Origin of the sequence: Pseudomonas koreensis (genome assembly GCF_036668835.1) — a bacterium.
GTDB classification, from domain to species: Bacteria; Pseudomonadota; Gammaproteobacteria; order Pseudomonadales; family Pseudomonadaceae; genus Aquipseudomonas; species Aquipseudomonas koreensis_I.
Genome location: NZ_JAZEVW010000008.1, coordinates 227,853 through 275,715, shown reverse-complemented (window position 1 = coordinate 275,715; position 47,863 = coordinate 227,853). Strand labels below are relative to the sequence as shown.

The window sequence follows — 47,863 nt, the reverse complement described above, 5'->3', positions numbered from 1 at the left end:
AGCAGTGAAACGATGCATCGCCGATGGTAGTGTGGGGTTTCCCCATGTGAGAGTAGGTCATCGTCAAGATTAAATTCCGAAACCCCAATTGCGAAAGCAGTTGGGGTTTTGTTTTGCCTGCGAGAAATTTCCTACAGCATTCGCCGACACCGCCCGGCTGTCACAACCTGCCGACAATGCTAAGGTTCTGCCTTAGCTTTTGTACTCTCCAAGGAAGCCTTTATGCCGGACGCCCAGTCCCTCAACGCTGCATTCATGGTGGTTCAGAGCAACAGCCTGGACGAGCTGCGCAGCCTTGTGATCAGCATCATGCGGCGCTACCCACTGGCGCCCCTGGAGAACGAGATTGCTCTGGTGCAGAGCAACGGCATCGCACAGTGGCTCAAGCTGGCCCTGGCAGAAGATCCGCAGGAAGACGACCTCGGCGGCTGCGGTATCGCCGCAGCGATTGATGTGCAACTGCCGGGCAGTTTCATGTGGCAGCTGTATCGTCTGGTATTGGGCCGCGACGAAATCCCACCCAAATCGCTGCTCGATAAAGCGCCGTTGACCTGGCGCCTGATGCGCTTGTTGCCGCAGCTGATCGACCGCCCGCATTTCGAACCGCTGCAACGATTCCTTACTCACGACACGGACTTGCGCAAGCGCTATCAATTGTCCGAGCGCCTGGCGGATCTCTTCGACCAGTATCAGGTGTATCGGGCTGACTGGCTCGAGGATTGGGCAGAGGGGCGCCACCAGTTGCGCAATGTCCGAGGCGAGGTAAAAGCGCTGCCCGCCACCAGTTGCTGGCAAGCCGAATTATGGCGGGCGCTGCTGGACGACGTAGGCGAAAAAGGCATGGCGCAAAGCCGCGCCGGTGTGCATCAGCGATTTATCGAACGCATCAATAACCTCGTAGAGGCCCCCTCCGGCTTACCGCCGCGAGTGATCGTTTTCGGGATTTCCTCACTCCCCGCACAAATCCTGGAGGCGCTGGCCGGACTGGCGCGTTTCAGCCAGGTTTTGCTCTGTGTGCACAATCCTTGTCGGCACCACTGGGCCGACATCGTCGCCGACAAGGACTTGCTCCGTCATCAGTACAAGCGGCAATCGCGCAAGAGCGGCATGCCTGTCGTGCTGAACGCCGAAACGCTGCATCAACATGCGCACCCGCTACTGGCCGCATGGGGTAAACAAGGGCGAGACTATATCAATCTGCTCGACAGTTATGACGACCCAAACAGTTACCGGGCAGCCTTTCGCGACGGTCGAATCGACCTGTTCAGCGAGACCCAGCCGCATAACATGCTCAACCAGCTTCAAGACGACATTCTTGAGTTACGCCCGCTCAACGAAACCCGCGAGTACTGGCCCGCTGTCGATCTGGCACAGGACGAGTCGATCCGTTTTCACATTGCCCACAGCGCGCAGCGCGAAGTCGAAATCTTGCATGACCAGCTACTGGCACGCTTCAGTGCTGACCCGCAGTTGCGTCCACGCGATGTGATCGTGATGGTGCCGGACATCGACAGTTACGCGCCACATATCCGAGCGGTGTTTGGTCAACTCGATCGTCATGATCCGCGCTTCATTCCATTTACATTGGCGGATCAGGGGCAACGCGGTCGTGATCCGCTGCTGATTGCGGTCGAGCATCTGCTCAAGCTTCCCGACAGCCGTTTTCCGGTCAGTGAAATTCTCGACCTGCTCGACGTTCCAGCATTACGTGCACGCTTCGGAGTTGAGGAGCGCGACCTGCCAACATTGCATCGTTGGATTGAAGGTGCGGGCGTGCGCTGGGGGATGAGCGCCGAGCAGCGAGCGGGCCTTGGTTTGCCCGACGAACTAGAGCAGAACAGCTGGCATTTCGGTCTGCGCCGGATGCTGCTGGGATACGCCGTCGGCAGCGCAAGCGCCTGCGAAGGTATCGAGCCCTACGATGAGATCGGTGGCCTGGATGCCGCACTGATCGGCCCACTGGTGGCCTTGCTTGATGCGTTGGAGCTGGCCCATCAGCAGCTCACGCAACCGGCACAGCCCGTTGAGTGGGGGTATCGATTGCAGGCACTGATGCAGCTGTTTTTCAAAGCGAGTAATGAGCATGACGACTATTTGCTGACGCAACTCGAGGAGCTTCGCGAAACCTGGCTGGAGACTTGCGAAGCGGTGAATCTCACCGATGAGCTGCCGCTCACCGTGGTTCGCGAAGCCTGGCTCGCCGGGCTGGATAAGGGGCGACTGTCTCAGCGGTTCCTAGCCGGTTCGGTGAATTTCTGTACGCTGATGCCCATGCGGGCCATTCCCTTCAAGCTGGTCTGCCTGCTGGGGATGAACGATGGTGACTATCCTCGCGCGCAGCCTCCGTTGGACTTCGACCTCATGGGCAGCGATTACCGCCCGGGCGATCGCTCGCGACGTGAAGACGACCGTTATCTTTTGCTTGAAGCGCTTTTGTCCGCGCGCAATCAGCTCTACATCAGTTGGGTGGGCCGCAGCATTCGCGACAACAGCGAACGGCCGGCGTCTGTGCTTATCGGCCAGTTACGCGATCATCTGGCCAGCGGTTGGCGATTGCTCGATGAGCGAAGCGATTTGCTGGATGCCCTGACTGAAGAACATCCGCTGCAACCGTTCAGTGCGCGCTATTTCCATGAAGGCGATCAACTGTTCAGCTACGCCCGCGAATGGCAGGTGCTGCATCAACAGCATGAACCTCACACCAATGCCGAGTTGCTTGCCCCCTACATACAAGAAGAACCGTTGACCCTCGCTTTGTTGCAGGACTTCTTGCGCAACCCGGTTCGACATTTCTTCACCCAGCGGCTCAAGGTGTACTTTGAGGCTGCCGAGGCACCGTTGGCGGATGAAGAACCCTTCGTGCTGGACGCATTGCAGCGATATACGCTCAGCGAAAGCCTGCTCGAAGCGGCGCTGAGGCAACCGGAAAACATCGATCAAGCGCTCGACGCCCAGGCTCGTCGCCTGCAAAACAGCGGTCTATTGCCAATGGCAGGATTCGGCGAATGCCTGCAGCGGGAATTGATAGAACCATTGCCGGATCTGCTCAAGCGCTATCAACAATTACTCACGCTCTGGCCGGTTCCAGTGACCAGTGCCTTGCCGATCAATCTGGAGCTGCTGGGGCTGCGTCTGGAAGGCTGGCTCGCCGGTTTGCATCAGCGCGCCGACGGCGGTCTGTTGTCCGTCACGACCATTCCCAACAGCATCGGCTCAATCAAAAACCGTAAATGGCATCGGTTGACCAAGCCCTGGGTCAACCATCTCGTCGCTTGTGCCAGTGGCTTTTCGCTGACGACCGCTTTGGTAGCCAGCGACGACACGCTGCTGCTTGAACCGCTGGAGCCTGCACGGGCGACGCGTTTTCTTGGCGATCTGCTCCTTGCCTGGCAGGCGGGCATGCGTCAGCCGCTACCGATAGCGGTGAAAACAGCGTTTGCCTGGCTGTCTCAGTCCGACCCGTTGAAAGCCGAAGCTGCCGCTTGCAAGGCCTATGAAGGTGACGGGCAAACCACCGAGGGTGAGCGCCGCGAAAGCCCCGCATTGCTGCGGCAGTTCGCCGACTTCCAGGCATTGCTGGCCGATGAAACATTCTCCGGTTGGTGCGACGCCTTGTACCGCCCGTTGTTCGAAGCGCCCTGGCGTTCACTGTCTGCCGAGGGCGCCCGCGCATGAGCACGAAGACCCCGCTTGCACTGGCATTCCCATTACATGGCAGCCAGTTGATTGAAGCCAGCGCCGGTACCGGAAAGACCTTCACCATTTCTGCTCTGTACCTGCGGCTCATCCTCGGGCATGGTGACGAGTCGAGCGGGTTTGGTCGTGAATTGCTGCCACCGCAAATTCTTGTGGTGACTTTTACCGATGCCGCAACCAAGGAACTGCGTGAACGGATACGCACGCGTCTGGCAGAGGCGGCTCGATTTTTCCGCGACGAGACGCCGGCGCCTGACGCACTGATCACCGAATTGCGGGATCAATTCGAACCCCAGCAATGGCCAGGCTGCGCGAACCGCCTCGATGTCGCCGCGCAGTGGATGGATGAGGCCGCCGTTTCGACCATCCACAGTTGGTGTCAGCGCATGTTGCGTGAGCACGCGTTCGACAGCGGCAGCTTGTTCACCCAGTCGCTGGAAACCGATCACAGTGACTTGCTTGGCGAAGTACTGCGCGATTATTGGCGTCTGTTCTGTTATCCAATGCAGGGCGACGCCTTGAATTGGGTTCGCAACAACTGGGGCGGGCCTGCGGCCTTGTTGCCGAGGGTGCGAGGTCTGTTTGCCAGCGAACACGACAGCGATGAAACACGGGCTCCCGCCGAACTGATCGATGAATGCCTGCAAGAGCGCCGCGCGGCGTTGCTTGAACTGAAAATGCCTTGGCGCCTGTGGGCAGACGAGTTGCTCGCCATTTGCCATCAAGGCGTGACCGACAAAACGGTTGACGGTCGCAAAATGCAGGCACGCTATTTTGAGCCGTGGTTCGAAAAGCTTAAGGCATGGGCTGAAGACGAGACCCTTGAACAACTGGACATCGGTACCGGATTCTCGCGTCTGACGCCTGAAGGTATGGCCGAAGCCTGGAAGGGGCCGCCGCCATCGCACCCGGGTCTTGATGCCATGTCGGCCCTCAAGACGGGTCTCGATGCGCTGCCAACGCCCGATGCTGCGGTTCTGCAACACGCCGCCCAATGGGTCGGCGCACGTTTCGAAGAAGAGAAGCGCCGTCGCGCCGAAATGGGCTTTGATGACATGCTCTTGCGCCTCGATGCCGCATTGCAATCCGACGGTGGCGAGCGTCTGGCGACATTGATTCGCGAGCAATTTCCGGTCGCGCTCATCGACGAATTCCAGGACACCGACCCGGTGCAGTACCGGATCTTCGAAAGCATCTACCGCATCGAAGCCAACAGCGCCGAAACCGGCCTGTTTCTGATCGGCGATCCGAAACAGGCGATCTACGCATTCCGCGGGGCGGACATCTACACCTACCTGCGCGCACGTCAGGCCACGACTGGCCGACTGCATACGCTGGGGACTAACTTCCGCTCCAGCCATGGCATGGTCGAGGCGGTCAATCATGTCTTCGCACGCGCCGAATCTCGCGAGCTGGGGCGCGGAGCGTTTTTGTTCCGCGAGAAAACCGGCAACAATCCAGTGCCATTCCTTCCCGTTGAATCTCAGGGACGCAAGGAACGCCTGCAAATTGCCGGGCAGGAATTTCCAGCCTTGAATATCTGGCATTTGCCCGCTGAGCAGGCACTGTCCGGCCTGATCTATCGCCAACAGTTGGCAGCAGCATGTGCCAGTGAAATTACCGCGTTGCTCAATGGCGGGCAAAGCGCAAGCGCGGGGTTCGTTCAGGACGGCAAAGATTTCAGAGGTTTGCGACCGTCCGATATTGCGATTCTGGTGCGCGATGGCAAAGAAGCCCAGGCCGTGCGCAGTGAGTTGGCCAACCGCGGCGTGCGCAGCGTGTATCTGTCGGACAAGGATTCGGTATTCGCAGCGCAAGAAGCCCATGACCTGTTGGCTTGGCTCAAGGCCTGTGCCGAACCGGATGTCGAGCGCTTGCTCAAAGCCGCATTGGCCTGTGTCACGCTGAACCTGCCCTTGGCCGAGCTCGAGCGTCTGAACCAGAATGAGTTGTTCTGGGAAACCCGTGTCATGCAGTTTCGTGGCTATCGCGAACTCTGGCGCAAGCAAGGCGTGCTGCCGATGTTGCGGCGCCTGCTGCACGATTTTCACTTGCCACAAACCCTGATGAAACGCAGTGATGGCGAGCGCGTGCTGACCAACCTTCTGCATTTGTCCGAGCTGATGCAGCAAGCTGCCGCGGAGCTGGACGGCGAACAAGCGCTGATCCGCCATCTGGCCGAGTTGCTGGTGTTGTCTGGGCAGGCTGGCGAAGAACAGATTCTGCGCCTGGAAAGCGACGAACAATTGGTCAAGGTCGTGACCATTCACAAATCCAAAGGCCTGGAATATCCCTTGGTATTTCTGCCGTTCATCTGTTCGGCAAAGCCTGTCGACGGCAGTCGCCTGCCGCTGCATTACCACGATGCTGAAGGCCAGGCGCGGGTGAGTCTCAAGCCTACCGCCGAGCTGATCGCACAAGCGGATGACGAGCGCCTCGCCGAAGATCTGCGTTTGCTCTATGTCGCTCTGACACGCGCGCAACATGCCTGCTGGCTGGGTGTGACGGATCTAAAGCGCGGCAATAACAATAGCTCGGTGCTACATCTTTCCGCACTGGGCTACTTGCTCGGCGGGGGGGCTTCGTTGAGTGAATCCGGCGAGCTCAAGCGGTGGCTGCAGGATCTGCAACAGGACTGCTCGGCAATCAGCATCCTGGAGATGCCGCAACCTACCGACGAGCATTACTGCCCGCCACGCAATGAGGCGGTACTCAGTGCCACCCGCGTGCCCAAGCGCAAGGCCAGCGAAAACTGGTGGATCGCCTCCTACAGTGCGTTGCGCATCAGCGACGTGTTGAGCGTCGGCAGCGATGAAGCACCGGACAGTCCGCAAGCGCAAAAACTGTTCGACGATGAACGCCTTGATCCTGACGCGCCGCGAGAGATCATTGCCGGTGGCGCCGATATCCATCGGTTTCCTCGCGGCCCCAATCCGGGCACGTTCCTCCACGGGTTGCTCGAGTGGGCCGGCGATGAAGGTTTCGCCGTTCACCGTGAGGCCCTGGAAGATGTGATCGCGCGGCGCTGCAATCTGCGTGGCTGGGAGGGCTGGATTACCACGCTCAGTGACTGGCTGCAGCATTTGCTCAAGCTGCCGCTTCCTATTGCGGACGGGCAACCGTCCGTGGTGCTAGACGAGCTAAAGCAGTTTCGCGTTGAAATGGAGTTCTGGTTCGCCAGCCATAAAGTCGATGTGCTCAAACTCGATGAACTGGTGCGTCAGCATACTCATCATGGCGTCGCCCGGGTGGCGGCAGAACCGGTGCAACTGAACGGCATGTTCAAGGGCTTCATCGACCTGACGTTCGAACACAATGGCCGTTATTACGTCGCCGATTACAAATCCAACTGGCTCGGCCTGGATGATCAGGCGTACACCGAAGCAGCCATGGAGCAATCGATTCTCGAGAACCGCTATGACCTGCAATACGTGTTGTATCTGCTGGCCTTGCATCGACAGCTCAAGGCGCGGCTGGCGGATTACGACTACGACCGACACGTCGGCGGTGCGTTATATCTGTTCCTGCGTGGCACACGCGCCGACAGTCGCGGCGTTTATTTCGCTCGCCCAGCGCGCGAACTGATCGAGCGCCTGGACCGAATGTTTCAAGGAAAGCCCGAACCCAAGACCGAACCCGCCTGGGAACAGGGAGTCCTGCTATGAGCCGCACCTTCGCCGATCTGCTGCCTACCCCGTTGGCAGCCGACAGCCTGTCGAAGCTCGCGCCGCTGACCCGCGCCGATGACTTGTTGCTGTTGCTCACTCGCTGGGTCGAGCGCGGCTGGTTACGTGCGCTGGACAAGGCATTCGTTGCCTTCCTTCATGAACTGGAGCCGGACACCGATTCGTTGGTGTTGCTCGCGGCGGCACTGACCAGCCACCAACTCGGCCACGGTCACGTCTGTCTTGATCTGTTCGAAACCCTGAAGGCGCCTGATTTCGCGTTATCGCTGCCACCCGAGGGTGACGTGCAAGGCGGCGTATTGTTGCTGCCTTCGCAGTTGCTCGACGCGCTGGAGGGTGCGCACTGGTGCAAGGTTCTGGCGAGCAGTTCGTTGGTGGCATTGGCGGCGGATCCCAGTGATGTAGCGCAGCAGCGTCCGCTGGTGTTATCCGGCAAGCGCCTGTACCTGCGTCGTTACTGGGCGTACGAGCGGCGCATTGATACAGCGTTGCGTCAGCGCCTGGAGCAGGTCGAGCCGACGCCTGCTGACTTGCCGCAGCGCTTGAACGGGTTGTTCGAATCGGCCGGGCCTGGCGAAGTGATCGACTGGCAGAAACTCGCCTGTGCCCTCGCCACGCGCGGTGCTTTCAGTATCGTTACCGGCGGGCCCGGTACCGGAAAAACCACCACGGTGGTGCGTTTGCTGGCCTTGCTGCAAGCACCGGCCGTCGAAGCCGGACAGCCGTTGCGCATTCGTCTCGCGGCGCCGACCGGCAAGGCGGCGGCGCGGTTGACCGAGTCGATCAGCCAACAAGTGCAATCGTTGCAAGTCAGCGAAGAGGTGCGGGCGAAAATTCCTTGCGACGTGACCACTGTGCACCGTTTGCTTGGCAGTCGTCCGGGCACTCGCCACTTCCGCCACCATGCCGGCAATCGCTTGCCACTGGATGTGCTGGTAGTCGACGAAGCCTCGATGATCGACCTGGAAATGATGGCCAATTTGCTTGATGCCCTGCCGGCTCACGCTCGCCTGATTTTGCTCGGTGACAAGGACCAACTGGCATCGGTGGAGGCGGGTGCGGTGCTGGGCGATCTGTGCCGCGACGCCGAGGGCGGTTGGTACAGCCCACAGACCCGACAGTGGTTGGAGTCGGCCAGTGGCGAGACACTACAAGACAGCGGTTTGCATGAGGACGTCGACGGTTCTCATCCCCTGGCTCAGCAAGTGGTGATGCTGCGTCATTCCCGGCGCTTCGGTGAAAGCAGCGGCATCGGTCAGCTCGCGCGGCGGGTCAACCAACAGTTGCCGGAGCAGGCGCGGCAGTTGCTCGTGGCCGGTGACTACGCCGATGTGTATTCGTTGGCGCTCAAGGGCGAACACGACCACAAGCTGGAACGACTGTTGCTGGAGGGCCACGGCGACGGTCCGCAAGGTTACCGCCATTACCTGAGCGTGTTGCGCGACAAGCGTCCACCGCCGGGCAGGCCGCTTGAACACCCGGACTGGATCGTCTGGGCGCGGGATGTCTTGCAGGCGTTCGATACGTTCCAGCTGCTATGTGCCGTGCGTAAAGGACCGTGGGGTGTCGAAGGTCTGAACCAGCGGATCACCGCAGCGTTGCTCAAGGCACGCCTGATCGAAAACGATCAGCAATGGTACGAAGGCCGTCCGGTATTGATGACGCGCAACGATTACGGTCTGGGCCTGATGAATGGCGATATCGGTATCGCTCTCAAGCTGCCCGAAGGCGAAGGATCTGACGCCGCAAAGCCTGTGTTGCGCGTGGCCTTCCCGCGCAACGACGGCCAGGGCGGCGTGCGTTTCGTATTGCCCAGCCGGCTCAACGATGTCGAAACCGTCTATGCGATGACCGTGCATAAATCCCAGGGTTCTGAGTTTGCCCACACCGCGCTGATCCTGCCCGATGCCTTGAATCCAGTGCTGACCAAAGAACTTGTCTACACCGGCATAACCCGGGCCAAGCACTGGTTCACCTTGATCGAGTCCCGAGCCGGAGTGTTCGAGGAGGCGGTGCAGCGCAAGGTCAAGCGGTTGAGCGGATTGATGCTGGGACTGGAGGAGGACGGCATCTTTCAGGATTGAAGTCTTGCATTGGCGGGGGGCGGTTATTGACCAACCGGTCAGTGCTCGCCGCCTCGCTGGCCCCTCGCCGCTGTGCTACCGTTGCGGCATCATTTCGCTACGATCCAAGAGAATTTCCTGCATGAAGGTGTCTGTCTGGGAGGCAGGGGGCGTCGTTGTCTGCAAGCAAGCCGTGCTGGTCGGCCTGTTCTGGCTCATGACGGGCGTGGCTATGGCGCAAGCGCCCGCAGGTATGGCTGAGCAACGGGCAAAATCCGTCACCCAGGTAGTGCTGGGGATACTCAGTTATGCGCGCTGGCCGGTCGAACCCGCGCAGTTGCGCCTGTGCATCGTCGGCCCCACTGAATACACCGATGATCTGGTCAAGGGCACCGCTCAGGCCACTGGCCGGCCGGTACTGGTGCGGCGACTTTTGGCCGACAACCCGACGATCGTCAGCGACTGCAATGCCGTGTATATCGGCAAGCTCACCAGCGATGAGCGCAGTCGCTTGTTCGCTTCGCTGATCGGCCATCCGGTGCTGAGCATCAGCGAGGGTGGCGATCAGTGCACGGTCGGCAGTTTGTTCTGTCTGCGTGTTGGCGACGAACAGGTGTCGTTCGAAGTCAATCTCGATTCCGTTGCCCGCAGTGGCGTGCGCATTCACCCCAGCGTGTTGCAATTGTCGCGACGCAAAGCGGCGGCACCATGAGGCTGTTCAGACCGAATGACCGCCCGACGCTGGGCTCGGTGATTGGCCGAGGGCATTTGATTGTCGCGCTCGTCGCCGTGGCGATGGCCAGTGTCTCGCTGACCTTGCTCGGTGTGCTCGCACTGCGGGTTTATGCCGATCACAACCTGCACCTGATTGCGCGCTCGATCAGTTACACCGTTGAGGCCGCGGTGGTGTTTAACGACAAGGCTGCCGCCACTGAAGCGCTGGCGCTGATCGCCTCTACCGAAGAAGTGGCTGATGCCCAGGTGCTCGACAGTCAGGGGCAACTGCTAGCGCAATGGCAGCGCCCGGAATATGGTTTTATTTCCGAACTGGAAATGCAGATTGCCCGCGCCATCCTGGAAAAACCCGTCAGCCTGCCCATCGAACATCAGGAACGCGAAATCGGCCGAGTGCTGCTCACCGGGCATGGCGGCAGTTTGATGCGCTTTCTGCTCAGCGGTCTGGCAGGCATTATCCTGTGCACGGCGATCAGTGCCTGGGTGGCGCTGTATCTGGCCCGGCGCCAGTTGCGCGGCATCATCGGCCCGCTGCGCGGCCTCGCCGCCGTGGCGCACGCCGCCCGCAGTGAGCGAGCGCTGGATCGGCGGGTGCCGCCGGCGCAAATCGCCGAACTCGATAATCTGGGCAATGACTTCAATGCGTTGCTCGACGAACTGGAGTCGTGGCAGACCCACCTGCAGAACGAAAACGAGACCCTTGCCCATCAGGCCAGCCATGACAGCCTGACCGGCCTGCCCAATCGTGCATTCTTCGAAGGGCGTCTAATCCGCGCGTTGCGCGGCGCCAGCAAGCACGATGAACGCGCTGCCGTGCTGTTTCTCGACAGCGACCGTTTCAAAGGCATCAACGATAACTTCGGGCACGCGGCCGGCGATGCGGTATTGGTGGCCGTGGCCAACCGCGTTCGCGCGCAGTTGCGCGAGGGCGATCTGGTCGCGCGTTTGGGCGGCGACGAGTTTGCCGTACTGCTCGCGCCGCTGCCTGCGATCGAAGATGCCGAGCGCATTGCCGACAAGATTCTCGCCAGCATGAACATGCCCATCGCGCTGCCGGGCGACACCCGCGTGGTGACGTCGCTGAGTATTGGCATCGCAGTATTTCCCGACCACGGCGCCAGCCCGAGCGCCTTGCTCGATGCGGCCGATGCCGCCATGTATCAAGCCAAGCGTTTGTCGCGTGGCGCCCAATTCACTGCCGGGGCGGAGCCCCCGGTCGATTCCGAACCCTCCAGGAGCTGATAGCCGTGTCGACTTTGTCCATTCGTTCTTTTTACGCTGTGTTGTTGCTGGCCGTGCTCGTCCTGAGCGGTTGCCAGACCACGCCGCCAAAAGGCCTGAGCCCTGCGCAAGTCGCGGTGCTCAAACAACAGGGATTCGAACTGACCGACGAGGGCTGGGAATTTGGTCTGTCGGGCAAAGTGCTGTTTGGCAGCGACGTCGAAAGCCTTAATCCGCAAAGCACCGAGATCGTCGAGCGCATCGGCAAAGCCTTGTTGGGGGTGGGCATCGAACGCGTGCGCGTCGACGGCCACACCGATGCCTCGGGCAAGGAAAACTACAACCAGCAACTGTCGTTGCGCCGGGCCAAGAGTGTCGCCAACGTACTGGGAACGGTCGGGATGAAGCAGGAAGACATTCAGCTACAAGGCCTGGGCAGCAGTGAGCCGGTAGCGTCCAACGACACCGCAGCCGGCCGCACGGAAAACCGCCGGGTGGCGATCGTGGTCAGCGCCGATTAATCGGCGAACTGCATCACCCGCGTCTGCCCCATCAATAGCCCCTGATTACGTTCCGTCACCTCCCTGATGTAATCCCACAACAACGTAATCCGCTTCAACTTGCGCAGATCCTCGCGGCAGTACATCCAGAACTGCCGGGTGATATCAATTTCCTCCGCCAGCACCGGCAACAAACGCGGATCCTGCGCCGCCAGGAAGCACGGCAGGATCGCCAATGAACGTCCCTGCTGCGCCGCGACGTATTGGGCAATCACACTGGTGCTGCGCAAATGCGCGTTGGCGCCGGGGAGGACGTTTGCCAGATAGAGCAGCTCCGAGCTGAACGCCAGGTCGTCGACGTAACTGATGAATTGATGCTTGCTCAAATCTGCCGGGCGGCGGATCGGTGGGTGTTGGTCTAGATATTCCTGGGTGGCGTAGAGCTGCAAGCGGTAGTCGCAGAGTTTGCAGCAAACGTATGGCCCGTGTTCCGGTCGCTCCAAAGCAATGACGATATCGGCCTCGCGCTTGGACAGGCTGATGAAGTGCGGCAGCGGCAGGATGTCCACGGAGATCGCCGGATAGGTATCGACGAAATGGCTCAATTGCGGGGTGATGAAAAAGCTGCCGAAACCTTCGGTGCAGCCCATGCGCACGTGCCCGGAAAGTGCCACGCCGGAACCTGAAACCTGTTCACAGGCCATGTGCAGCGTGCTTTCGATCGACTCGGCGTAACCGAGCAGACGCTGGCCTTCGGTGGTCAGGACGAAGCCGCTGGTCCGCGACTTTTCAAACAGCAAGGTGCCCAATGCCGCTTCCAGCGAACTGATACGCCGCGACACCGTGGTGTAGTCGACGGCCAAGCGTTTGGCGGCGGTGCTGGCCTTGCGGGTGCGGGCGACTTCGAGGAAAAACTTGAGGTCGTCCCAGTTCAGCGAACCTAACGAGGTGATGTTTTTTTGCATGATGGACGGGCTTATATGTGCGTTCTTATTAGAAGTTTGCACATCTATACTCCAAAAACCGTCCGACAACCATTCTGGACACACGCCTCATCTCAAGGCGAACCTCTCGCCTTGGCTCCTCCGATAAAAACAAGTTATGGAGACCAGCATGAACGCATCGCTTACGCCCAACGACACCACGCTGCAGAAGGTCAAACTGTTGATCGACGGCGAGTGGATCGAGTCGCAGACCACTGAATGGCACGACATCGTCAACCCAGCGACCCAGCAGGTGCTGGCGAAAGTGCCGTTCGCCACCGCTGATGAAGTCGATGCGGCGGTCAGCGCCGCGCAGCGCGCCTTCCAGACCTGGAAGCTGACCCCGATTGGCGCGCGGATGCGCATCATGCTCAAGCTGCAAGCGCTGATTCGCGAGCATTCCAAACGCATCGCCGTGGTGCTCAGCGCCGAGCAGGGCAAAACCATCGCCGACGCTGAAGGCGACATTTTTCGCGGTCTGGAAGTGGTCGAGCACGCCTGTTCGATTGGCACCCTGCAAATGGGCGAGTTCGCCGAAAACGTTGCCGGCGGCGTCGACACTTATACCCTGCGCCAGCCGATCGGCGTGTGTGCCGGCATCACGCCGTTCAACTTCCCGGCCATGATTCCGCTGTGGATGTTCCCGATGGCCATCGCTTGCGGTAACACCTTCGTGCTCAAGCCTTCGGAACAGGATCCGCTGTCGACCATGCTCTTGGTCGAACTGGCAATCGAGGCCGGCGTGCCTGCGGGCGTGCTAAACGTCGTGCATGGTGGCAAGGATGTGGTCGATGGCCTGTGCACGCACAAGGACATCAAAGCCGTGTCGTTCGTCGGCTCGACCGCCGTCGGCACGCACGTCTACGACCTGGCCGGCAAGCACGGCAAGCGCGTGCAATCGATGATGGGCGCGAAGAACCACGCCGTGGTCCTGCCGGACGCCAATCGCGAGCAAGCGCTGAACGCGCTGGTCGGCGCCGGTTTCGGTGCGGCCGGGCAGCGTTGCATGGCGACCTCGGTGGTGGTGCTGGTCGGTGCGGCGAAGCAGTGGCTGCCGGACCTGAAAGCACTGGCGCAGAGACTCAAGGTCAACGCCGGCAACGAGCCGGGCACCGACGTGGGGCCGGTGATTTCGAAAAAGGCCAAGGCACGGATTCTCGAGCTGATCGAAAGCGGCATCAAGGAAGGCGCCAAACTGGAACTCGACGGTCGCGACATCAAGGTGCCGGGCTACGAGCAGGGCAACTTTGTCGGCCCGACCCTGTTCTCCGGCGTGACGCCGGCCATGCAGATCTACACCCAGGAAATCTTCGGCCCGGTGCTGGTGGTGCTGGAAGTCGACACCCTCGATCAGGCCATCGCGCTGGTCAACGCCAACCCGTTCGGCAACGGCACCGGTCTGTTCACCCAGAGCGGTGCAGCGGCGCGCAAGTTTCAGACGGAAATCGACGTCGGCCAGGTCGGCATCAACATTCCGATTCCCGTGCCGGTGCCGTTCTTCAGCTTCACCGGTTCGCGCGGCTCGAAACTCGGCGATCTCGGCCCGTACGGCAAGCAAGTGGTGCAGTTCTATACGCAGACCAAAACGGTCACGGCACGCTGGTTCGATGACGACAGCGTCAACGACGGCGTGAACACCACCATCAACCTGCGCTGAGGATTCGATCATGAAAATCGCATTTATCGGTCTAGGCAACATGGGCGCGCCGATGGCGCGCAACCTGATCAAGGGCGGCCACTCGCTGAATCTGGTCGACCTGAACACGACCGTGCTGGCCGAACTGGAACAACTGGGCGGCACCATCCGCGCGTCGGCGCGCGAGGCTGCCGAGGATGCCGAACTGGTGATCACCATGCTGCCGGCCGCCGTGCATGTGCGCAGCGTCTGGCTCGGTGAAGAAGGTGTACTCGCCGGTATTCGCCAAGGCGTGCCGGCGGTGGATTGCAGCACCATCGATCCGCAGACCGCACGCGACGTAGCGGCTGCCGCGGCCAAGCACGGCGTAGCGATGGCTGATGCGCCGGTCTCCGGCGGCACCGGCGGTGCGACGGCCGGGACCCTGACCTTTATGGTCGGCGCTTCTCCGGAGTTGTTCGCCACCCTGCAACCGGTGCTGGCGCAGATGGGCCGCAACATCGTGCATTGCGGTGAAGTCGGCACCGGGCAGATCGCCAAGATCTGCAACAACCTGCTGCTGGCGATCTCCATGGTTGGCGTCAGCGAGGCGATGGCGCTTGGCGATGCGCTGGGCATCGACACCTCGGTATTGGCCGGAATCATCAACAGCTCGACCGGCCGCTGCTGGAGTTCGGAAATGTACAACCCGTGGCCGGGCATCGTCGAAACGGCGCCGGCCTCGCGGGGTTATACCGGCGGCTTCGGCGCGGAACTGATGCTCAAGGATCTCGGCCTGGCCACCGAAGCGGCGCGCCAAGCGCATCAGCCGGTGATACTCGGTGCGGTGGCGCAGCAGCTGTATCAGGCGATGAGTCAGCGTGGTGACGGCGGCAAGGATTTCTCGGCGATCATCAACAGCTATCGCAAACCACAATAGAAAGACTGTTGTGAACGAACTGTGGGAGCGAGCCTGCTCGCGAAGACGGCGTCAGCCTCAATACGTCATCGCCTGTCAGTCCGCCCCCTCACCCCAGCCCTCTCCCTAGGGAGAGGGAGCCGATTGCAGCGCCAGCAGGCTGGCTCCCACAGGGAATTGAGGTGTACTTGATAATGTTTGCCGGGAAATCACGTCGGGTGATTCCCCGGCTTTTTTGCATCAGGCGAAAACGAAATATTTGCGCACGGTCTCGACCACTTCCCACGTACCTTTCATGCCAGGCTCGACCACGAAGATATCGCCGGCACGCAGGTGAATCGGCGCCATGCCGTCCGGGGTGATCACGCAGTAGCCTTCCTGGAAATGGCAGTACTCCCACTTCACATAATCGACGCGCCACTTGCCCGGTGTGCAGATCCACGTGCCCATGATCTTGCTGCCGTCTTCGCTGGTATAGGCGTTGAGGTTGACGGTGTGCGGATCGCCCTCGAGTTTTTCCCATTTGCAGGCGTCGAGTACCGGCAGCGGGTGGGTGTCGCGCAGAACGGTGATAGGGGCGGTCGCGGTCATGAGGACTCCGGGGCAGGTGGACTTGAGGAATGAAGTCGCACCCTATAGCGCGCGGTCGCCGTTCAGTTGTCTGGGGTCGACATCGAACTGCTCAGAAACGCGCGGATCGGTCAGCGCGTGTAACAACGCCTGCGCGTAGGGTGGCAGTGCGCTGAAATCTCTGGCGCACACCAGCAGGGTCCGGCGCGCCCAGGGTTCATTCAACGCTATGCTTTTGAAGGTTCCGGGCGCCGCCCGCTCGACCGCTGCCAGCGGCACGATCGCCAACCCCGCGCCCCGGCTGACCATGCGCATCACCCCATCGAATCCTTCGGCGCGGATGCGCACCTGCATGCGCGCGCCGCTGTGCAGCGCTTGTTCTTCGAGGTAGATCGCCAAGGCGCTGTCGGCGCTGAGTCCTACAAAGTCGTGCTGCAACGCCTCGCTGAAATTGATTGCGACGGCGTCAGACAACGGGTGATCGAGCGGCAGAATCAGCACCAAAGGATCATCGCGAAACGGCTGAGTCTGTAGGCCGCTTGTGTCGACTGCGTCAGAGACGATACCCAGATCTGCTGCGCCTTCACGCAAGGCATGGGTGATGCGCGCACTCGGCAGTTCCTGCAGATCGATGTCCAGATTGGCATGGCTGCGCAGAAAGTCCGCGAGCAGTTCCGGCAGGTATTCGGTGATCGCCGTGGTGTTGCACAGCAGGCGCACCTGGCCTTTGACGCCTTGGGCGTAATCGGCCAGATCCTGCTGCATGCGCTCGGCCTGTTGCAGGATCACCCGTGCATGGCGAGCGAGGGCGTTGCCGGCGGGCGTCGGCGTCACGCCACGGCGACCGCGTGCGAGAAATTCGGTACCGAGCGAAGCTTCCATCGCGCGGATTCTGGCGCTGGCGGCGGCCAGGGACAAATGGCTGCGGACGGCGCCAGCGGTGATGTTGCCGGTGTCGAGGATGTGCAGGAAAAGGCGCAGGTCGGTGAGGTCGAAGTGCATGGGGTGCCTGGGTTTTTGTGGTGTCTGGGCTGGCCCTTTCGCGAGCAGGCTCGCTCCCACAGAGATCTCGCGTACGACGAAAAACCCATGTGGGAGCGAGCCTGCTCGCGAAGAGGCCAGATGCCTCAAATCAATATCAGGCTCTTGTGCGGATAGAGGCAGCCTCAGTATATGGCAGATTTTCAGCCAGACCAGACTGGCGCAAAGTAGCAACATGCACAACCTCACCGACCTCTACGAAAACCTCGGTCCAGCCTTGTCGCTGCTGGTCACCCTCACCTTCCTGCTCGCCGGCGTGGTCAAAGGCGTCATCGGCCTCGGCCTGCCCACCATCGCTATGGGGCTGCTCGGTCTGGCTCTGGAACCGGCGCAGGCAGCCGCACTATTGATCATCCCAGCGACCTTGACCAATCTCTGGCAACTGGCATTCGGCGGGCATCTAAAGGGCCTGATCAAACGCCTGTGGCCGATGCTGTTGTTGATCTTCCTTGGCACCGGCATCGGTACGCTATGGATCGGCATGGCTGGCGGGCATTGGGTGGTGCGCGGGCTGGGTGCGGCGCTGTTGCTGTATGCGTTGAGCGGATTGTTCCTGCCGACACTGCGGGTCAGCCCGCGCCATGAAACCTGGCTCGGCCCGTTCTGTGGATTGATCACCGGCATCATCACCTCCGCCACCGGGGTGTTCGTAATTCCAGCGGTGCCATACCTGCAAACGCTGGGTTTGCACCGCGATGAACTGGTGCAGGCGCTGGGCCTGTCATTCACGGTCTCGACCCTTGCCTTGGCCGCAGGCTTGCTCTGGCGCGGTGCGCTGGGTGGCGGCGAACTCGGTGCGTCGCTGCTGGTGCTGATCCCGGCGCTGCTCGGCATGTGGCTCGGCCAATGGCTGCGCCAGCACATCAGTGCGGTGCTGTTCAAGCGCGTGTTCTTTATCGGTCTGGGCGCGCTCGGCGCCCATTTGCTGATCAGCGCTTAGCCGAGGAAGCGCTGAGCATGTCGATCGGGCGGATGTCAAAATCGCGCTCCAGATAGTCCATGCGCCGGGCGAAAAAATCCTTCATGTGCGGCAGATTCGAATGCTCGTCCAGGTGCGCTCGCGTTTCCCAGATCTCGTAGAAGATGAACAGCGTCGGATCTTCCTTGTCGCGCAGCATGTGGTATTCGATGCAACCGGGCTCGGCGCGACTCGGTTCGACATAAGCGCGAAACAGCGCTTCGAAAGCCTCGGCGCGTTCCGGGCGGGTCTTGGCATGCAGGATAAAACCCTCACGTTCACTCATCACAACATCCTCGCATTCATGAAAGCACCGAATGCTACGACAACAATCGCTAACCAATTCGTGCGTTTAATTCAAATGTATTTTGCGCAGGCGTGGCTTATTCCGCGCGACGCGAGCCGTTAATCTGCCGCCATTCCATTTCCACTTTCCATCCAGCCCAACGGCTGCGCTGAGGCTTTGTCATGAAAAAAGTACTGTTGCTCAATGGCGGTAAAAAATTCGCTCACTCCGACGGTCGCTACAACGCGACCCTGCACGAAACCGCGCTGAGCGTGCTGGACCGTGGCGGTGTCGATGTGAAAACCACCTTCATCGACGAGGGTTACGACGTCGCCGAAGAAGTGGCGAAATTCCTTTGGGCCGACGTGATCGTCTATCAGATGCCCGGCTGGTGGATGGGCGCGCCATGGACCGTGAAAAAGTACCTCGACGAGGTGTTCACCGAGGGCCACGGTAGCCTCTACGCCAGCGATGGCCGTACTCGTTCCGATGCGTCGCAGAAGTACGGCAGCGGCGGCCTGATCCAGGGCAAACAGTACATGCTGTCGCTGACCTGGAACGCACCGCAGCAAGCCTTCGATGACCCGAGCGATTTCTTCGAAGCCAAAGGCGTCGACGCGGTGTACTTCCCGTTCCACAAGGCCAACGAATTTCTCGGCATGAGCGCGTTGCCAACCTTCCTCTGCGTGGACGTGATGAAGCGCCCGAACATCGAAAACGATGTGGCGCGTTACGAGCAGCATTTGACCGAGGTGTTTGGCCTCAAGGGCTGATGCTCGGCTACTATCGAGGGCCTGCGCCTGCGTGGCAGGCCCATCGAGCAGAGGACACCCGTGAAAGCCAGATCCGATGAATTGCAGATTTTTGTCTGCGTGATCGAATGCGGTTCGATTTCCGCCGCAGCCGAACAGGTCGGGCAGACGCCGTCGGCGGTCAGCCGCACGCTGTCGCGGCTGGAAGCCAAGCTCGAGACCACTTTGATCAATCGCACCACGCGGCGCATGGACCTGACCGAGGAGGGCCGGTATTTCTTTGAACAGGCCAAGCTGATTCTCGATCAGATGGACCAACTCGAAGAACGCCTTTCCTCGCGCCAGCAAACGCCGTCCGGGCGACTGCGGATCAACGCCGCCTCACCGTTCATGCTGCACGCCATCGTGCCCTACATCGACGAGTTTCGCCGGCTCTACCCGGACATTCAGCTTGAGCTCAATAGCAATGACCTGATCATCGATCTGCTGGAACAAAGCACCGACATCGCCATTCGGATCGGCACCCTCGCCGATTCGACGCTGCATGCGCGTTCGCTCGGTTGCAGCCCGTTGCTGATCGTCGCCAGCCCGGCCTATCTGAAACAGCACGGCACGCCGCGGCAAGTGGCGGATCTGAGCGAGCACACTTTGCTCGGTTTTACCCAGAACGAAGGCCTCAACCAGTGGCCGCTGCGCTACGTGCACGGTGACCGTTGGCCGATCACTCCGGCAATCAGCGCTTCCAGCGGCGAAACCGTGCGCCATCTGGCGCTGGAGGGGCAGGGCATCGCCTGTCTGTCGCACTTCATGACCATCGATGACATTCATGCCGGGCGCTTGAAGGTCCTGCTGGGTGAATTCAACAGCGGTTATCGCCAGCCGATCAACGCGGTGTATTACCGCAACTCGCAACTGGCGCTGCGCATTCAGTGCTTTCTGGATTTCATTCAAGGCAAACTGGCGGCTTACGCCAGCGCGGATTTCAAGGGCTGATTCGTGATTCCTGCGCAAGAGTGATTTGGGTGATGGCGGGTTTTTCGATCAGGGTCAGCGGTCGATACTCGCCTCATCACTTATTCACGCAGGGAGTTTCTCCATGAACGTATTCGTTACCGGCGCTGCCGGTTTCATCGGTGGTTCCATCGCCACAGGCCTGGCCCGGGCCGGGCATCAAGTCACCGGTCTGGTGCGCAGCACCGAACAGGCTACAGAGCTCAAGGCGCTGGGGATTACCGTCGTCGTCGGCACCCTTGATGATCAGGCATTGCTCGCCGAACAAGCCCGCGCGGCGGATGCGGTAATCAACGCCGCCAGCAGCGATCATCGCGCTGCGGTCGAAGCCTTGCTCAATGCCTTGCACGGCTCCAATAAAGTGTTTCTGCACACCAGCGGGTCGAGCATTGTCGGCGATGCGTCGGGCGGTAAATCCAGCGATGTCATCTACTACGAAGATAACTTGCCGGAGCCGACCGTCGACAAAGCCGCGCGCGTGGCCATCGACAACCTGGTCCTCGCCGCAGCGAAGGACGGCGTGAATTGCGCTGTCATCTGCAACACGTTGATCTACGGTCACAGCCTCGGCGTCAAACGTGACAGCGTGCAACTGCCGCGACTGCTGAAACAGGCGCGCAAAAGTGGCGTGGTGCGGCATGTCGGCACCGGAAAGAACATCTGGTCCAACGTGCACATCGAAGACGTCGTGGCTCTGTATCTGCTGGCGCTGTCCAAGAATGTGCCGGGCACGTTCTACTTCGTCGAAAGCGGTGAAGCGTCGTTCATCGACATGACCACCGCCATGGCCGCCGCGCTGAATCTGGGCCAGCCACAAGACTGGCCGCTAAAAGACGCCGAAGCCGAATGGGGCTATGAAATGGCCAACTACGGCCTCGGCTCCAACAGTCGGGTACGCGGCAAGAAAGCCCGGGAATTGCTCGGCTGGGCGCCGAAGCGCACTTCGGTGGTTGAATGGATTCGTAAGGAAATGGTGTGATCCGTACGCTATATCCCACAGGTTTTGCGCATTCTGTCTGGAAGAATTTGATCAAACTGTAGGAGTGAGCCTGCTCGCGATAGCGGTCATTCAGCCAATGATGATATTGACTGTTACGACGCAATCGCGAGCAGGCTCACTCCTACAGGGGGCTGTGTTGGCTGTAAAAGCATGTAAATCCCACCCCACGATTTTCATTAATCACGACAACGCATACCCCTCAGCGACACGCCTTGCCTCTCCACGAAAATTACTTTCATGCGGTTTGAAATCTCGATCTCGAAATGATTTATGAGTTTCACAACCCATTCGAACGTGACCCTTTCGAGGAGTACCGCATGACGCCTTCCTTCGGCTACTGGCTGCTGGTCTATGCCGCTGTCGCGATCATCGCGCTGATCGTGTTGATCGCCCGTTACCGGCTCAATCCGTTCATTGTCATTACCCTGATTTCCATTGGCCTGGCCTTGGTCGCCGGGATGCCGCCGTCGGGCGTGGTCGGTGCTTATGAGGCCGGGGTCGGCAAGACGCTGGGGCACATTGCGCTGGTGGTCGCGCTGGGGACGATGCTCGGCAAGATGATGGCCGAGTCCGGCGGGGCCGAGCAGATGGCGCGAACCTTGATCGATAGGTTTGGCGAGAAGAACGCGCACTGGGCGATGGTCTGCATCGCGTTCCTGGTCGGGCTGCCGCTGTTCTTCGAAGTCGGTTTCGTCTTGCTGGTGCCGATCGCTTTTACCGTGGCAAGGCGTGTCGGTGTGTCGATTCTGATGGTCGGGCTGCCGATGGTTGCCGGCCTCTCGGTGGTGCATGCGCTGGTGCCGCCGCACCCGGCAGCGATGCTCGCCGTTCAGGCGTATCAGGCCTCGGTCGGGCAGACCTTGCTCTACGCGATCGCCATCGGCATTCCGACTGCAATCATCGCCGGCCCGCTGTACGCCAAATTCATCGTGCCGCGCATTCAACTGCCGGCGGATAACCCGCTGGAAAAACAATTTCTCGACCGCGAGCCACGCGACAAACTGCCCGGTTTCGGCATCACCATGGCGACCATTCTGTTGCCGGTGGTGCTGATGCTGATCGGTGGCTGGGCCAATCTGATTTCCACCCCGGGCAGCGGTTTCAATCAGTTTTTGCTGTTCATCGGTAATTCGGTTATTGCCCTGTTGCTGGCGACCTTGCTGAGCTTCTGGACCCTCGGCATTGCCCAAGGCTTCAACCGCGAATCGATCCTCAAGTTCACCAACGAATGCCTCGCGCCAACCGCCAGCATCACCTTGCTGGTCGGTGCCGGCGGTGGCTTGAACCGGATTCTGGTGGACGCTGGCGTGACCGATCAGATCGTCGGCCTCGCCCATGAATTTCACCTGTCGCCGCTGCTCATGGGCTGGCTGTTCGCCGCGTTGATGCGCATCGCCACCGGCTCCGCAACTGTGGCGATGACCACCGCATCCGGGGTGGTCGCGCCGGTGGCCATTGGTCTGGGTTATCCACACCTGGAGCTCTTGGTGCTGGCCACCGGCGCGGGCTCGGTTATCTTTTCCCATGTCAATGACGGCGGCTTCTGGTTGATCAAGGAATACTTCAACATGACCGTCGCGCAGACGTTCAAGACCTGGACCGTGCTCGAGACGCTGATCTCGCTGGTCGCTTTCGGCCTGACCGTCGGCCTTTCTTACCTGCTGTAACCGGAGCCCGCCGCCCATGGACATCCTCTACCAGATCCGCGCCCGCCAGGATTCCTTCAGCGCCGGCGAAGGGCGCATCGCCCGGCTGATGCTCGACGATGTCGGTTTCGCCGCCAGCGCCAGCCTCGAAGATCTCGCGCAACGCGCCGAAGTCAGTACCGCCACGCTGTCGCGGTTTGCCCGCACGGTCGGCTGCCGCGACCTGCGTGATCTGCGCCTGCAACTGGCCCAGGCCAGCGGCGTCGGCAGCCGTTTTCTCGACCCGGCGGGCACGCCTGAACAGTCGGCGTTCTACGGCCAGATTGTTGGCGATATCGAAACCACGCTGCGCCAGCATCTGGCCGGTTTCGACGAATCGCGCTTCGCCGATGCGGTGAAAATGCTCGGCCAGGCGCGGATGATTCACGCGTTCGGCATGGGCGGTTGTTCGACGCTGTGCAGCGATGAATTGCAGGTGCGCCTGGTGCGTCTCGGCTATCCGATAGCGGTGTGTCATGACGCGGTGATGATGCGCGTCACCGCGGCCAGTCTGAATGCCGAGCAAGTGCTCATTGTCTGCTCATTGACCGGCATCACCCCGGAGCTGCTGGAAACGGTCGAGCTGGCGCGCAACTACGGCGCGCGCGTCCTCGCCATCACTCGCGCCGATTCGCCGCTGGCCGAACTGGCCGATATCGTCCTGCCGCTGCAAGGCGCGGAAACCGCGTTCATCTACAAACCCACGGCAGCGCGCTACGGCATGCTGCTGGCCATCGACGTGCTCGCTACCGAGCTGGCGCTGGCCAATCCTGAAGACAATCAAGAACGTCTGCGGCGAATCAAACTCGCCCTCGACGAATACCGTGGCGGCGACGATCACCTGCCGCTGGGAGACTGACATGCAGTACGACACGCTGATTCGCAACGCTCAGGTTATCGACGGCAGCAACACCCCAGGCTATGAAGCCGACGTGGCGATTCTCAACGGCCGCATCGAGCGCATCGGCGACCTGCACGACGCCAGCGCCAGCGAAGAAATCGACGCCGCCGGCCGCGTGCTGGCGCCGGGTTTCATTGACGTCCACACCCATGACGACACCGTGGTCATCTGCCAACCGCAGATGCTGCCCAAGCTCAGCCAGGGCGTGACCACGGTGATTGTCGGCAACTGCGGGATCAGCGCTGCGCCGGTCACGTTGAAGGGCAATCCGCCGGACCCGATGAACCTGCTCGGTACTCAAGCCGCGTTCGTTTACCCACGCTTCAGCGATTACCGCGCGGCGGTGGAAGCGGCCAACACCACGCTGAACGTCGCCGCACTCGTCGGCCACACGGCGCTGCGCAGCAATCACCTCGACGACCTGTTGCGCACCGCAACGGCGGACGAAATCAGCGCCATGCGCGAGCAGTTGCGCGAAAGTCTGGAGGCCGGTGCCTTGGGTTTATCCACAGGCCTTGCTTACGCCAGCGCCTACAACGCCTCCACCGATGAAGTGATGCAACTGACCGAAGAGCTGACGGCATTCGGCGCCGTCTACACCACCCATTTGCGCAGCGAATTCGCCCCGGTGCTCGAAGCCATGGACGAGGCTTTTCAAATTGGCCGTCACGCGCAATCACCGGTGATCATTTCCCACCTCAAATGTGCCGGTGTCGGCAATTGGGGGCGTAGTCCGCAACTGTTGGCGGCGCTAGAGGAGGCAGCAAAAAACCACCCGGTCGGCTGCGATTGTTATCCCTACGCGGCGAGTTCTTCGACGCTGGATCTCAAGCAAGTCACCGATGCCCACCGCATCACCATCACCTGGTCGACACCGCACCCGCAAGTCAGCGGGCGCGATCTGATCGATATCGCCGCCGAATGGAATCTGCCGCTGCTCAATGCCGCGAAACGTCTGCAACCGGCAGGCGCGGTGTACTACGGCATGGACGAGGCCGACGTCAGACGAATCCTTGCTCATCCACTGTCCATGGTCGGCTCTGACGGCCTGCCCGAAGACCCGTTCCCGCATCCGCGCCTGTGGGGCGCTTTCCCACGGGTGCTGGGGCATTTCAGTCGCGACGTCGGCCTGTTTCCGCTGCACACCGCCGTGCACAAGATGACCGGCCTGTCGGCGGCGCGCTTTGGCTTGAAAGAGCGGGGCGAAATCCGCGAAGGCCATTGGGCGGACCTGGTGTTGTTTGATCCGGCGACGGTGCGCGATGTGGCTGATTTCAACGATCCGCAACGGCCGGCGCAGGGCATTGACGGGGTGTGGGTCAACGGCGTGTTGAGCTATCGAGAGGGCCAGGCAAACGGCAGTCGGGCAGGGCGGTTTCTCGCGCGGCAGGGCGATCTGCGCGACAACTTTCGTTAAAAATTCGCGGCCTGCGTCACAGTGATGGCACATTGCGACTAAAGAAAGCCAGCAGCAGGCCGACTTGCTGACATTCACCCCGTCTACACTGTGGGGCCAATCAGTCAGGGAGCACCCCATGAGCTTCGGCAAAACCACTCCGATCCTGCGGATCTTCGATGAAGCCAAAGCTGTTGAGTTCTACGTCGATTTTCTCGGTTTCAAGATCGACTGGCAGCATCGCTTCGAAGCGAATTTTCCGCTGTATCTGCAGGTGTCGCGGGGCGAGTGTGTGCTGCATTTGTCCGAGCATCACGGCGACGCGTGCCCGGGTTCGGCCCTGCGCATCGAGACCGATGAGCTGGAGGTTTTTCAGCAACAACTGATCGCCAAGGATTACACGTTTTCACACCCGCAGATTCAGGCCATGCCGTGGGGCAGCCAGGACATGACGATTGCCGATCCGTTTGGCAATCGGCTGGTGTTTACCAATGCGATCAGTCTTTGACGCTGGAAAAAGCCCCTCATCGGAACGCCGCCCGCCTAGCCCTCTCCCAGTGGGAGAGGGGACTGACCGAGGTGTCTTGCGCTATACACCGACCTGAAAAATCGAGTCGATTATGGATTCAGCCCCGCGAGCAACCCATTTCACCTGTGGGAGCGAGCCCGCTCGCGAAAAGGCCCGACCCATCACCGCCGCTGCACCTGCCGAAACTCCCCCGGCGGCATCCCCCGCCGGTTCTTGAACGCCCGGTGAAATGACCGCGGTTCGGTAAACCCCAGATACTGGGCAATCTCCTGAATCGGCAAATCACTGTTGAGCAAATAATGCTCCGCCAGCTCCTGCCGCAACTCATCGAGCACCTGTTGATACGACGTTCCTGCCTGCTGCAATTGCCGCTGCAAGGTGCGCAGCGACACATTCAGTCGCTCGGCCACTTGCTCCTTGCGCGGCAAGCCTTGCTTGAGCAAACCGCGCAGAATGTTTTTCACCTGCTGTTCCAGCGGCGCTTCTTCCAATGTCGCCAGCAAGCCCAGCGCGTGTTCCTCCAGCGTGCGCAACAACTGCGCATCGGCCTGACGCAACGGCAATTGCAGATAAACCAGCGGCACGATCAGCGCCGAATAAGGCTGATCGAACAACACCGGGCAACCGAAGAAACTTTGGTATTGCGCCGGCGTCACCTCGCCCGGGCATGAGTGTTCCAGCCAGACAGCGGCCGGCGATACCTGCGTGTCGGCAATCCAGCGCGCATAGTGCAGCCACGAACCCAGAACGTTTTCCACCAGATGCCGACGGATTCGCGGGCGCTGATAGCGGCAATCCCAGATCAAATGCACCAGACCGTCCTGCACTTCGGCGCGGCTGACGCCCATGTCGCCGACCAGTTTTTCGAACGGCATGATCCGGCTCATCGCATCGCCCAGCGTCGCGCAGTTCATGGTGATGTAACCGAGCACGCTCCAGGAATTGGGCAGGACGAAATTCGCCGCGTTCAGACCAAACAGCGGATCGCCCGAATACTCGCAGAAATAGTCGAGCAAACGCTCATGCGCCTCGCCCGGCAAGCGCAAGCTGTTGTCGCTCAACTGCTGCGCCTGCAACCCGGCCGCCGCCAGCGCCGGCTCGATGGCCATGCCCAAATGTTCGGCATGGCGCAGGTACTTGAGCAGCGGCGGAACCGAAGTGAAACCGAGCGATTGCATGATCGCGTTCCTTGAGCAACGCCTGAGCGAAGTGATGCCGAAAGGTACGGTGAAACCCCGGCGAAAGTAAATGACCGTATCTGGCGCGCCGGTTGACTCAATTGGCTACCCGGATTGGCCGGATACGACCGTGACACTCTGGCGCCGCTGGCTAGTATGAGGACTTGAAGCCGCACTGATTCGACGGCCCACAAGGACACACGCATGCGACGCTGGAATGGCTGGGGAGACGCAACCACGGTGGTCGAGTTGCCGGCGCAGGGCGCAAGTTTTCTTGCGCAGCGGGTGGGCGAGGGCCGAGCGCTGCCCGACGCCTCGCTGGACTCCGCGCTGGCCCGGGTGCCCGCATCGCGCTTGCCGGCGCACGCCTTGTACAGCATCGACGCCCACGACCGTTTGCTGCATGCGCGCGGCCAGAGTCTGCCGGACTGGCTGGCGCTTCGCGAAGGCGTGCTTGGCATTTATCCCGACGCCGTGGCCTTTCCTGAGACCGCCGCTGATATTCGCCAATTGCTGAAACTGGCCGAAGAACAGGATGTATGCCTGATTCCCTATGGCGGTGGCACGTCAGTGGCCGGGCATATCAATCCGCCGAATTCGGCGCGGCCGGTGCTGACCGTTTCGCTGGCGCGAATGAACCGCTTGATCGACCTCGACGAACAGAGCCTGTTGGCGACTTTCGGCCCGGGCGCGAGCGGGCCGCAAGTGGAGAGTCAGTTGCGCGCGCGCGGCTATACCCTGGGGCATTTTCCGCAGTCGTGGGAGCTGTCGACGCTGGGCGGTTGGGTCGCCAGTCGCTCCAGTGGCCAGCAGTCGTTGCGCTATGGGCGCATCGAGCAATTGTTCGCCGGTGGAACGCTGGAAACCTTCGCCGGGCCGCTGCAGATTCCGACCTTTCCAGCCTCGGCGGCCGGCCCGGACCTGCGCGAAATCGTGCTCGGTTGCGAGGGCCGTTTCGGAATCATTTCCGAGGTCAAGGTGCGCGTCAGTGCGCTGCCCGCCGATGAGCGTTTCTATGGCGTCTTCCTGCCAGACTGGGCGCAGGCACTCGGCGCCATTCGCCAGTTGGCCCAGGCGCGCGTGCCGCTGTCGATGCTGCGCCTGTCCAACGCGGTGGAAACCGAAACGCAATTGGCCCTGGCCGGTCATCCGCAGCAGATCGCCTGGCTGGAAAAATACCTGAGCCTGCGCGGTGCGGGGGCTGACAAATGTCTGGTGACCTTCGGTGTGACCGGCAATCGTCAGCAAAACGCGCTGTCGTTGCGCCAGGCACGGCAGCATCTCAAAGCGTTCGGCGGTGTATTCACCGGCACTTTGCTTGGCAAGAAATGGGCGCAGAACCGCTTCCGTTTCCCCTACCTGCGCGAAAACCTGTGGAACGCCGGTTATGTGGTCGACACCCTCGAAACCGCGACCGACTGGAGCAACGTCGATAACCTGCTCAACCTCATCGAAAACAGCCTGCGCGACGCCCTGGCCGCAGAAGGCGAACGCGTGCACGTGTTCACCCACCTGTCTCACGTCTACGGCGAAGGCTCAAGCATCTACACCACTTACGTGTTTCGCCCGGCGGCGGATTACCCGACGACACTGGCGCGCTGGCAGGCACTCAAGCATGCGGCCAGCCAGACCATCGTCGCCCATCACGGCACCATCAGCCATCAGCACGGCGTCGGCAAGGATCACGCCCCGTACCTGCTGCGCGAGAAGGGCGCGCTGGCGATAGAAACCTTGCAGGCGTTGAGCAGGCATTTCGATCCGGCCGGGCGCCTCAATCCCGGCACGTTGCTGGCGGAGTGAGCGCCATGAATCAGGACTGGAACGCCGCATGGCGCGAGCAGATGCTGCCAACCCTGGCGGACGAACGCTGGGACCTGATCGTGATCGGTGGTGGCATCTGCGGCGCGGGAATTGTGCGCGAGGCAGCGCGGCGCGGCTGGCGCTGTCTGTTGCTGGAACAGCGGGATTTCGCCTGGGGTACCTCCAGCCGCTCTTCGAAAATGGTCCATGGCGGTTTGCGTTATATCGCCAAGGGCCAGTGGCGGCTGACCCGCGATTCAGTGCGTGAACGTCAGCGCCTGCTCGACGAGGCGCCGGGATTGGTCGAGCCGATGAGTTTCCTGATGCCGCACTATCGCGGCGGCTTTCCCGGCCCGCGTATGCTCGGTGGCTTGCTGAGTGTTTACGATGCTTTGGCCGGGCGCCGCAATCATCGTTTTCATGATGCTCAACAGCTGCGGTTTATCGCGCCGGGGCTGAAGGAAAATGACCTTGTCGGCGGCACCAGTTTCGTCGACGCACTGACCGACGATGCCCGACTGGTGATGCGCGTATTGAGCGAGGCGCGCGCCGATGGCGCGGTGGTGCTCAATGGTCTGCGCGTGGCACAAGTGCTGCGTGAAGACGGGCGGGTGTGTGGCGTTGAAGTCGAAGATCGTGAGTCGGGTCAGTTACTGCAATTGCGCTGCGCTGTGCTCGCGGTGGCCACGGGCGCATGGGCCGAGCGCCTGCGGCCGAGTGATTCGCCACGGCAATTGCGCCCGCTGCGTGGCAGTCATCTGCTGCTGCCGGGCTGGCGCTTGCCGGTGGCGCAGGCGCTGACCTTTTTGCATGTGCGCGACCGGCGACCAGTGTTCGTTTTTCCGTGGGAAGGCGCGACGGTGGTCGGCACCACTGACCTCGATCATCGTCAAGATCTCGATCAGAGCGCGAGCATCAGCGGCGAGGAACTCGACTACCTGCTGGCCGCTTGCACGCAAGCCTTTCCTGCTGCCGAAGTGACGGCGACGGATGTGCTGTCGACCTGGTCCGGCGTACGTCCGGTGGTCGGCGCTGCCGGTGCGCATCAGGACAAACCGTCGAACGAAACCCGTGAACACGTGCTGTGGCAGGAGCCGGGTTGCATCACCCTGGCCGGCGGCAAACTGACCACGTTTCGCCCGCAAGCGATTGAAGTGCTCAAGGCCTGCGCCGACATGCTCGACCGTCCTTTCGAGGATGACGCCGCGCCGGTGTTTGCCGCAGTGCAGCCATCGCCGATTCCCGGCCTCAGCCCCCAACAGTGGCGACGCCTGGCCGGGCGCCATGGCCGTGATCTGCCGAGGCTGGCACGACTGATTGCCGAACTCGGCCCGGAAACGATCGGCGCCACCGATACGTTGTGGGCGGAACTGGCGTTTGCCTGCGAGGCGGAAATGGTCCTGCATCTGGATGATCTGCTGCTGCGTCGCAGCCGTCTTGGGCTGTTGCTGGCGCGCGGTGGAGATGAGCATTTAGCGGCAATTCGCACGCTCTGCCAGCCGCGACTGGCCTGGAGCGACGAGCGCTGGCAGGCGGAAACTCAACGTTATCGGTTGCTGTGGCAACGCGATCATGGGTTGCCGGAGATCACGCCATGACGGCTAAAAAATACCTGCTGGCGATCGACAACGGCACCCAGAGCGTGCGCGCGCTGCTGTTCGATCTACAGGGCAATCTGCTTGGCAAAGGCAAGGTCGAGTTGCAAGCGTATTACTCGACGCAACCGGGCTGGGCCGAGCAGGACCCGGAATATTACTGGGCGAAACTCGGCGAGGCGTGTCAGCAGGTCTGGCAACAGACCGCGATCGATCGTGCGCAGATCGCCGGCGTTTCCCTGACCACGCAGCGCGGCACGGTGATCAATCTTGATGCCGAGGGCAAGCCATTGCGCCCGGCGATTGTGTGGCTTGATCAGCGCCAGAGCGAAGTTGCAGGCAGCATCAAAGGGCCGTGGGGCTGGCTGCTCAAACTGGTCGGCGCGAAAGCCACCGTCGACTATTTTCGCGCCCAGGCCGAGGCCAACTGGATTGCCCGGCATCAGCCGCAGGTGTGGGCGGCGACCGACAAGTTTCTGCTGCTGTCGGGGTTTCTCAGCTATCGACTCTGCGGACGCTTTGTCGACTCGGTGGGCTGCTGCGTCGGCTACCTGCCGTTCGATTTCAAACGGCTGAAATGGGCGGCACCGCGAGACTGGAAATGGCAGGCGCTGGCAGTGCGTCCCGAGCAGTTGCCAAGCCTGCACAAGCCCGGCGAAACCCTCGGCAACATCAGCGCCGAAGCCAGCCGTCACACCGGGATACCCGAAGGCTTGCCGCTGATCGCCGCCGGTGCCGACAAGGCCTGCGAAGTGCTCGGTGCCGGCGTGGTCGACGCGAGTACCGTGTGCCTGTCCTACGGCACCACGGCAACCATCACCAGCACCCGTTCGCGCTATCTGGAGATCGTCCCGCTGATCCCGCCGTACCCTGCGGCGATGCCGGATCAGTACAACTGCGAAGTGATGATCTACCGCGGCTACTGGATGGTCAGCTGGTTCAAAAACGAATTCGGCCTGCGCGAAATGCAGCAAGCGCAAGCGCAGGGCATCGAGCCCGAGCAACTGTTCGATGCTCTGGTCAACGCGGTGCCGCCGGGTTCGATGGGATTGATGCTGCAACCCTACTGGTCACCGGGCATTCGCGAACCGGGTGTGGAAGCCAAAGGCGCGATGATCGGCTTCGGCGATGTGCACACTCGCGCGCATATCTACCGGGCGATTCTGGAAGGTTTGGCTTATGCGCTGCGCCAGGGCATGGAGAACATCGAGAAGCGCTCCAAGGTCTCGATCAAACGCCTGCGTGTGGCCGGGGGCGGTTCGCAAAGCGATGCGGCGATGCAACTGACCGCCAACATCTTCGGCTTGCCGGCAGAGCGCCCGCATGTCTACGAAGCCTCCGGCCTCGGCGCCGCGATCTGCTGCGCAGTCGGCCTGGGCCTGCACGCCGACTTCCCCAGCGCCATCGCCGCAATGACCCGCGTGGGCGCAGTGTTCACCCCGCAACCTGAAGCGCAGCAGGTTTATCAGCGACTCTATAAAGAGGTTTACCTGCGCATGTATCGGCAGCTTAAACCGCTGTATCAGAGCATTCGGGAGATTACCGGGTATCCGGCGTGAAGCCGCTGAATGTCGACGACTCAAAAACTGTGGGAGCGAGCCTGCTCGCGATAGCGGTGTGTCAGCCAGCATCGGATTGCCTGACACGACGCCATCGCGGGCAAGCCCGCTCCCACAGTTATGTAGGAAACTCAAACTATGCTAGCCTGCAATCAGTGATTTCATTGATTGCAGGAGGGCGGGTATGGCCAGCATCACAATTAGAAATCTGGACGAGAAGCTAAAGGAGCAGTTGAGAATTACTGCTGCGCACAATGGACACTCTATGGAAGAAGAGGCTCGCCTGATATTGGGTAGAGCATTGGCAGCCGTTGATCGAGCCGGAGGACTTGGCAGTCGCATCCGCGGCAGGTTCAGCGCTGTAGGCGGAGTCGATCTCAAGCTGCCTGAACGTTCCGAAAAAGCCACTGCGGTGGATTTTTCTGAATGATAGTGCTTGATACCAATGTTCTTTCGGAGTTTATGCGAGTTGAGCCTGAATCCCGTGTACTGGCTTGGGTTGATGCTCAGCCCGCAATGGAGTTGGCAGTCAGTGCAGTTACGGTGGCAGAAATACTTCATGGTATAGCAAGGCTGCCGTCTGGCAAGCGCAAACAGAAACTTGAAGCCCATGCTATGGCAATGTTCGAAGAGGACTTTGCCGGACGAATCCTGCCGTTCGATGCTCATTCAGCCGTTGAATACGCAACGCTCGTAGCTGGGGCGGAGGCGAAGGGAAGGGGAGTCGCGATGGCTGACGCGCAAATCGCTGCAATCTGCCGAAGCTGCGGCGCTGCAATCGCGACGCGAAATATCAGGGATTTCGAGTTTTCCGGAATCGAAGTGATCAACCCTTGGGAGGTATGAGGCGCTTTTAACCATTCGAAATGCATCGCGGGCAAGCCCGCTCCCACAGGTATCGAGGCGAACACATCATCTGTGAACGGCTCGAAAACCTGTGGGAGCGGGCTTGCCCGCGATTGGGTTTTGGCTTCAGCGCAAAATAAGCATCAAACGCGGAAGTGGCTGACCATCTGCTGCAACTGACCACCCAGACGCGCCAGTTCAACGCTCGACGCGGCGGTTTCATCACTCGCCGCGGCGGTCTGCTCAGACACATCGCGCACGTTGATGATGCTGCGGCTGATCTCTTCGGCCACGGCGCTTTGTTGTTCGGCAGCGGCGGCGATCTGTTGGTTCATCGACTGGATGTTCGACACCGTGCGGGTGATGTTTTCCAGCGACGCACCGGCCTTGCGGGTCAGGGCGACGCTGCTGTCGGTCAGTGCGCGGCTGTTGTTCATCACCGCAGACACTTGCTGGGTGCCGTTCTGCAGACCGGCAACCAGCCCTTCGATTTCCTCGGTGGACTTTTGCGTACGCTGGGCCAGGCCACGGACTTCATCGGCCACCACAGCAAAACCCCGACCGGCCTCACCGGCGCGGGCGGCTTCGATGGCGGCGTTCAGCGCCAGCAGGTTGGTCTGTTCGGCCACGGCTTTGATCACGTCCATGACGCTGCCGATCTTGTCGCTTTCCTGTTGCAGCACGCTCATTGCTTCGGTCGAACGCACCACTTCGCTGGCCAGACGCTCGATCTGCGCGATGGCTTCGTTTACCACCTTGTCGCCTTCGCGAGCTTCACCGTCCGCCGCCGCGGCAGCTTGCGAGGCTTCTTCAGCGTTGCGCGCGACTTCCTGCACGGTGGCGGTCATCTCGTGCATGGCGGTGGCAACCTGATCGGTCTCGACTTTCTGACTGTTCACGCCAGCACTGGTCTGCTCGGTCACGGCCGACAGTTCTTCAGCAGCGCTGGCAATCTGGGTGACGCCGTCGCGGATACCGCTGATCAAATCGCGCAGGGTCACGCCCATGCGCGCAATGCCTTGTTGCAGCACGCCGAGTTCGTCGCGACGCGTGACGGTCACGTTCTGGGTCAGGTCGCCGCTGGCGATGCGCTCAACCACGGCCAGGGTTTCTTGCAACGGACGGGTGATCTGGCGGGTGATGATCACCGCCGCAATCACGCCCACCAGCAGCGCCAGCAGCGTGCTGATCAACTGAAAGGTGCGCGCTTGGGCGCTTTCGACGTCACGACGGTCGAGCTGAATCTGATACAGCTGCTCGCTCAGGGACACGATGGTGTTGCCCTGATCGGTCATTTCCTTACGCGCCTGCACCGCTTCGCCGTTGGCATTCTTGTAAGCCATCAGCGAGCTGCGGTAGCTAACCAGCGCGGTCTCCAGCTGACGCAGTGCATCTTGCTGGGTCGAGGCAAAATAGCTGTTCAATGGCTTGAGGCTGGCAAGCGCCGCATCGATCTGGCCGACGGCTTTCTGCTCGGTTTCGGCATTGCTGGTGGCGGTGTAGCCGCGCACTTCGTAGCGCGCGAGGATGAAGGCTTCCTTGGCCGCCGTGACTGCCTGAAACTGTTCGAAACGCTGCTCGCTCATGTCCATCTGCTGCACACGCTTGCTGATCGATTCAATCAGCTCGTACGCGGTCGCGGCGTTGGCGCTCATGCTGTCGCGGGCGCTGTTGCCGGTGCGATAGGCGTTGCGCATCTTGTTCAGCGAAGTCTGGTATTCGGCAATGGTCGCGGCCTGCTGCTTGAGCAGTTTGACGTTTTCCGGGCTCTTGAATTTGCTGATAAGCGCCTGCTGCTGAGCGGCGAAACCGTCGAGGGTGGTCTGCACGTTCTGCGCGGCGGTTTCATCGCCATTGGTCAACATGTATTGCAGGCGCACCACGCGCAGTTTGGTCAGGCCGCTGTTGAGCTGAGTGATATCGCTCATCCAGTTGCTGCGGTCGATCAGCCCGCCAAGGCTGGTCCAGCCGGTCAGGGCCAAAACGCACGTCAGGGCCAGCACCAGGCCGAAGCCCAGGCCCAGTTTCATGTTCACGCTGATGTTGCCGAACCAGCTATTCATCAAAAATCCTCCAGAAACGTTGGGTTTCGTGGTCGTCAGTTAAGCTGGAAGATTGTTGTTCTTTTGAGCCAGCAAGGGTGTAAGCAGGACTGTATCGGCCGCAAAACCCAGAGCTGAAAGGTTTTTTGTCCTGCGGTACGGAACCCCCGCCGCCAAGACTTTTTTCACATGGGTTTCACCGGCTGCCCACGCCGGCGTCTGTACCTTCGCCGCATCGAATGACAGCTGATGCATCCCGGCGAGGCGGCTTTTTGTGGAATTGAGACTGAACCTGTTCGGCGTCAAACGCGCGATCGATCTGCGCGTATTGGCGCGCTTTCGCGACACCTGGGTAGTGCTGGCAGCATCCATATTGGTCATCCCGCTGACCCTGTGGTTGCTGGCACCGACGGCGGTGCCGGACCTGGCACACGGCAACGTCGCCGGCGCGCAGGCATTGGCGCAGGACTGGGCCCAAGGCGACGTGATCGCGCTGGTGCGCCACGTCGAGCGCTGCGATCACTCCCGGGCGCCATGCCTGAGCGGCCACGACGGCATCACCGAGCGCTCGCGCAGTGTCGCCGTCGCAGTCGGCGCCCGCTTCGAGCAACTGGGTTTGAGCAACGCCGACATCTATAACAGCCCGTCGATGCGCACCGTGCAGACCGCCGGCTACATGTTCAACCACGCCGCCAGCGGTGACGACTGGTTGATCAACTGCCGCGGACGGATGCTGAAGGACGCGCTGGCGCACAAAGTGCCAGGCCGCAATCTGATCCTGGTGACGCACAGCGAGTGCATGGCGCAAATCGAAAAAGACCTGAAAGTACCGACCTCAGACGCAGGTTACGGCGCGTCGCTGTTCATCTCCGCAGCCAGCACCACAGCGCCAAAAATGCTCGGCTTTATCGAAGCCTCCGACTGGCGCACGGTGACCACCCGATGAAATCTCGTTTCTACGCGTACAACTTTGGCATTCCATTGCTCTGCGCAGCGCTGGTGTTCCTGTTGTTCGACATGACAAATATCGACATTGCCATCAGCAACCTGCTGTTCGATCCGCAGACCCAGACGTTCCCGATCGACAAGATCCACTTCTTCGAAAAGCTCACTCATAAATGGGCGCGGATCATTCCCGACTGGACCGCAGAAATCGCCCTGATCGGCGCGCTGCTCTCGGTGATCTGGCCGCTGGCCAACCCGCAAAAGCGCCCACGCCTCGGCGCATTTCTGCAGCGCAGCAAACTCGCGCCACTGCTGCGATTCTGCGCAGAACACCGTAGGGATTTTCTCTTTGTGGTGGTCGCTTTTGCCATGTGCACCGGAGTGATCCATTTCCTCAAATCCCACACCAGCGTGTACTGCCCGATAGAGACCACCTTGTACGGCGGGAAAATGCCGCACATCGAATGGTACGAAAACTTCCAGCTGTTTCATGAGGCCGGCAGTGGTCGGTGCTGGCCGGGTGGTCACGCGTCGGGCGGCTTCACCATGCTGGCGCTGTACTTCGTCGCGCGCCGCTATCAGTGGCGTTTCTCCAAGGCCATCCTGTGGGGCTCGCTGCTGCTGGGATTCATCTATGGCACCACCCGCGTCCTGCAAGGCTGGCATTACATGTCCCACACGCTGTGGGCGGGCATCTTCGTCTGGCTCGCCTGTTTGCTCACGGCGCTGGCCTTCTACGGGCAGGCACGGTTGGCGTTGCCGGTGCTGGGCCGGCGAGAGCAAGCGCTCAGCCGAGTCGCCGCGACCAGCGCTTGTCCGGCGTTTCGAACAGCGGATTGACCAGCGCCGTCAGCACATGATCCTGCCAGCGCCCGGCAATGTTCAGATAGGCCTTGGCGTAGCCTTCTTTCTCAAAACCCAAACGCTCAAGCAGCCGCGTACTGCGCTCATTGCCGGGAATGTAGTTGGCCATGATCCGGTGCAGATTCTGCGTATCGAACATGTAACCAATGCCAGCCTCAAGCGCCTCGGCCATCAAACCCTGGCCCTGATGTTTTTCATCCAGGTGATAACCCAGATAGCACGCCTGAAACGCCCCCCGAATCAGACCACTGAAATTGCACGCGCCGATCATCTGCTGACCATCCAGCGTCAACAGCGCGAAATGCATCGCCAGCCCGGCCTCGAAGGCACTGGCCTGAATATCGAGGCGCCGACGAATCTGCTCGGTGGAAAAATACTCCGTCGTACGAATCGGCGACCACGGCGCGAGATGACGCTGATTGCGTTGGTAGAACGCACTTTCAAGCTCAGCCTGATCCGGATCGAGAATCGCCAGCGTCAGGCGCTCGCAGGGCAGGGTCAACAACGGCATGGAACGCTCCGGAGCGAGGAATCTGCTCGCAGAGTCGCGCAATCACCGGGTGACGGCAAGTCGTGGCGAAGAAGGCATTTTATTTCAGGCAAAAAAAAGCCCGCAGGAGCGCGGGCGAACCGTAGTTTCTTGAATGAGCGAGAGGACTGTACAAGGGTTGGCCGCCCAGGAGCAGTGAATAAAAATTCATCTCGATGGGTGGCTGACAACGCGGTCCCTAGGCTTTGGAAATTAGCGCGACTTACCGACTCAATGGCAGGTTTCCGGCCCGGCAGCAGATGGATCAAGATTGTCCCGCGCCCGGCAAACCAACATCTCCGCCATCGCACTCAACTGCTTGATCGCCACCGCCACATGATATTTCGAACCGTCGAACTCATCGGCAAACGTGGCGCTGATGGCAGCGAGGGAATCGAGGATTTCGCTGGCATGGTTGAGCAGCGTCAGCGTGTCGACATCTTCACGCACCCTGATCAGTTGGTTGAGCGGCAACGCCCGCCGGCGCCGGCTTGGCATCTCACGGCGTGGGGTGGCAGTGGAGGGGGCGACAGGACTGAGGGTCAGCGCATCGGCCGAGACCGGGCCAACCAGCGTGAGCCGGGTGATTTTCTTCATGATGGAGCTCCGTGGGTGAACATTCACAGCGATTCAACTGCCAGACCGTCCGCTGGATGGCAGGGATTGAGGAGGGTAGCGGCGGGGGGGAGGGAGCGCCAGTTCATGGGAGTCGACGCGGGTTGAGGGAAATGTCCTAGGAGTTGGATGTGTAGGACGAGGGTTGTGTGGGAAGGAGTGCGAAACGGGATCTGCAGATACGACGAGGCCCGCACTTGGCGGGCCTTGTCGATGAGAGTTGGTGGAGCCGGGGGGATTTGAACCCCCGTCCGCCAGTACTCCGCTGTCGGTACTACATGCGTAGCCGTGTCTATTAAGTTAACCCTCAGCGACCCGACGGGCAGGGTGCTTTGGGCGAGTTGTGTAAGTTTTAGCCGCTTCGTCCACAACGTACTGCACGGCGATTCTGTTCTATATGACAATCATTTCGGGTTTACAGACATCCCCTGATGATTGCTGGACCCGAAGGTACCAGGAGCATTGTCAGCTGCAATTAAGCAGCGAGAGCAACACCGTATTGGTCGTCATTGGCAACTATAAGTAGTTGCAACAGTGGATTTACGACTTCTGTTACCAAGTCGGCATGCACCTAGAGTTTCGCAACCGGCGTCGAATCCTAAACGGCCCCGAACTCATTGCTCAGTGAATCTGTTTGAGCAACAAGCCTGCACAGTGTACGTCAATCAGCCCGCGAGGCCAACCCGAAGGTTGGCCCAGCGTTGATCAATTGTTGGTGCCGGTGGCTTTGCGCAGCTCTACGAGGGTTTGCGAGGTTTCCGCAACGCAGTCATCGATTTTGCCCTGAGCCTTTAGCGCCTTTGCCTTGGACAAACTGGTCTCTGCCATCTGGCTTTTTTCTGGTGACGCTGAAAGCTGGCCTTTGAGATTGTCGATCGTCTGGATATTGGCATCACACAGGTCGGCTGGCTTTCCATCGGCGAACGAAGTGGAAGCCATCATCGAGGCAGTAACGAACAGACCTAACAGTACAGAACGCTTCATATGTATCTCCTTGAACTGAGGGATCCAGGCTTCGCTGACCATGGGATGGGCCACCGAATGGAGGAAAAGCCCCGATTGTTCGGGGCTTGTTCTGTGGACTGCCGTCTCGCTCAAGGGTTCTATTTTTCTTCAGACGGCTTTTGCACGGGTCACCCGGTCCACCAGATAGACCAGTCCGTGGTAGTCGATGCCGCCATGTTGCGTCAGGCCGATTTCGCACGTGCGGCTGGTGGAAATGCCTTCGCTGCATTGCTGCACCGCATCCTTGAGCGTGCGCAGTGAGTGGCTGTTGAGCTCCGGTGTGGTGAAGCCTTTGTCGCCGGCAAAGCCGCAGCAATGAATGCCTTCGGGGATGACCACGTTTTTGCTGCACTTGCGCGCCAGCTCGATCAGCGCCTGGCTTTCGCCCAGATGCTGGGTGCTGCAGGTCACGTGCACGGCAATCGGTGCGTCTTGCGGGGTGAAGTCCAGGCGATCTGCCAGATGAGTACGGATGAAACGCACCGGATCGTACAGATCCAGTCGCGACTCGCCGACGTCCTGCACCAGGCGCAACGTACACGGGCTGGTGTCGCAGTAGATCGGGTCGAGCCCGCCGCGGCTGGCGTGCAGCAATGCGCTGATCAATTCCTGGCGCTTGTGTTCGGCCTGTTCCGCGTAGCCCTTGGAGGCGAACGGCTGACCGCAGCAGAGGTTGTCGAGATTGTCCGGGAACACCACTTGGTAACCGGCTTTTTCCAGCAGGCCGCGGGTTTTGTCGTAGAGCGACATTTGCTCTTTATCGCCCGCCGCCGGGCCCATGACCCGTGATACGCACGCGGCCAGATACACCACGCGCGGGCGCTCGTCTGCGACGTTCGGGCTGAAACGAATGGCTTTTTCCGGCTGCGGCATCGCGTTGGTCCACAGCGGTACCTGGCCTTTGGACAAGCGGGTCAGAGTTGCCGACAGTTTCGCCAGACGCGGTGCGCCGAGCAGCATTCGCGCGCCGTTGGCGACATGCAGGGAGAAGCGCGCGCCTTGCACGGTCTTGGCGAAATTTCCTTCGATCCAGTCGGCGGTTTTCTGATGGGTTGCGTGTCGGCTGCGAAGCTTTTTCACCAGTTCGCCGGTATTGATACCTACGGGGCAGCGTTGCGCGCACAGACCGGTCGCCGCGCAGGTTTCGATGCCTTGGTACTCGTAGGCCTCTTCCATTTCGCGGGTGTCGATGCCGGCGCGTTTTTTCGCCTGAATATCGCGCCAGATGACGATGCGTTGGCGCGGGCTCAGGGTCAGGCCTTTCGACGGGCAGACCGGTTCGCAGAAACCGCATTCGATGCACTTATCCACAATCTCGTCAGCCGCGGGCAGCGGTTTCAGGTGTTTGAGGTGGATCTGCGGGTCTTCGCTCAGGATCACGTCCGGGTTGAGAATGCCGTTGGGGTCGAGCAGGCGCTTGAGCTGCCACATCAACTGATAGGCGTCGCTGCCCCATTCCAGCTCGACGAACGGCGCCATGTTGCGGCCGGTGCCGTGCTCGGCTTTCAGTGAACCGCCAAACTCGACCGCCACCAGTTGCGCGACGTCGTCCATGAACGCTTGATAGCGTGCGACTTCTTCCGGGTTGTTGAAGCCCTGGGTGAAGACGAAGTGCAGATTGCCTTCCAGGGCGTGTCCGAAAAGGATCGCTTCGTCGTAGGCATGTTTGTCGAACAGCTCGATCAGGCGATTGACGCCGATGGCCAGTTGTTCGACCGGAAAGGTCACGTCTTCGATGATCACCGTGGTGCCGGTTTTGCGCACGGCGCCGACGGCGGGGAAGGTGTCCTTGCGGATCGCCCACAGCTTGGCGTTTTCTACAGGATCCTCGGTGAAGTCGACCCGCTTCTCCACCGGAAAACCGCTGAGCGACGCCATGATCTGCGCCAGTTGTTCCTGCAGTAACGTGGAAGATGCGGCGCGGGATTCGATGAGCAAGGCGCAGGCATTGTTCGACAGCTGCTGTACGAAAGCGGGCATGCCCGGTTTGTCCTGCACCGAGCGCAGACTGCGCCGGTCGAGCAGTTCGACGGCGGACACCGGTTGGCTTTTCAGCACGGTGACTGCGTTGCAGCAGGTTTCCACATCGGGAAAGACGATCAGTGCCGAGGCTTTGTTCGGGTGGTCGATCACCGTGTCGTAGGTCACCGCGCTGATAAAGCCGAGCGTGCCTTCGGAGCCGACCAGCAAGTGGCTCAAGATATCCACAGGCTCGTCGAAGTCCACCAGGGCGTTAAGCGACAGGCCGGTGGTATTTTTCAGACGGTATTTGTGGCGAATTCGTGCGGCCAGTTCGGCATTGGCGCGGGTTTCGCGGCCCAATGTCGCGAGGCGTTCGAGCAGTTCACCGTGGCTTGAGCGAAACGCCGCGACACTGGCTGGGTCTTCGGTGTCGAGGCGTGTCCCATCAGCCAGCACCAAGCGAATCCCGGCCAGCGTGTGATAAGTGTTTTGCGCGGTACCGCAGCACATGCCGCTGGCGTTGTTGGCGACGATGCCGCCAATTTTGCAGGCGTTGATCGAGGCCGGGTCCGGGCCGATCTTGCGTCCGAACGGCGCCAGCCAGGCGTTGGCCTGCGCGCCGATAACGCCCGGTTGCAGACGGATCTGCGTGCCTTGGCCACGGATCTCACGGGCGTTCCAGTTATCCCCAAGCACGATCAACACCGAATCGCTGATCGCCTGCCCGGACAGACTGGTACCTGCGGCGCGGAAGGTCACCGGCACGCGATCACGCTGGGCCAGTTTCAGCAATGCCACGACTTCGTCCTCGGACTCGACGCGGACCACCAGTTGCGGAATCAATCGATAGAAACTGGCATCGGTGCCGAACGCGAGGGTCGATAGCAGATCGTCAAAGCGGCGCTCGGCCGGGATCAGTTGCTCGGCATCACGCAGGAAAGCGACAGGAAGACTCATTGATCCTCCAGAATCAGCACGACCAGATCTTTCGGGCCATGCGCGCCATACGCCAGCACTTGCTCGATGTCAGCGGTTTTCGACGGGCCGGACACCAGCAAGGCGTTGGTCGGCATGCCCTGCGCCCATTCGAATTCGGCTTGCACCTGATAGAAGTTGTCGCGGATCTCGCTGGCCTTGAGCAGGGCGAAATGCACCGGCGGCACCAGGCTCATCAAGCGTGGTTCTTCGCGAGTTGGCCAGATAATCAGGCTGCCGGTGGCGGCGATGGCGCCGAGGGTGCCGGTGAGGCTGGCCGGGGTGTCGTTGAACAGCTCGGCTTTCCATTCTTCCACCGGCCGGTCGTAGGATTTCAATGCAGGCAGCCCGGGATTGTTCGCCCAATGTTGAGTGATGCGTTGCCCGTGCGGTGTCGTCGGTGCGATCAGCAAACTGGGCAACTGGCGATCGCGCAGCAATTGCGCGAGCAGCGCCGGCCAAGCTTCTGCCGAGGTCAGATGGATTTCGGTGTGCACCGCTTCCATCAATTTGCGCAGTTGCGGGATGCGCTGTTCGGCGCTGTAGGTATAAGGCTGCGTCACCAGTTCTACATCGAAGTTGTCGGCGATCGGCGTGGTGCCGGTCAGACTTTTCCTCAGTTTGCCGAGGATATTGTGCTTGGCGCTCATCAACGATCTCCCTGTTTGGCCAGATGCTCGCGGGCCATGTCGTGCAGTGAGCGAGCGGCGGGTTTCGGTGCGCTGTGGTTTTGCGTCCACGGGCCGACATTTTTCGGCGTGAGCGCGCGCAGCCGGGTGGCGAAGAAACCGAACAGGCGATACAGCGTCGGCGAGCTGTTGAGTTTCGCCCAGGCGTTCCAGATGAAGCGTTCCTTGCGCGAATACTTGCTGCCCTGACCGCGCATCACTTGATGCGGCGAGTCCGGCGCTTTGACGTTCTCTTCGCGCAAGCGGCGCAGAATGGCCGGGATCGGAATTTTCACCGGGCACACTTCGCCGCAGGCGCCGCACAGCGAGGACGCGCTCGGGTGGTCCGGGACTTTCGCCAGGCCGACCATGTGCGGGGTGATGATTTTGCCGATCGGTCCCGGGTAGACCTCGCCATAGGTGTGGCCGCCGACGCGGGTGTACACCGGGCAATGATTCATGCAGGCGCCGCAGCGGATGCAATTGAGGGTCTGGCGCAATTCACTGTCGGCGAAGGCCTGGCTGCGGCCGTTGTCGAGCAGCACCAGATGCACTTCCTGCGGGCCGTCGAGTTCGTGCTCTTTGCGCGGGCCGGAGATCATGTTGACGTAAGTGGTAATCGGAATGCCCAGCGCCGAGCGGGTCAGCAGGGACAGCAATGGCACCACGTCGCGCAGGTTTTCCACGACTTTTTCGATGCCGGTGACGGCGATGTGCACCGGCGGCACGCTCGTGGTCATGCGCCCGTTGCCTTCGTTTTCCACCAGCAGCAAGGTGCCGGTTTCGGCCACGGCGAAGTTGACGCCGGAGACGCCGATGTCCGCTTCGAAGAATTTCTGCCGCAAGACTTTGCGACCGATCTGAATGAGTTGGTCAACGTCCTTGGTGTACTCCACGCCAAGTTTGTCGTGGAACAAGGACGCGACCTGACCGGCATTCTTGTGGATCGCCGGCATAATGATGTGTGAAGGCTTCTCGTGGTCGAGCTGGACGATGTATTCCCCCATGTCGGACTCCAGACATTCAATGTCCCGAGCCTCGAGGAAATGGTTCATCTCCATCTCTTCGCTGACCATCGATTTGCCCTTGATCACTTGCCGCGCCTCGTGAGCGCGGATGATCGATAAGACGATGCCATTGGCCTCGTCCACCGTTTCCGCCCAGTGCACTGTCACACCGTTGCGGGTCAGGTTCTGTTCCAGTTGCTCGAGCAGGTCGGGCAGCCTGGACAGCGCGCGGGCCTTGATCGAATTGCCCAGTGCGCGCAAATGTTCTCGTTCATGGGCATCACTGAAAGCGGCGGCGCGCTTGGTCATCAGTGAGTCCATGGCAGTGCGGAAATTGTTCCGTAGCTGCTGGTCACCCAGGGCGTTGTGCGCCCGGGTGCGGAAATCTTCTTCTACGGCGACCGTAGGAATAATCGTCGAGGTGCTCATTGCGCACCTCCGGTTCGTTGCCAGAGGAAGCTCGCCAGGTGTTGCCCGCGCAGCGCTTCCCGTTGTTTCTCCAGTGCGCCGTTGATGTTCATCAGGCAGCCACAGTCGGCACTGAGTACCTGGTGCGCGCGGGATTCCTTCAAGGCGCGGGTCTTGTCAGCCACCATCGCCCCGGAAATGTCTGGCATACGGACGCTGAATGTTCCGCCGAAGCCACAGCATTCGCTCTCGTGGTCGTGGTTGACCCGTTCCACGTTGCTCAACTGCGCCAACAGCTCGCGGCCATGCAGGTGGGTGTTCATTTCGCGGCGTGCCGAACACGAGGTGTGCAGCGCGACTTTCACCGGTTCGCCGCTGTCCTTGAACTGCACCTTGCAGACGAACAACAGAAACTCGGCCAGTTCATAGGTGCGGGCCGCGAGGGCCTGAACCTGTTTCAACGTCTCCGGCTCGTCCTTGAACAAGTCGGCGTAATGTTCACGCAGCATGCCGGCGCAGGAACCTGACGGCACCACCACCGGATAATCGCCGGCAAACAGCGCCAGTTGCGAGCGCGCCACGGCCCGCGCCTGCTCGGTGTAACCCGAGGTGTAGGCCGGTTGCCCGCAGCAGCTCTGCCCTTGCGGGTACTCGACCCGAATGCCTTCACGCTCCAGCAGGTGGATCGCGTCCATCCCGGCTTCCGGGTAGAACAGGTCGACCACACACGTCCCGAACAGGTACACACGCGATGGTTTCTCGCTGGGGTATTGCCGAGGTTCGGGCAGTGGCGGCGCCACGCGGGTCGCGTTTGGCACAGCGTTGTAAAAAAGCTCGCTCATCAGGCGTGTCTCCGGGTGGTCCCGGTTATCCGTCTGCGGCGGCTGCTGAATATAGAGCGCATTGCTTTCAGCAGCCTTACAGACCCGGTGGTGAATGGCTGACGCCGGATCATGGGCCGGCGTCGGTTATTGCTGTGTTGCTTGTAGGCTTAATGCACCAGCATGCCGGTGAACCAGTAGGCCTGAGCCAAGGTGATCAAACCGACGATCGTTGCAAAGAATAGGCTGTGCTTGAGTGTGAAGCGGAACAGATCCGATTCCTTGCCCACCAGCCCGGTCGCGGCGCAGGCCACGGCGATCGATTGCGGCGAGATCATTTTGCCGGTCACGCCGCCGCTGGTATTGGCGGCCACCAGCAAAGTGTCGTTGACGCCGATCTGGTGCGCCGTGGTCGCTTGCAGCGAACTGAACAGCGCGTTGGACGAGGTATCGGAACCGGTCAGGAACACGCCCAGCCAGCCAAGGAATGGCGAGAAGAACGGGAACGCGGCGCCGGTGCCGGCCAGCACGAGGGCCATGGTCGAGGACATGCCCGAGTAGTTGGTAACGAAGGCGAACGCCAACACCATTCCGATCGACAGAATCGGCCAGCGCAGTTCGTAAAAGGTTTCTTTCAAAGTGGTCAGACCAGTTTTGAAGTTAATCTTCAGGACCAGCATCGAGATCAGCGCAGAGAAGAAAATCGCCGTGCCGGTCGCGGAAATCGGGTCGAGTTTGAACACCGCTGGAATGGCGGTCGGGTTGGCCACGATCGGCGCAGTCTTGATTACCAGTTGATCAAGGTGCGGAATCGCGAAGTTGAATACCCAGCTGTACATCGAGCCGCCCGCGGCGAACATCGCTTTGAAAGGCTTCAGTGTCCAGATCGTCACCAGCACAGTAAGAATCAGAAACGGCGACCACGCCTTGAAAATTTCCCCGAGGCTGTAAGGCGACGCCACGGTGGTGCGCTTCTGGCCGAAACCGCCGACGCTGGCGCTCACCACCGAAGCAGAAACGGCGCCGGCGATGTGTTGCCCGGCGGCGCGTTTTGGCTGCCAGATTTTCAGGAACAGGGTCAGGGAAATCAGGCTGGCAAGCGCCGAAGTGATATCCGGCAGTTCCGGGCCGATGAAGTTCGACGTGAAGTACTGCGTGATGGCGAAGCTCAAGCCCGCGACCAGCGCCGCCGGCCAGGTTTCGCGCACGCCGCGCAGGCCGTCCATCATGAACACCAGCCAGAACGGCACGAACAGCGACAGCAGTGGCAACTGGCGGCCGGTCATGGCGCCGATCTTGAAGGCGTCGATACCGGTGACCTGGCCGGCGACGATGATCGGAATCCCCAGGGCGCCGAAGGCTACCGGCGCCGTGTTGGCAATCAGGCACAGGCCGGCGGCGTACAGCGGATTGAAACCCAGGCCCACTAACAACGCAGCGGTGATCGCCACCGGTGCGCCGAAACCGGCGGCGCCTTCGAGGAACGCGCCGAAGCAGAAACCGATCAGCAGCACTTGCAGGCGCTGGTCGTCAGTGATCGACAGCACCGAGCTGCGAATGACCTCGAACTGGCCGCTCTTGACCGTCAATTTGTAAAGGAACACCGCCGCGACGATGATCCAGGCAATCGGCCACAGACCGTAGGCGAAGCCATACCCGGCCGCGGCAAACGCCATGTCGACCGGCATCTGGAAGGCGAAGATCGCTACGGCAATCGACAGTGCCAGCGTGATGCTGCCCGCGACATGGCCCTTGAGGCGAAACACCGCCAGGGCGAGAAAGAAGAACACGATGGGAATGACGGCCGCGAGTGCGGAGACGCCGAGACTGCCGAGCGGGCTGTAGAGCTGTTGCCAGGTTTGCATAGTGGGGTGGCCCCTAATTGTTGTTGGTCAGGCACTGTCAGCGTTCTTGGTTAATTGGTAAGACCAATTTACAATCGCTGTTGGCTAGGGTAAAAGCCTTGATATCGGTGTGTCAATTTGTCGCCCTAAAACTTTTGTCGAACATGCGGTGCAGATTGCATCTGCTGCGCTTTCGGCAGGTGGCGTCTGCCAGGTGCCGGCACGGCGCCGATAGGCCAGAATAGAGAGCCCGGCGAGCGGTCGGGATCGTGGAGAAATGAGTTATGGGGTTTGATCAGATACGTTCGCGCCGTTTGTCTGACGACATTGTCGAGCGGCTCGAGGGGATGATTCTCGAGGGCACACTGAAGTCCGGTGAACGACTGCCGGCAGAGCGCACGCTGGCCGAGCAATTTGGCGTATCACGTCCGTCGCTGCGCGAAGCGATCCAGAAACTCGCTGCCAAGGGCTTGCTGGTCAGTCGTCAGGGCGGCGGCAACTATGTGGTTGAGAGCCTGGGGTCGACGTTCAGTGATCCGCTGTTGCAACTGCTCGAAAGCAACCCCGAGGCGCAGCGGGATCTGTTGGAGTTTCGGCATACTCTGGAAGCATCGTGCGCCTATTACGCCGCATTGCGCGCCACCGATGTGGATCGCGAGCGCCTGACTGCCGCGTTCGAAGAACTGCAGGATTGTTATTCGCGCCACGACGAAGTCAGTCGGGCGGAGGAGGGCGCCGCCGATGCGAAATTTCATCTGGCGATTGCCGAGGCTAGCCATAACGCGGTGTTGCTGCACACCATTCGCGGGCTGTTCGATCTGCTCAAACGCAACGTCGTGACCAACATTGGCGGCATGTACAAACAACGCACGGAGACCCGCGACATGCTGATCACTCAGCATCGGGAATTGTATCTGGCGATTATCGAAGGTCGCGCGGAGCAGGCGCGGGAAGTGTCCAGTCGCCACATTCTGTATGTGCAGGAAGTGCTGGAAGAGGTTCGGCAGGAGGTTCAGCGGATGGCGCGGGCGGAGCGGCGCAAAGGGATGTGATCAGGGGATTGTGGGTTGAGGCGGAAATTGCTTTCGCGAGCAGGCTCGCTCCCACCCTTGGAATGCATTCCTAGGTGGGAGCGAGCCTGCTCGCGAATACGCGCTAATGGCAGGAGGAAGTCAGTCTTCCTTGCCCTTGTTGCGCACCGCGCGCTGCAATTCGCGACCGGCATCGCGTTCGCGCTCGGTGTCACGCTTGTCGTATTCCTTCTTGCCCTTACCCAGAGCGATCTCGCACTTGACCATGTGCTTGCTCCAGTACCAGGACAAGCAGACGCAGGCGTAACCCTTTTGCTGCACGGCGGCGGCGAGCTTGTCCAGCTCGCGGCGGTTGAGCAGCAGCTTGCGCGTGCGCACCGGATCGGCGATGACGTGGGTGCTTGCGGTCATCAGCGGCGTGATGTGGCTGCCGAGCAACCACGCTTCGCCATCCTTGAGCAGCACGTAGCTGTCGACCAGCTGTAGCTTGCTCGCCCGCAGACTTTTTACTTCCCAGCCGGCCAGGACCAGACCAGCCTCGAACTTGTGCTCGATGAAGTAATCGTGTCGCGCCTTTTTATTTTGCGCGATGGTCCCTGTTGGGTGTTTCTTCTGTTTAGCC

At 60.7% G+C, this 47,863-nt stretch carries 38 protein-coding genes, 1 other RNA gene and 3 pseudogenes (1 of these 42 running past the window's edge); 24 read left to right on the top strand and 18 right to left on the bottom strand.

Translation table 11 applies throughout. From position 1 onward, the window contains the following. Positions 1-222 precede the first annotated feature (222 nt). The 6 genes from recC (at position 223) to V6F91_RS21950 (ending at position 11,922) form a co-directional block, all read left to right on the top strand. Complete coding sequence (gene recC / locus V6F91_RS21975) at positions 223-3,675, top strand: exodeoxyribonuclease V subunit gamma (RefSeq protein ID WP_332768105.1); 3,453 nt, start codon at positions 223-225, stop codon at positions 3,673-3,675. After that, positions 3,672-7,361: an exodeoxyribonuclease V subunit beta gene (gene recB / locus V6F91_RS21970; protein ID WP_332768103.1), complete on the top strand. Its 3,690-nt coding sequence runs from the start codon at positions 3,672-3,674 to the stop codon at positions 7,359-7,361. Before recC ends, recB begins: the two co-directional genes overlap by 4 nt. Further along, on the top strand, positions 7,358-9,466 hold the full coding sequence (recD, locus tag V6F91_RS21965; RefSeq protein WP_332768101.1) for an exodeoxyribonuclease V subunit alpha: 2,109 nt from the start codon (positions 7,358-7,360) through the stop codon (positions 9,464-9,466). Before recB ends, recD begins: the two co-directional genes overlap by 4 nt. 121 nt (positions 9,467-9,587) lie before the next feature. Then, the gene (locus V6F91_RS21960; RefSeq protein ID WP_332768099.1) at positions 9,588-10,157 is read left to right on the top strand and encodes a YfiR family protein; all 570 of its coding nucleotides are present in this window, start codon (positions 9,588-9,590) and stop codon (positions 10,155-10,157) included. Beyond that, the gene (locus V6F91_RS21955) at positions 10,154-11,422 is read left to right on the top strand and encodes a diguanylate cyclase domain-containing protein (RefSeq protein WP_332768097.1); all 1,269 of its coding nucleotides are present in this window, start codon (positions 10,154-10,156) and stop codon (positions 11,420-11,422) included. The genes V6F91_RS21960 and V6F91_RS21955 overlap by 4 nt, the downstream gene beginning before the upstream one ends. Positions 11,423-11,427: 5 nt before the next feature. Continuing rightward, entirely contained in the window at positions 11,428-11,922 is a 495-nt protein-coding gene (locus V6F91_RS21950; protein WP_423815347.1) for an OmpA family protein, read from the top strand. Here the strand turns inward: V6F91_RS21950 and V6F91_RS21945 are convergent. Beyond that, the gene (locus V6F91_RS21945; protein WP_332768119.1) at positions 11,919-12,866 is read right to left on the bottom strand and encodes a LysR family transcriptional regulator; all 948 of its coding nucleotides are present in this window, start codon (positions 12,864-12,866) and stop codon (positions 11,919-11,921) included. The genes V6F91_RS21950 and V6F91_RS21945 overlap by 4 nt on opposite strands. 148 nt (positions 12,867-13,014) lie before the next feature. Here V6F91_RS21945 and V6F91_RS21940 point away from each other — a divergent pair, with 148 nt between their 5' ends. Together V6F91_RS21940 and mmsB are read left to right on the top strand one after the other, a co-directional pair. Next, positions 13,015-14,541, top strand: coding sequence for a CoA-acylating methylmalonate-semialdehyde dehydrogenase (locus tag V6F91_RS21940; RefSeq protein ID WP_332768095.1), 1,527 nt, complete (start codon positions 13,015-13,017; stop codon positions 14,539-14,541). Positions 14,542-14,551: 10 nt separating this feature from the next. After that, on the top strand, positions 14,552-15,439 hold the full coding sequence (gene mmsB / locus V6F91_RS21935; protein WP_332768093.1) for a 3-hydroxyisobutyrate dehydrogenase: 888 nt from the start codon (positions 14,552-14,554) through the stop codon (positions 15,437-15,439). A gap of 219 nt (positions 15,440-15,658) precedes the next feature. On the opposite strand, the gene V6F91_RS21930 is transcribed toward mmsB, so the two are convergent. Together V6F91_RS21930 and V6F91_RS21925 are read right to left on the bottom strand one after the other, a co-directional pair. Continuing rightward, a complete protein-coding gene (locus tag V6F91_RS21930; protein WP_016770579.1) occupies positions 15,659-16,009 on the bottom strand; it encodes a cupin domain-containing protein in 351 nt (116 codons plus the stop codon). Between the two features lie 42 nt (positions 16,010-16,051). Next, on the bottom strand, positions 16,052-16,990 hold the full coding sequence (locus tag V6F91_RS21925) for a LysR family transcriptional regulator (protein WP_332768086.1): 939 nt from the start codon (positions 16,988-16,990) through the stop codon (positions 16,052-16,054). A 214-nt stretch (positions 16,991-17,204) separates the two neighbouring features. Between V6F91_RS21925 and V6F91_RS21920 the strand changes: the two genes are divergently transcribed. Continuing rightward, complete coding sequence (locus V6F91_RS21920; RefSeq protein ID WP_332768084.1) at positions 17,205-17,969, top strand: sulfite exporter TauE/SafE family protein; 765 nt, start codon at positions 17,205-17,207, stop codon at positions 17,967-17,969. Here the strand turns inward: V6F91_RS21920 and V6F91_RS21915 are convergent. After that, complete coding sequence (locus V6F91_RS21915) at positions 17,959-18,273, bottom strand: putative quinol monooxygenase (protein WP_332768082.1); 315 nt, start codon at positions 18,271-18,273, stop codon at positions 17,959-17,961. The two genes, V6F91_RS21920 and V6F91_RS21915, sit on opposite strands and share 11 nt — an antisense overlap. 182 nt (positions 18,274-18,455) lie before the next feature. Between V6F91_RS21915 and V6F91_RS21910 the strand changes: the two genes are divergently transcribed. From V6F91_RS21910 to V6F91_RS21880, 7 genes are all read left to right on the top strand, one after another. Then, positions 18,456-19,046 (top strand): NAD(P)H-dependent oxidoreductase, encoded by a 591-nt coding sequence (locus V6F91_RS21910; protein WP_332768080.1) that lies wholly within the window; start codon positions 18,456-18,458, stop codon positions 19,044-19,046. Between the two features lie 60 nt (positions 19,047-19,106). Next, positions 19,107-20,018 (top strand): LysR family transcriptional regulator, encoded by a 912-nt coding sequence (locus V6F91_RS21905; RefSeq protein WP_332768078.1) that lies wholly within the window; start codon positions 19,107-19,109, stop codon positions 20,016-20,018. A gap of 103 nt (positions 20,019-20,121) precedes the next feature. Beyond that, positions 20,122-21,015: an NAD-dependent epimerase/dehydratase family protein gene (locus V6F91_RS21900; RefSeq protein ID WP_332768076.1), complete on the top strand. Its 894-nt coding sequence runs from the start codon at positions 20,122-20,124 to the stop codon at positions 21,013-21,015. A gap of 338 nt (positions 21,016-21,353) precedes the next feature. Next, positions 21,354-22,703 carry a GntP family permease gene (locus V6F91_RS21895; RefSeq protein WP_332768074.1) on the top strand — a complete coding sequence of 450 codons (1,350 nt, stop codon included), beginning with the start codon at positions 21,354-21,356 and terminating at the stop codon, positions 22,701-22,703. 16 nt (positions 22,704-22,719) lie between these two features. Continuing rightward, positions 22,720-23,580, top strand: coding sequence for a MurR/RpiR family transcriptional regulator (locus tag V6F91_RS21890; protein WP_332768072.1), 861 nt, complete (start codon positions 22,720-22,722; stop codon positions 23,578-23,580). A 1-nt stretch (position 23,581) separates the two neighbouring features. Continuing rightward, positions 23,582-25,039, top strand: a complete 1,458-nt coding sequence (locus V6F91_RS21885; protein WP_332768070.1) for a D-aminoacylase — start codon at positions 23,582-23,584, stop codon at positions 25,037-25,039. Positions 25,040-25,157: 118 nt separating this feature from the next. Further along, entirely contained in the window at positions 25,158-25,526 is a 369-nt protein-coding gene (locus V6F91_RS21880) for a VOC family protein (RefSeq protein ID WP_258450572.1), read from the top strand. Between the two features lie 182 nt (positions 25,527-25,708). Here V6F91_RS21880 and V6F91_RS21875 read toward each other — a convergent pair whose 3' ends face one another. Continuing rightward, complete coding sequence (locus V6F91_RS21875) at positions 25,709-26,725, bottom strand: AraC family transcriptional regulator (RefSeq protein ID WP_332768068.1); 1,017 nt, start codon at positions 26,723-26,725, stop codon at positions 25,709-25,711. Positions 26,726-26,929: 204 nt separating this feature from the next. Here V6F91_RS21875 and V6F91_RS21870 point away from each other — a divergent pair, with 204 nt between their 5' ends. The 5 genes from V6F91_RS21870 (at position 26,930) to V6F91_RS21850 (ending at position 32,525) form a co-directional block, all read left to right on the top strand. After that, complete coding sequence (locus V6F91_RS21870) at positions 26,930-28,525, top strand: FAD-binding oxidoreductase (protein ID WP_332768066.1); 1,596 nt, start codon at positions 26,930-26,932, stop codon at positions 28,523-28,525. 5 nt (positions 28,526-28,530) lie between these two features. Beyond that, entirely contained in the window at positions 28,531-30,123 is a 1,593-nt protein-coding gene (locus tag V6F91_RS21865; RefSeq protein WP_332768064.1) for a glycerol-3-phosphate dehydrogenase/oxidase, read from the top strand. Then, entirely contained in the window at positions 30,120-31,679 is a 1,560-nt protein-coding gene (locus V6F91_RS21860; protein ID WP_332768062.1) for an FGGY-family carbohydrate kinase, read from the top strand. Before V6F91_RS21865 ends, V6F91_RS21860 begins: the two co-directional genes overlap by 4 nt. 184 nt (positions 31,680-31,863) lie before the next feature. Beyond that, the gene (locus V6F91_RS21855) at positions 31,864-32,109 is read left to right on the top strand and encodes a FitA-like ribbon-helix-helix domain-containing protein (protein WP_093104871.1); all 246 of its coding nucleotides are present in this window, start codon (positions 31,864-31,866) and stop codon (positions 32,107-32,109) included. After that, positions 32,106-32,525 (top strand): type II toxin-antitoxin system VapC family toxin, encoded by a 420-nt coding sequence (locus tag V6F91_RS21850; protein ID WP_208938810.1) that lies wholly within the window; start codon positions 32,106-32,108, stop codon positions 32,523-32,525. Before V6F91_RS21855 ends, V6F91_RS21850 begins: the two co-directional genes overlap by 4 nt. Positions 32,526-32,668: 143 nt before the next feature. Here V6F91_RS21850 and V6F91_RS27565 read toward each other — a convergent pair. From V6F91_RS27565 to V6F91_RS27555, 3 pseudogenes are all read right to left on the bottom strand, one after another. After that, positions 32,669-33,265: pseudogene (locus tag V6F91_RS27565) on the bottom strand (methyl-accepting chemotaxis protein); the annotation flags it as partial. 261 nt (positions 33,266-33,526) lie between these two features. Then, positions 33,527-33,673: pseudogene (locus tag V6F91_RS27560) on the bottom strand (HAMP domain-containing protein); the annotation flags it as partial. A gap of 117 nt (positions 33,674-33,790) precedes the next feature. Then, a pseudogene (locus V6F91_RS27555) lies at positions 33,791-34,555 on the bottom strand (methyl-accepting chemotaxis protein); the annotation flags it as partial. Between the two features lie 286 nt (positions 34,556-34,841). On the opposite strand from V6F91_RS27555, the gene V6F91_RS21840 reads away from it, so the two are divergent. Both V6F91_RS21840 and V6F91_RS21835 read left to right on the top strand, forming a co-directional pair. After that, entirely contained in the window at positions 34,842-35,513 is a 672-nt protein-coding gene (locus V6F91_RS21840) for a histidine phosphatase family protein (RefSeq protein WP_332768058.1), read from the top strand. After that, entirely contained in the window at positions 35,510-36,352 is an 843-nt protein-coding gene (locus V6F91_RS21835) for a phosphatase PAP2 family protein (protein ID WP_332768056.1), read from the top strand. Before V6F91_RS21840 ends, V6F91_RS21835 begins: the two co-directional genes overlap by 4 nt. Here the strand turns inward: V6F91_RS21835 and rimJ are convergent. From rimJ to V6F91_RS21790, 9 genes are all read right to left on the bottom strand, one after another. Beyond that, positions 36,300-36,887: a ribosomal protein S5-alanine N-acetyltransferase gene (gene rimJ, locus V6F91_RS21830; RefSeq protein WP_332768054.1), complete on the bottom strand. Its 588-nt coding sequence runs from the start codon at positions 36,885-36,887 to the stop codon at positions 36,300-36,302. The two genes, V6F91_RS21835 and rimJ, sit on opposite strands and share 53 nt — an antisense overlap. Positions 36,888-37,136: 249 nt before the next feature. Further along, entirely contained in the window at positions 37,137-37,502 is a 366-nt protein-coding gene (locus V6F91_RS21825) for a DUF6124 family protein (RefSeq protein ID WP_332768052.1), read from the bottom strand. A gap of 239 nt (positions 37,503-37,741) precedes the next feature. Beyond that, positions 37,742-38,130, bottom strand: a transfer-messenger RNA (tmRNA) gene (gene ssrA / locus V6F91_RS21820). 95 nt (positions 38,131-38,225) lie between these two features. After that, complete coding sequence (locus tag V6F91_RS21815; RefSeq protein WP_332768050.1) at positions 38,226-38,504, bottom strand: hypothetical protein; 279 nt, start codon at positions 38,502-38,504, stop codon at positions 38,226-38,228. Between the two features lie 129 nt (positions 38,505-38,633). Next, the gene (locus V6F91_RS21810) at positions 38,634-41,444 is read right to left on the bottom strand and encodes an FAD-binding and (Fe-S)-binding domain-containing protein (RefSeq protein ID WP_332768048.1); all 2,811 of its coding nucleotides are present in this window, start codon (positions 41,442-41,444) and stop codon (positions 38,634-38,636) included. After that, on the bottom strand, positions 41,441-42,112 hold the full coding sequence (locus tag V6F91_RS21805; RefSeq protein WP_332768046.1) for a lactate utilization protein: 672 nt from the start codon (positions 42,110-42,112) through the stop codon (positions 41,441-41,443). The genes V6F91_RS21810 and V6F91_RS21805 overlap by 4 nt, the downstream gene beginning before the upstream one ends. After that, positions 42,112-43,566, bottom strand: a complete 1,455-nt coding sequence (locus V6F91_RS21800; RefSeq protein ID WP_332768044.1) for a LutB/LldF family L-lactate oxidation iron-sulfur protein — start codon at positions 43,564-43,566, stop codon at positions 42,112-42,114. Before V6F91_RS21800 ends, V6F91_RS21805 begins: the two co-directional genes overlap by 1 nt. Beyond that, positions 43,563-44,387, bottom strand: coding sequence for a (Fe-S)-binding protein (locus V6F91_RS21795; protein WP_332768042.1), 825 nt, complete (start codon positions 44,385-44,387; stop codon positions 43,563-43,565). The genes V6F91_RS21800 and V6F91_RS21795 overlap by 4 nt, the downstream gene beginning before the upstream one ends. A gap of 149 nt (positions 44,388-44,536) precedes the next feature. Next, a complete protein-coding gene (locus tag V6F91_RS21790; protein ID WP_332768040.1) occupies positions 44,537-46,231 on the bottom strand; it encodes a lactate permease LctP family transporter in 1,695 nt (564 codons plus the stop codon). A 263-nt stretch (positions 46,232-46,494) separates the two neighbouring features. On the opposite strand from V6F91_RS21790, the gene V6F91_RS21785 reads away from it, so the two are divergent. Next, positions 46,495-47,262 carry an FCD domain-containing protein gene (locus V6F91_RS21785; protein ID WP_208938793.1) on the top strand — a complete coding sequence of 256 codons (768 nt, stop codon included), beginning with the start codon at positions 46,495-46,497 and terminating at the stop codon, positions 47,260-47,262. Between the two features lie 120 nt (positions 47,263-47,382). On the opposite strand, the gene smpB is transcribed toward V6F91_RS21785, so the two are convergent. Continuing rightward, positions 47,383-47,863, bottom strand: partial view of an SsrA-binding protein SmpB gene (smpB, locus tag V6F91_RS21780; RefSeq protein ID WP_007953781.1) — the 3' portion only. The gene runs 2 nt beyond the window's last position; only the last 481 of its 483 coding nucleotides appear in the window; its start codon straddles the right edge of the window (only 1 of its three bases is visible, at position 47,863); it ends in the stop codon at positions 47,383-47,385.

What these genes read in the sequence shown, in the direction of transcription:
- V6F91_RS21795 (WP_332768042.1), bottom strand. Translation starts at nt 44,387, where the DNA reads ATGAGCGAGCTTTTTTACAACGCTGTGCCAAACGCGACCCGCGTGGCG.
- V6F91_RS21835 (WP_332768056.1), top strand. Translation starts at nt 35,510, where the DNA reads ATGAAATCTCGTTTCTACGCGTACAACTTTGGCATTCCATTGCTCTGC.
- V6F91_RS21890 (WP_332768072.1), top strand. Translation starts at nt 22,720, where the DNA reads ATGGACATCCTCTACCAGATCCGCGCCCGCCAGGATTCCTTCAGCGCC.
- recD (WP_332768101.1), top strand. Translation starts at nt 7,358, where the DNA reads ATGAGCCGCACCTTCGCCGATCTGCTGCCTACCCCGTTGGCAGCCGAC.
- V6F91_RS21790 (WP_332768040.1), bottom strand. Translation starts at nt 46,231, where the DNA reads ATGCAAACCTGGCAACAGCTCTACAGCCCGCTCGGCAGTCTCGGCGTC.
- recC (WP_332768105.1), top strand. Translation starts at nt 223, where the DNA reads ATGCCGGACGCCCAGTCCCTCAACGCTGCATTCATGGTGGTTCAGAGC.
- V6F91_RS21930 (WP_016770579.1), bottom strand. Translation starts at nt 16,009, where the DNA reads ATGACCGCGACCGCCCCTATCACCGTTCTGCGCGACACCCACCCGCTG.
- V6F91_RS21885 (WP_332768070.1), top strand. Translation starts at nt 23,582, where the DNA reads ATGCAGTACGACACGCTGATTCGCAACGCTCAGGTTATCGACGGCAGC.
- V6F91_RS21865 (WP_332768064.1), top strand. Translation starts at nt 28,531, where the DNA reads ATGAATCAGGACTGGAACGCCGCATGGCGCGAGCAGATGCTGCCAACC.
- rimJ (WP_332768054.1), bottom strand. Translation starts at nt 36,887, where the DNA reads ATGCCGTTGTTGACCCTGCCCTGCGAGCGCCTGACGCTGGCGATTCTC.
- V6F91_RS21955 (WP_332768097.1), top strand. Translation starts at nt 10,154, where the DNA reads ATGAGGCTGTTCAGACCGAATGACCGCCCGACGCTGGGCTCGGTGATT.
- recB (WP_332768103.1), top strand. Translation starts at nt 3,672, where the DNA reads ATGAGCACGAAGACCCCGCTTGCACTGGCATTCCCATTACATGGCAGC.
- V6F91_RS21855 (WP_093104871.1), top strand. Translation starts at nt 31,864, where the DNA reads ATGGCCAGCATCACAATTAGAAATCTGGACGAGAAGCTAAAGGAGCAG.
- V6F91_RS21810 (WP_332768048.1), bottom strand. Translation starts at nt 41,444, where the DNA reads ATGAGTCTTCCTGTCGCTTTCCTGCGTGATGCCGAGCAACTGATCCCG.
- V6F91_RS21875 (WP_332768068.1), bottom strand. Translation starts at nt 26,725, where the DNA reads ATGCAATCGCTCGGTTTCACTTCGGTTCCGCCGCTGCTCAAGTACCTG.
- V6F91_RS21785 (WP_208938793.1), top strand. Translation starts at nt 46,495, where the DNA reads ATGGGGTTTGATCAGATACGTTCGCGCCGTTTGTCTGACGACATTGTC.
- V6F91_RS21850 (WP_208938810.1), top strand. Translation starts at nt 32,106, where the DNA reads ATGATAGTGCTTGATACCAATGTTCTTTCGGAGTTTATGCGAGTTGAG.
- V6F91_RS21800 (WP_332768044.1), bottom strand. Translation starts at nt 43,566, where the DNA reads ATGAGCACCTCGACGATTATTCCTACGGTCGCCGTAGAAGAAGATTTC.
- V6F91_RS21900 (WP_332768076.1), top strand. Translation starts at nt 20,122, where the DNA reads ATGAACGTATTCGTTACCGGCGCTGCCGGTTTCATCGGTGGTTCCATC.
- V6F91_RS21825 (WP_332768052.1), bottom strand. Translation starts at nt 37,502, where the DNA reads ATGAAGAAAATCACCCGGCTCACGCTGGTTGGCCCGGTCTCGGCCGAT.
- V6F91_RS21940 (WP_332768095.1), top strand. Translation starts at nt 13,015, where the DNA reads ATGAACGCATCGCTTACGCCCAACGACACCACGCTGCAGAAGGTCAAA.
- V6F91_RS21870 (WP_332768066.1), top strand. Translation starts at nt 26,930, where the DNA reads ATGCGACGCTGGAATGGCTGGGGAGACGCAACCACGGTGGTCGAGTTG.
- V6F91_RS21910 (WP_332768080.1), top strand. Translation starts at nt 18,456, where the DNA reads ATGAAAAAAGTACTGTTGCTCAATGGCGGTAAAAAATTCGCTCACTCC.
- V6F91_RS21960 (WP_332768099.1), top strand. Translation starts at nt 9,588, where the DNA reads ATGAAGGTGTCTGTCTGGGAGGCAGGGGGCGTCGTTGTCTGCAAGCAA.
- V6F91_RS21805 (WP_332768046.1), bottom strand. Translation starts at nt 42,112, where the DNA reads ATGAGCGCCAAGCACAATATCCTCGGCAAACTGAGGAAAAGTCTGACC.
- V6F91_RS21945 (WP_332768119.1), bottom strand. Translation starts at nt 12,866, where the DNA reads ATGCAAAAAAACATCACCTCGTTAGGTTCGCTGAACTGGGACGACCTC.
- V6F91_RS21920 (WP_332768084.1), top strand. Translation starts at nt 17,205, where the DNA reads ATGCACAACCTCACCGACCTCTACGAAAACCTCGGTCCAGCCTTGTCG.
- V6F91_RS21925 (WP_332768086.1), bottom strand. Translation starts at nt 16,990, where the DNA reads ATGCACTTCGACCTCACCGACCTGCGCCTTTTCCTGCACATCCTCGAC.
- V6F91_RS21880 (WP_258450572.1), top strand. Translation starts at nt 25,158, where the DNA reads ATGAGCTTCGGCAAAACCACTCCGATCCTGCGGATCTTCGATGAAGCC.
- V6F91_RS21860 (WP_332768062.1), top strand. Translation starts at nt 30,120, where the DNA reads ATGACGGCTAAAAAATACCTGCTGGCGATCGACAACGGCACCCAGAGC.
- mmsB (WP_332768093.1), top strand. Translation starts at nt 14,552, where the DNA reads ATGAAAATCGCATTTATCGGTCTAGGCAACATGGGCGCGCCGATGGCG.
- V6F91_RS21895 (WP_332768074.1), top strand. Translation starts at nt 21,354, where the DNA reads ATGACGCCTTCCTTCGGCTACTGGCTGCTGGTCTATGCCGCTGTCGCG.
- V6F91_RS21815 (WP_332768050.1), bottom strand. Translation starts at nt 38,504, where the DNA reads ATGAAGCGTTCTGTACTGTTAGGTCTGTTCGTTACTGCCTCGATGATG.
- V6F91_RS21915 (WP_332768082.1), bottom strand. Translation starts at nt 18,273, where the DNA reads ATGAGTGAACGTGAGGGTTTTATCCTGCATGCCAAGACCCGCCCGGAA.